At 64.3% G+C, this 56,874-nt stretch carries 54 protein-coding genes (2 of these 54 running past the window's edge); 16 read left to right on the top strand and 38 right to left on the bottom strand.

All coding sequences use genetic code 11. The features are described from left to right. The 3 genes in view from L867_RS0114135 to L867_RS0114145 are tightly spaced (at most 17 nt apart) and all read left to right on the top strand, a layout consistent with a single transcriptional unit that may run on beyond the window. A protein-coding gene (locus L867_RS0114135) for a vWA domain-containing protein (RefSeq protein ID WP_028737502.1) crosses the window boundary here: on the top strand, window positions 1–481 show its 3' portion. The gene continues 725 nt to the left of window position 1, outside the view; the window shows 481 of its 1,206 coding nt (coding positions 726–1,206); its start codon lies off the left edge, out of view; its stop codon occupies window positions 479–481. Window positions 482–492: 11 nt separating this feature from the next. After that, complete coding sequence (locus L867_RS0114140) at window positions 493–1,326, top strand: XdhC family protein (protein ID WP_028737503.1); 834 nt, start codon at window positions 493–495, stop codon at window positions 1,324–1,326. Window positions 1,327–1,343: 17 nt separating this feature from the next. Then, window positions 1,344–1,802 carry an SRPBCC family protein gene (locus L867_RS0114145; RefSeq protein ID WP_028737504.1) on the top strand — a complete coding sequence of 153 codons (459 nt, stop codon included), beginning with the start codon at window positions 1,344–1,346 and terminating at the stop codon, window positions 1,800–1,802. Window positions 1,803–1,850: 48 nt separating this feature from the next. Here the strand turns inward: L867_RS0114145 and glpK are convergent, their stop codons facing one another. From glpK to uxuA, 13 genes are all read right to left on the bottom strand, one after another. Beyond that, window positions 1,851–3,347 carry a glycerol kinase GlpK gene (gene glpK, locus L867_RS0114150; RefSeq protein ID WP_028737505.1) on the bottom strand — a complete coding sequence of 499 codons (1,497 nt, stop codon included), beginning with the start codon at window positions 3,345–3,347 and terminating at the stop codon, window positions 1,851–1,853. A gap of 77 nt (window positions 3,348–3,424) precedes the next feature. After that, window positions 3,425–5,146, bottom strand: coding sequence for an ABC transporter substrate-binding protein (locus L867_RS0114155; protein ID WP_028737506.1), 1,722 nt, complete (start codon window positions 5,144–5,146; stop codon window positions 3,425–3,427). A gap of 80 nt (window positions 5,147–5,226) precedes the next feature. After that, the gene (locus L867_RS0114160; RefSeq protein ID WP_028737507.1) at window positions 5,227–5,508 is read right to left on the bottom strand and encodes a DUF2160 domain-containing protein; all 282 of its coding nucleotides are present in this window, start codon (window positions 5,506–5,508) and stop codon (window positions 5,227–5,229) included. A 17-nt stretch (window positions 5,509–5,525) separates the two neighbouring features. Then, on the bottom strand, window positions 5,526–6,338 hold the full coding sequence (locus tag L867_RS0114165) for a carbohydrate ABC transporter permease (protein ID WP_028737508.1): 813 nt from the start codon (window positions 6,336–6,338) through the stop codon (window positions 5,526–5,528). 13 nt (window positions 6,339–6,351) lie between these two features. Continuing rightward, on the bottom strand, window positions 6,352–7,221 hold the full coding sequence (locus L867_RS0114170) for a carbohydrate ABC transporter permease (RefSeq protein ID WP_028737509.1): 870 nt from the start codon (window positions 7,219–7,221) through the stop codon (window positions 6,352–6,354). A gap of 2 nt (window positions 7,222–7,223) precedes the next feature. Further along, window positions 7,224–8,294 carry an ABC transporter ATP-binding protein gene (locus L867_RS0114175; protein WP_028737510.1) on the bottom strand — a complete coding sequence of 357 codons (1,071 nt, stop codon included), beginning with the start codon at window positions 8,292–8,294 and terminating at the stop codon, window positions 7,224–7,226. A 12-nt stretch (window positions 8,295–8,306) separates the two neighbouring features. After that, complete coding sequence (locus tag L867_RS0114180) at window positions 8,307–9,383, bottom strand: ABC transporter ATP-binding protein (protein ID WP_028737511.1); 1,077 nt, start codon at window positions 9,381–9,383, stop codon at window positions 8,307–8,309. A 55-nt stretch (window positions 9,384–9,438) separates the two neighbouring features. Beyond that, entirely contained in the window at window positions 9,439–10,950 is a 1,512-nt protein-coding gene (gene glpD / locus L867_RS0114185; protein ID WP_028737512.1) for a glycerol-3-phosphate dehydrogenase, read from the bottom strand. Between the two features lie 104 nt (window positions 10,951–11,054). Further along, window positions 11,055–11,846: a DeoR/GlpR family DNA-binding transcription regulator gene (locus L867_RS0114190; RefSeq protein ID WP_028737513.1), complete on the bottom strand. Its 792-nt coding sequence runs from the start codon at window positions 11,844–11,846 to the stop codon at window positions 11,055–11,057. A gap of 188 nt (window positions 11,847–12,034) precedes the next feature. Continuing rightward, window positions 12,035–12,319 (bottom strand): YARHG domain-containing protein, encoded by a 285-nt coding sequence (locus L867_RS0114195; RefSeq protein ID WP_051438983.1) that lies wholly within the window; start codon window positions 12,317–12,319, stop codon window positions 12,035–12,037. Window positions 12,320–12,460: 141 nt separating this feature from the next. After that, entirely contained in the window at window positions 12,461–13,381 is a 921-nt protein-coding gene (locus L867_RS0114200; RefSeq protein ID WP_028737515.1) for a sugar kinase, read from the bottom strand. Beyond that, entirely contained in the window at window positions 13,378–14,847 is a 1,470-nt protein-coding gene (locus L867_RS0114205; RefSeq protein ID WP_028737516.1) for a mannitol dehydrogenase family protein, read from the bottom strand. Before L867_RS0114205 ends, L867_RS0114200 begins: the two co-directional genes overlap by 4 nt. Next, on the bottom strand, window positions 14,844–16,061 hold the full coding sequence (gene uxuA / locus L867_RS0114210; protein WP_028737517.1) for a mannonate dehydratase: 1,218 nt from the start codon (window positions 16,059–16,061) through the stop codon (window positions 14,844–14,846). Before uxuA ends, L867_RS0114205 begins: the two co-directional genes overlap by 4 nt. 116 nt (window positions 16,062–16,177) lie before the next feature. Between uxuA and L867_RS0114215 the strand changes: the two genes are divergently transcribed. The 8 genes from L867_RS0114215 (at window position 16,178) to L867_RS0114250 (ending at window position 24,043) form a co-directional block, all read left to right on the top strand. Further along, window positions 16,178–16,879, top strand: coding sequence for a GntR family transcriptional regulator (locus L867_RS0114215; protein ID WP_028737518.1), 702 nt, complete (start codon window positions 16,178–16,180; stop codon window positions 16,877–16,879). A 411-nt stretch (window positions 16,880–17,290) separates the two neighbouring features. After that, window positions 17,291–18,076 (top strand): ABC transporter substrate-binding protein, encoded by a 786-nt coding sequence (locus L867_RS0114220; RefSeq protein ID WP_037173424.1) that lies wholly within the window; start codon window positions 17,291–17,293, stop codon window positions 18,074–18,076. 134 nt (window positions 18,077–18,210) lie between these two features. Further along, a complete protein-coding gene (locus L867_RS0114225) occupies window positions 18,211–18,861 on the top strand; it encodes an amino acid ABC transporter permease (protein WP_028737520.1) in 651 nt (216 codons plus the stop codon). A 3-nt stretch (window positions 18,862–18,864) separates the two neighbouring features. Next, on the top strand, window positions 18,865–19,524 hold the full coding sequence (locus L867_RS0114230) for an amino acid ABC transporter permease (protein ID WP_028737521.1): 660 nt from the start codon (window positions 18,865–18,867) through the stop codon (window positions 19,522–19,524). After that, window positions 19,521–20,285, top strand: coding sequence for an amino acid ABC transporter ATP-binding protein (locus L867_RS0114235; protein ID WP_028737522.1), 765 nt, complete (start codon window positions 19,521–19,523; stop codon window positions 20,283–20,285). The genes L867_RS0114230 and L867_RS0114235 overlap by 4 nt, the downstream gene beginning before the upstream one ends. A gap of 15 nt (window positions 20,286–20,300) precedes the next feature. Then, on the top strand, window positions 20,301–21,944 hold the full coding sequence (locus L867_RS0114240) for a N,N-dimethylformamidase beta subunit family domain-containing protein (protein ID WP_028737523.1): 1,644 nt from the start codon (window positions 20,301–20,303) through the stop codon (window positions 21,942–21,944). 13 nt (window positions 21,945–21,957) lie between these two features. Next, on the top strand, window positions 21,958–22,887 hold the full coding sequence (locus L867_RS0114245) for a BKACE family enzyme (protein ID WP_028737524.1): 930 nt from the start codon (window positions 21,958–21,960) through the stop codon (window positions 22,885–22,887). Window positions 22,888–23,014: 127 nt separating this feature from the next. Continuing rightward, complete coding sequence (locus tag L867_RS0114250) at window positions 23,015–24,043, top strand: histone deacetylase family protein (protein WP_028737525.1); 1,029 nt, start codon at window positions 23,015–23,017, stop codon at window positions 24,041–24,043. 70 nt (window positions 24,044–24,113) lie between these two features. Here the strand turns inward: L867_RS0114250 and L867_RS0114255 are convergent, their stop codons facing one another. Beyond that, complete coding sequence (locus L867_RS0114255; RefSeq protein WP_051438984.1) at window positions 24,114–25,067, bottom strand: LysR family transcriptional regulator; 954 nt, start codon at window positions 25,065–25,067, stop codon at window positions 24,114–24,116. Between the two features lie 109 nt (window positions 25,068–25,176). Between L867_RS0114255 and L867_RS0114260 the strand changes: the two genes are divergently transcribed. Then, entirely contained in the window at window positions 25,177–25,587 is a 411-nt protein-coding gene (locus L867_RS0114260; protein ID WP_084638564.1) for an acyl-CoA thioesterase, read from the top strand. A gap of 55 nt (window positions 25,588–25,642) precedes the next feature. On the opposite strand, the gene recQ is transcribed toward L867_RS0114260, so the two are convergent. From recQ to paaN, 16 genes are all read right to left on the bottom strand, one after another. Continuing rightward, window positions 25,643–27,502 (bottom strand): DNA helicase RecQ, encoded by a 1,860-nt coding sequence (gene recQ / locus L867_RS0114265; protein WP_028737528.1) that lies wholly within the window; start codon window positions 27,500–27,502, stop codon window positions 25,643–25,645. 459 nt (window positions 27,503–27,961) lie between these two features. Further along, on the bottom strand, window positions 27,962–29,089 hold the full coding sequence (locus L867_RS0114270) for an NAD(P)/FAD-dependent oxidoreductase (protein WP_028737529.1): 1,128 nt from the start codon (window positions 29,087–29,089) through the stop codon (window positions 27,962–27,964). A gap of 23 nt (window positions 29,090–29,112) precedes the next feature. After that, window positions 29,113–30,603 (bottom strand): M81 family metallopeptidase, encoded by a 1,491-nt coding sequence (locus L867_RS0114275; RefSeq protein WP_028737530.1) that lies wholly within the window; start codon window positions 30,601–30,603, stop codon window positions 29,113–29,115. Continuing rightward, window positions 30,593–31,585, bottom strand: a complete 993-nt coding sequence (locus L867_RS25295; RefSeq protein ID WP_051438985.1) for an ABC transporter ATP-binding protein — start codon at window positions 31,583–31,585, stop codon at window positions 30,593–30,595. Before L867_RS25295 ends, L867_RS0114275 begins: the two co-directional genes overlap by 11 nt. Continuing rightward, a complete protein-coding gene (locus tag L867_RS0114285; RefSeq protein WP_028737531.1) occupies window positions 31,582–32,544 on the bottom strand; it encodes an ABC transporter ATP-binding protein in 963 nt (320 codons plus the stop codon). Before L867_RS0114285 ends, L867_RS25295 begins: the two co-directional genes overlap by 4 nt. Further along, window positions 32,544–33,407 carry an ABC transporter permease gene (locus tag L867_RS0114290; protein WP_028737532.1) on the bottom strand — a complete coding sequence of 288 codons (864 nt, stop codon included), beginning with the start codon at window positions 33,405–33,407 and terminating at the stop codon, window positions 32,544–32,546. The genes L867_RS0114285 and L867_RS0114290 overlap by 1 nt, the downstream gene beginning before the upstream one ends. Further along, window positions 33,404–34,333: an ABC transporter permease gene (locus L867_RS0114295; protein ID WP_028737533.1), complete on the bottom strand. Its 930-nt coding sequence runs from the start codon at window positions 34,331–34,333 to the stop codon at window positions 33,404–33,406. The genes L867_RS0114290 and L867_RS0114295 overlap by 4 nt, the downstream gene beginning before the upstream one ends. A gap of 19 nt (window positions 34,334–34,352) precedes the next feature. Then, window positions 34,353–35,939: an ABC transporter substrate-binding protein gene (locus tag L867_RS0114300; RefSeq protein WP_232363932.1), complete on the bottom strand. Its 1,587-nt coding sequence runs from the start codon at window positions 35,937–35,939 to the stop codon at window positions 34,353–34,355. A gap of 53 nt (window positions 35,940–35,992) precedes the next feature. Next, window positions 35,993–36,862: a MurR/RpiR family transcriptional regulator gene (locus L867_RS0114305; RefSeq protein ID WP_028737535.1), complete on the bottom strand. Its 870-nt coding sequence runs from the start codon at window positions 36,860–36,862 to the stop codon at window positions 35,993–35,995. A 382-nt stretch (window positions 36,863–37,244) separates the two neighbouring features. After that, window positions 37,245–39,185, bottom strand: a complete 1,941-nt coding sequence (locus L867_RS0114310; RefSeq protein WP_028737536.1) for a 3-hydroxyacyl-CoA dehydrogenase NAD-binding domain-containing protein — start codon at window positions 39,183–39,185, stop codon at window positions 37,245–37,247. Window positions 39,186–39,191: 6 nt separating this feature from the next. Continuing rightward, a complete protein-coding gene (locus tag L867_RS0114315; RefSeq protein ID WP_028737537.1) occupies window positions 39,192–39,893 on the bottom strand; it encodes an ABC transporter ATP-binding protein in 702 nt (233 codons plus the stop codon). Further along, the gene (locus L867_RS0114320) at window positions 39,880–40,665 is read right to left on the bottom strand and encodes an ABC transporter ATP-binding protein (RefSeq protein WP_028737538.1); all 786 of its coding nucleotides are present in this window, start codon (window positions 40,663–40,665) and stop codon (window positions 39,880–39,882) included. Before L867_RS0114320 ends, L867_RS0114315 begins: the two co-directional genes overlap by 14 nt. Continuing rightward, on the bottom strand, window positions 40,662–41,618 hold the full coding sequence (locus tag L867_RS0114325; RefSeq protein ID WP_028737539.1) for a branched-chain amino acid ABC transporter permease: 957 nt from the start codon (window positions 41,616–41,618) through the stop codon (window positions 40,662–40,664). Before L867_RS0114325 ends, L867_RS0114320 begins: the two co-directional genes overlap by 4 nt. A 2-nt stretch (window positions 41,619–41,620) precedes the next feature. Next, a complete protein-coding gene (locus L867_RS0114330) occupies window positions 41,621–42,493 on the bottom strand; it encodes a branched-chain amino acid ABC transporter permease (RefSeq protein ID WP_028737540.1) in 873 nt (290 codons plus the stop codon). Between the two features lie 102 nt (window positions 42,494–42,595). After that, window positions 42,596–43,738, bottom strand: a complete 1,143-nt coding sequence (locus tag L867_RS0114335) for an ABC transporter substrate-binding protein (RefSeq protein ID WP_028737541.1) — start codon at window positions 43,736–43,738, stop codon at window positions 42,596–42,598. A gap of 38 nt (window positions 43,739–43,776) precedes the next feature. Further along, on the bottom strand, window positions 43,777–45,429 hold the full coding sequence (paaN, locus tag L867_RS0114340) for a phenylacetic acid degradation protein PaaN (protein WP_028737542.1): 1,653 nt from the start codon (window positions 45,427–45,429) through the stop codon (window positions 43,777–43,779). A 106-nt stretch (window positions 45,430–45,535) separates the two neighbouring features. On the opposite strand from paaN, the gene paaG reads away from it, so the two are divergent. The 4 genes from paaG to L867_RS0114360 all read left to right on the top strand — a co-directional run bounded on the left by paaG (window position 45,536) and on the right by L867_RS0114360 (window position 48,800). Beyond that, window positions 45,536–46,330 (top strand): 2-(1,2-epoxy-1,2-dihydrophenyl)acetyl-CoA isomerase PaaG, encoded by a 795-nt coding sequence (gene paaG / locus L867_RS0114345; RefSeq protein WP_028737543.1) that lies wholly within the window; start codon window positions 45,536–45,538, stop codon window positions 46,328–46,330. Beyond that, window positions 46,327–46,764, top strand: a complete 438-nt coding sequence (gene paaI / locus L867_RS0114350) for a hydroxyphenylacetyl-CoA thioesterase PaaI (RefSeq protein ID WP_028737544.1) — start codon at window positions 46,327–46,329, stop codon at window positions 46,762–46,764. The genes paaG and paaI overlap by 4 nt, the downstream gene beginning before the upstream one ends. A 27-nt stretch (window positions 46,765–46,791) precedes the next feature. Continuing rightward, window positions 46,792–48,102, top strand: a complete 1,311-nt coding sequence (gene paaK / locus L867_RS0114355) for a phenylacetate--CoA ligase PaaK (RefSeq protein ID WP_028737545.1) — start codon at window positions 46,792–46,794, stop codon at window positions 48,100–48,102. 98 nt (window positions 48,103–48,200) lie between these two features. Continuing rightward, a complete protein-coding gene (locus tag L867_RS0114360; protein WP_028737546.1) occupies window positions 48,201–48,800 on the top strand; it encodes a TetR/AcrR family transcriptional regulator in 600 nt (199 codons plus the stop codon). Between the two features lie 96 nt (window positions 48,801–48,896). Here L867_RS0114360 and paaZ read toward each other — a convergent pair whose 3' ends face one another. The 8 genes from paaZ to L867_RS25300 form a co-directional block, all read right to left on the bottom strand. Continuing rightward, on the bottom strand, window positions 48,897–50,960 hold the full coding sequence (gene paaZ / locus L867_RS0114365) for a phenylacetic acid degradation bifunctional protein PaaZ (RefSeq protein ID WP_028737547.1): 2,064 nt from the start codon (window positions 50,958–50,960) through the stop codon (window positions 48,897–48,899). A gap of 70 nt (window positions 50,961–51,030) precedes the next feature. Continuing rightward, the gene (gene paaE, locus L867_RS0114370) at window positions 51,031–52,107 is read right to left on the bottom strand and encodes a 1,2-phenylacetyl-CoA epoxidase subunit PaaE (protein WP_028737548.1); all 1,077 of its coding nucleotides are present in this window, start codon (window positions 52,105–52,107) and stop codon (window positions 51,031–51,033) included. A 20-nt stretch (window positions 52,108–52,127) separates the two neighbouring features. Further along, window positions 52,128–52,649, bottom strand: a complete 522-nt coding sequence (gene paaD, locus L867_RS0114375; protein WP_028737549.1) for a 1,2-phenylacetyl-CoA epoxidase subunit PaaD — start codon at window positions 52,647–52,649, stop codon at window positions 52,128–52,130. A 10-nt stretch (window positions 52,650–52,659) separates the two neighbouring features. Further along, a complete protein-coding gene (gene paaC, locus L867_RS0114380) occupies window positions 52,660–53,436 on the bottom strand; it encodes a 1,2-phenylacetyl-CoA epoxidase subunit PaaC (RefSeq protein WP_104368078.1) in 777 nt (258 codons plus the stop codon). Next, window positions 53,436–53,720, bottom strand: coding sequence for a 1,2-phenylacetyl-CoA epoxidase subunit PaaB (gene paaB, locus L867_RS0114385; protein ID WP_028737551.1), 285 nt, complete (start codon window positions 53,718–53,720; stop codon window positions 53,436–53,438). The genes paaC and paaB overlap by 1 nt, the downstream gene beginning before the upstream one ends. A 63-nt stretch (window positions 53,721–53,783) precedes the next feature. Beyond that, window positions 53,784–54,782, bottom strand: coding sequence for a 1,2-phenylacetyl-CoA epoxidase subunit PaaA (gene paaA / locus L867_RS0114390; RefSeq protein WP_028737552.1), 999 nt, complete (start codon window positions 54,780–54,782; stop codon window positions 53,784–53,786). A 17-nt stretch (window positions 54,783–54,799) separates the two neighbouring features. Further along, a complete protein-coding gene (gene pcaF / locus L867_RS0114395; RefSeq protein WP_028737553.1) occupies window positions 54,800–56,005 on the bottom strand; it encodes a 3-oxoadipyl-CoA thiolase in 1,206 nt (401 codons plus the stop codon). Between the two features lie 172 nt (window positions 56,006–56,177). Then, window positions 56,178–56,874: the 3' portion of a PaaX family transcriptional regulator C-terminal domain-containing protein gene (locus tag L867_RS25300; RefSeq protein ID WP_037173433.1), read on the bottom strand. 179 nt of this gene lie beyond the right edge of the window; only the last 697 of its 876 coding nucleotides appear in the window; its start codon lies beyond the right edge, outside the window — the gene reads right to left on this strand; the stop codon is at window positions 56,178–56,180.

A 56,874-nucleotide genomic window follows, 5' to 3' on the forward strand; every position in this document is an offset into this window, starting at 1 on the left:
GTATACCGGCGTCTTCCTGCGCTTCATCCACGGCGTGCTCGACAATTTCCGCGAGGCCGAGGCCTTCCTGTTCCACACACACCTCGCGCATGTCTCCGACGCGATGAAGGAGCGCGACCCGGCCCGCGCGCTCGACCGGCTGTCGATGATGGCGCAAGGGTCCGGCGGCGGGACGCGGATCGGCGACTGCCTGGCGACGTTCAACCACCACCATGCCGCCCGCGTCATCCATTCGCGCACCTGCGTGATGATCGTGTCCGACGGCTATGAGACCGGCAACGCGGCAAAGCTCGGCTTAGAGATGGCGGCGCTCGGCCGGCGCTGCCGGCGCATCGTCTGGCTCAATCCGATGATGGGCTGGGACGGCTACGCGCCGGAGGCCGCCGGCATCAAGGCGGCGCTACCGCATGTCGATCTGCACGCGCCGGCCCATTCGCTGGAGAGCCTCGCGGCGCTCGAACCCTATCTGGCCAGATTGTGAAGGAGGCGAGCATGACAATGCATGTCGATGTGATGGATCTCATGGCGAAACTCAAATCGTCGGAAGAGGCCTTCGTGCTGGCGACCGTGGTCAGGACGGTCTCGGTGACGGCGGCAAAGGCCGGGGCAAAGGCGATCATCCGGCCGGACGGCACGATCGCCGCCGGCTGGATCGGCGGCGGCTGCGCGCGCGGAGCCGTTCTGCGGGCCGCGACCCAGTCGCTGCGCGACGGCAAGGCACGGCTGGTCTCGATCCAACCCGGCGACCTGCTGGCCGATCTCGGCGTCAAACCCGGCGAGGCGCACGGCGGCGTGCAGTTCGCCCGCAACATGTGCCCGAGCCAGGGCACCATGGACGTCTTCGTCGAGCCGGTGCTGCCGCGCCCGTCTCTCATCGTATTCGGGGCAAGCCCGGTGGCGCTGGCGCTCGCCGCGCAGGCCCGCCCGCTCGGTTTCAACGTGACACTGGCGGCGCCTGCGGACGATCTCGTCGAGGCGCCGGAGGCCGACCATCTCGTCGACGGTTTTACCATCGAGCCCGAGACCAGGGGCGAGCGTTATCTCGTGGTCTCGACGCAAGGACGGGGCGACGAAGCGGCGCTCAAGGCCGCAGTCGCCGCCGAGGCCGACTATATCGGCTTCGTCGGCAGCCATCGGAAGATGGCGGCGCTGAAGCAGGAGCTTGCGGAATCCGGCATCGGACCCAACGCTCTCGATCGGGTGAAGGGACCGGCCGGGCTCGATCTCGGCGCGATCACCCCGGAGGAGATCGCGCTCTCGGTACTCGCAGAAATCATTTCGATCCGCCGTCGCGGCCAGCGCGGCGAGACGGCACAACAGGCTTAGGGAAGAGGAAGCGTATCATGGACATGAGTGGCAGCGAACGGATCGAAGCCCCGGTCGAGGCGGTTTGGCAGGCCTTGAACGACCCGGAGATCCTGCGTCAGGCAATCCCCGGCTGCGAGAGCCTGGACAAGACCTCCGACACAGGAATGACGGCCAAGGTCGTGTTGAAGGTCGGTCCGATCAAGGCGAAGTTCGAGGGTGCGGTCGAGCTGCAGAACCTCAATCCGCCGAACTCGTACACGATTGCCGGCGAAGGAAAGGGCGGACTTGCGGGCTTTGCGAAGGGCGGGGCAGATGTCTCGCTTGCCGCCGACGGGCCGGATGCGACGATCCTGTCCTACACGGTGAAGGCCGAGGTCGGCGGCAAGATCGCCCAGCTGGGCAGCCGGCTCATCGATTCGACCTCGAAAAAACTGGCTGGCGAGTTCTTCGCCAAGTTCGGCCAGCTGGTCGGCAATTCGGTCGCTACCGCCTGAGCGGGTTGCGCGCCGCGGTGGCCTTCGAGCCTTTGCAGCGCGCGATTCTCAATCGCGTTTCGTGAGGCAGCGCGCGACGCAATCGCGCCATCCGGCGACGGCCATCTGACGCTCCGCGTCGTCCATGCCCGGCTCGAAGCGGCGATCGCGCTTCCAATGCTCGGAAAAGCCCTTCTGATCCGGCCAGATGCCGGCGCGGGAGCCGGCAAGCCAGGCGGCACCGAGAACCGTGGTCTCGAGGATCTGCGGACGGTCGACAGGTGCGGCCAGGATGTCGGCGAGGCGCTGCATGGTCCAGTTCGACGCGACCATGCCGCCGTCGACACGCAGCACGGTCTTGTCGCTCGCGCCCTCCCAGTCCTTCTTCATCGCCTCGAGCAGATCATAGGTCTGGTAGGCGACGCTTTCGAGAACGGCGCGGGCGAACTCGGCGGGGCCGGTGTTACGCGTCATCCCGAACATCGCGCCGCGGGCCTCGGCATCCCAATAGGGTGCGCCAAGCCCGGTGAAGGCCGGCACCAGATAGACGCGCTGGTGCGGGTCGGCCTTGGCGGCCAGCCCGTCGGTCTCGGCCGAACTGCCGATGAAGCCCAGGCTGTCGCGCAGCCATTGCACGGCAGCACCAGCAATGAAGATCGAACCCTCCAGCGCATAGGTCGTCTCGCCGTTCAGCCGATAGGCGATCGTCGTCAGCAGCCGGTTGGAGGATGCGACGCGGTCGGTTCCCGTGTTCAAGAGCGCAAAGCATCCGGTGCCATAGGTCGACTTCATCATGCCGGGCTCGAAACAGGCATTGCCGATCACGGCCGCCTGCTGGTCGCCGGCAACGCCGAGGATCGGGATTTTGGCACCGAAGATCTCCTGGTCGGTCACGCCGAACTCGTCGGCGCAGTCCTTGACCTCAGGCAGCATGGCGCGCGGGATGGCCAGGATGTCGAGTAGTTCGTCGTCGAAGCGGTTCTCGCCGATGTCGTAGATCAGCGTGCGCGAGGCATTGGTGGCGTCGGTCGCGTGCACGCGGCCGGCCGTCATCCTGAAGATGAGCCAGCTATCGACCGTGCCGAAGCAGACCTCGCCTTTTTCTGCACGGGCGCGCAGCCCTTCGACCGAATTGAGCATCCAGGCAAGCTTGGTGCCGGAAAAATACGGATCGAGCAGCAGGCCCGTCTTGGCGGTGAAGAGCGGTTCCAGGCCCTTGGCCTTCAGCTCCTCGCAGAAACGGGCGGTGCGGCGATCCTGCCAGACGATGGCGCGATGGAGGGGTTCGCCGGTCTTGCGGTCCCAGACCACGGCGGTTTCGCGCTGGTTGGTGATGCCGATCGCGGTGATGTCGCGCAGCGTGATCCCGGCCTTGGCGACCGCCATGCGGGTGGTCGAAAGCACGCTCTGCCAGATCTCCTCAGCATCGTGTTCGACCCAGCCTGAGTCGGGGAAGAACTGGGTGAATTCCAGCTGGGCGACCCCGACGATCTGCATGTCCTGGTCGAAAACCATGGACCGGGTCGATGTGGTTCCCTGGTCGATTGCCAGAATATATCCGCTCATCGGGCTTTCGTCTCCTTGGATGAAGACCGGGGCGCGTGGTTCGCGCCCCGGTCCTTTGTCATGCTAACGAGGGAAGATTACTTCTGCCAGCTCTTGACCAGTTCGTCGTAGTTGACGGTCATCGGCTTTTCCTTCTCGTTCTCGACCTTCAGCTGCGGTGCCAGGTTGCCCTTGGCCACGGCATCGGCATTCCACTCTTCGAGGGTCTTTTCCTCGGCGAGCTTCGGGCCGATGTCACCCTGAACGCCTGCACGTTCCAGGCGCTGCAGCACCTTTTCCTGCTCGGCGCACAACGAGTCCATGGCTTCCTGCGCCGACTTCGCACCCGAAGATGCGTCGCCGATCGCCTGCCACCACAGCTGGGCCAGCTTCGGATAGTCCGGAACGTTGGTGCCGGTCGGCGACCACTGGACACGGGCCGGCGAGCGGTAGAACTCGATCAGACCGCCAAGCTTCGGAGCGCGCTCGGTGAAGCTTGGATGCTGGATCGACGACTCGCGGATGAGGGTCAGGCCGACATGGCTCTTCTTGACGTCGATCGTCTTGGAGGTGACGAACTGGGCATAGAGCCAGGCTGCCTTGGCGCGATCGTCAGGGGTGGACTTCAGCAGCGTCCAGGAACCCACGTCCTGATAACCGAGCTTCATGCCGTCTTTCCAGTAGACGCCATGCGGGCTCGGAGCGAAGCGCCACTTCGGCGTGCCGTCCGCGTTGACCACCGGCAGGCCGTCCTTGACGAGGTCGGCGGTGAAGGCGGTGTACATGAACATCTGCTGGGCGATCTCGCCCTGCGACGGAACCGGACCGGATTCCGAGAAGGTCATGCCCTGGGCGGATGCCGGTGCATAGGCCTTCAACCAGTCGAGGTACTTCTGGATGGCGTAGACCGAAGCGGGGCCGTTGGTGTCGCCGCCACGGGCAACGCAGGAGCCGACCGGACGGGAGTTTTCATCGACCTTGATGCCCCATTCGTCGACCGGCAGACCATTCGGCAGGCCCTTGTCGCCGTTGCCGGCCATGGAGAGCCAGGCGTCGGTGAAGCGCCAGCCGAGCGACGGGTCCTTCTTGCCGTAGTCCATGTGACCATAGACCTTCTTCCCGTCGATCTCGCGACCGGTGAAGAATTCGGCGATGTCTTCGTAAGCCGACCAGTTGACCGGAACGCCGAGGTCGTAGCCGTACTTGGCCTTGAAGTCGGCCTTGTTCTTCTCGTCGTTGAACCAGTCGTACCGGAACCAGTAAAGGTTGGCGAACTGCTGGTCGGGCAGCTGGTAAAGGTCACCGTCCGGCGCGGTGGTGAACTTCATGCCGATGAAGTCGTCGAGGTCGAGGCCCGGATTGGTGACGTCCTTGCCTTCGTTCGCCATCCACTTGGTGAGCGAGCGGGCCTGCTGGTAGCGCCAATGGGTGCCGATCAGGTCCGAGTCGTTGACATAGGCGTCATAGACGTTTTCGCCCGACTGCATCTGCGTCTGCAGCTTTTCGACGACGTCACCTTCGCCGATCAGGTCATGGGTGATCTTGATGCCGGTGATGGCTTCGAAGGCCGGGGCCAGAACCTTGGATTCGTATTCGTGGGTGGTGATGGTTTCCGACACCACCTTGATTTCCATGCCGGCGAAAGGCTTCGCGGCATCGACGAACCACTGCATTTCCTTTTCCTGGTCGGCGCGCGACAGCGTCGAAAGGTCACCGACCTCCTTGTCCAGGAACTGTTTGGCCTCGTCCATTCCGGCAAAGGCCGAGCCGGTCATCGCCAGCAGCATGGCTGCGGTCGTCGTCAAAAGGTGCTTTCGCATGATTTTCCTCCCAAAGGTTGCGATTGCAGTCTCTTCGTAGTCCGGGATGGCGGCGCTGACCGCCATCCGTTTTTCAAGCCTCAGACGAAACGGAATACGCCGATCGCGTAGACCACCGACAAGGCAAGAGCCCACCACAGGTTCGGACCTCCCAGCCCCAACCATGCGAGATGAATGAATGCGGATCCGAGCAGCGAGATGAACAGGCGATCGCCTCGCGTCGTTTCGAACCGCAGGACGCCGATGCGCGGATTGCCGCCCGGCGAGAAATATTCCCAGACCGCCATGGAGGCGATCAGCGTGAAGATGCCGATGAAGAACAGCGCCGTCGGCAGCGTCCATGCCATCCACGAGAAGTCCATCTTGAGCCTCCCTTTCCTTAGACGCGGCCCAGGGCAAAGCCCTTGGCGATGTAGTTGCGGACGAAATAGATGACGAGCGCGCCCGGGATGATGGTGAGCACGCCGGCCGCTGCCAGCACGCCCCAGTCCATGCCCGAGGCCGAGACCGTGCGGGTCATGGTGGCGGCGATCGGCTTGGCGTCGGTCGTGGTCAGCGTGCGGGCGATCAGCAGTTCGACCCAGGAGAACATGAAGCAGAAGAAGGCGGCGACACCGATTCCGCTCGCGATCAGCGGCATGAAGATCTTCACGAAGAAGCGCGGGAAAGAATAGCCGTCGATATAGGCCGTCTCGTCGATCTCCTTCGGCACCCCCGACATGAAGCCTTCGAGAATCCAGACCGCCAGCGGCACGTTGAACAGGCAATGCGCGAGCGCTACGGCAATATGGGTGTCGATCAGGCCGAAGGCCGAGTAGAGCTGGAAGAAGGGCAGCGCGAACACCGCCGGCGGCGCCATGCGGTTGGTGAGCAGCCAGAAGAACAGGTGCTTGTCGCCGAGGAAACGGTAGCGCGAGAAGGCGTAAGCCGCCGGCAAGGCCGCCGCGACCGAGATCACCGTATTCATCACCACGTAGATGATCGAGTTGATATAGCCGTTGTACCAGGACGGGTCGGTGAAGATCACCATGTAGTTCCGGAGCGTCGGGTTCTGCGGAAAGAGCGAGAAGGCCCCGAGGATCTCGTTGTTTTCCTTGAAGCTCATATTGACCAGCCAGTAGATCGGCAGGAGCAGGAAGACGATGTAGATCGTCGGGATCAGGAAGGAGAAGCGGCTCTTGTCGTGGTTCATCTTCGTGTCCCCCTCACTTGGCCTGGGCGTCGTGGCTGGTCATGACCGTGTAGAAGACCCACGACATGAGCAGGATGATCAGGAAGTAGATGATCGACATGGCAGCCGCCGGGCCAAGGTCGAACTGGCCGACCGCCATCTTGACCAGATCGATCGACAGGAAGGTCGTCGAATTGCCCGGGCCGCCGCCGGTGACGACGAAGGGCTCGGTATAAATCATGAAGGAGTCCATGAAGCGCAGCAGCACGGCGATCAGAAGCACGCGCTTCATCTTCGGAAGCTGGATGTAGCGGAACACCGAGAAGCGCGAGGCGCCGTCGATCTTGGCGGCCTGGTAATAGGCATCCGGGATGGAGACGAGGCCGGCATAGCACAGCAGCACGACGAGGCTCGTCCAGTGCCAGACGTCCATGACGATGACCGTCACCCAGGCGTCAACCGGATCCTGCGTATAGTTGTAGTCGATGCCGAGAACGGTCAGGTAGTGGCCGAGGAAACCGATGTCGACGCGACCGAAGACCTGCCAGATGGTGCCGACCACGTTCCACGGAATGAGCAGCGGCAGCGCCATCAACACGAGGCAGACGGGCACGCCCAGCCCCTTCTTCGGCATGTTGAGGGCGATCAGGATGCCGAGCGGCACCTCGATGGCGAGGATCACCATGGAGAAGATCAGGTTGCGGCCGAGCGCGTTCCAGAACCGGTCGGAAGACAGCATTTCCGTGAACCAGTCGGTGCCGGCCCAGAAGAACTCGTTGTTACCGAAGGTGTCCTGGACCGAATAATTGACCACGGTCATCAGCGGGATGACGGCCGAGAAGGCCACCAGCAGCAGGACCGGAAGGACCAGGAACCAGGCCTTGTTGTTAAAGGTCTTTTCCATGATCAGCCCTCCTGCCCGACGCGCCAGCTGTCGGCATAAATGCCGATCGCCTGGGCTTCGAAAGTGACACGTGCCTCGCTGGGGATCTCGGTATCCTCGGGCGCGACGATCGACAGCGGATGACCGCAGAACAGGGTGCGGACGATCTTCTGGCGGCCGGTATCCTCGACCTTGGTGATTGTGACCGGCATGCCTTCGCGGCCGAGGCGGACGAATTCCGGCCGGATGCCGAGCTCGATCCGGGCGCCCTCGGCCAATTTCGGCGCGCCGTTCAGCGCGATGGTCTGCTCGCCGACCACGGCCGTGGATCCGCTCACTGCGGCCGGCATGAAGTTCATGCCCGGCGAGCCGATGAAATAGCCGACGAAGGTGTGGCTCGGGCGCTCGAACAGCTCGGCCGGCGTGCCGATCTGAACGATCTCGCCGTCATACATGACGACGACCTTGTCGGCGAAGGTGAGCGCCTCGGTCTGGTCGTGGGTGACGTAAACCATGGTGAAGCCTGACTGGCGATGCAGGCGCTTCAGCTGCGAGCGCAGAACCCATTTCATATGCGGGTCGATGACGGTCAGCGGTTCGTCGAACAGGATCGCGTTGACGTCGGAGCGGACGAGGCCGCGGCCAAGCGAGATCTTCTGCTTCTGGTCGGCGGTGAGCCCCTGCGCGCGCCTGCCGGCCATGCCGGCCAAATCCGTCATCTCGAGGATTTCCTTGACCCGGCGGTCAACCTCGGCTTCCGGCACGTGGCGGTTGCGCAGCGGGAAGGCGAGATTGTCGTAAACCGTCATGGTGTCGTAGACGACCGGGAACTGGAACACCTGGGCGATGTTGCGCGCCTCGGTCGAAAGGGCTGTGACGTCGGCGCCGTCGAACAGGATGCGGCCGTCCGAGGGGTGAATAAGCCCGGAAATGATGTTGAGCAGCGTGGTCTTGCCGCAGCCGGACGGGCCCAGCAGGGCATAGGCGCCGCCGTCGGCCCATTCATGGTGGACTTCCTTCAGCGCGTAGTCGCCGGCGGCCTTGGCCTTGGGGCTGTAGGCGTGGCGGATATGGTCGAGATTGATGCGTGCCATGTCTCTTCCCCCTCACGCCGCGGCGACGTCGACGAGCGCGCGCCCGTCGGAGCCGAACGCCATCAGGTGGCGCGTATCGATGAAGACCTCAAGCTCGTAGTCGGGATCGATGTCGTGGATGCCGTGGGCCAGCATGACCCATCTGGCACCGGCGAAGTGGAGGTGGATGAAGCTCTCCGAACCGGCGATTTCCGAGACCAGCGTCCTGGCCGAAAGCGCGGTCGTCGCATGGTCGTTACGCTCGAGATAAAGGTGATGCGGCTGGAAGCCGATCGTCACCGGACCGTCGGCGATCGCGGCCAGGTGCGCCGGAACCGGCAGGATCGGCCGGTCGGCGAGCAGGAACTGCCCGCCGGACTTCACCAGCTCGATCGTATTGAGCGGCGGATCGGCGAAGGTGCGTGCGGTCAGGAGATCCAGCGGGTGACGATAGACCTGGATCGTCTCGCCGAACTGCGTCACCGCACCCTGGCTCAAGGTCGCGGTATTGCCGCCGAGCAGGAGCGCTTCGGACGGTTCGGTGGTCGCATAGACAAAGATCGCGCCGGACTGGGCGAAGATCTTCGGCAGTTCCTCGCGCAGTTCCTCGCGCAGCTTGTAGTCGAGGTTCGCGAGCGGCTCGTCGAGCAAGACCAGGTTGGCGTTCTTGACGATGGCGCGCGCCAATGCGGTGCGCTGCTGCTGGCCGCCGGAAAGGTTGAGCGGCGTGCGGTCGAGATAGGGAGTCAACCGCAGAAGCTCGGCGGCCTTCTTCACCTCGCGGCCGATGGTCGCGGAATCCTTGCCGGCGATCCGCATCGGCGAAGCGATGTTCTCATAGACGGTCAATGCCGGATAATTGATGAACTGCTGATAGACCATGGCGACATTGCGCTTCTGCACCGGCACGCCGGTGACGTCCACGCCGTCGAAATGGATCGACCCACCGGTCGGCTTGTCCAGACCGGCCATCAAGCGCATCAGCGAGGTCTTGCCGGAGAGCGTCGGCCCCAGCAGGACGTTCAGCGACCCTCGCTGCAAGACGAGATCGGTCGGGCGAATGTGATATTCGCCAGCAACCATCTTCGAGACATTGCGCAATTCAAGCATCTATTCCTCGGGCCTCCTCCGAACCGTCGGCTATCTTCCAGCTGGCGCCTGCCCCTTATCGGGCGACGGCGACCGCCATGTATGTCTCCAGTTCCGCGGCCTCCCCGGCCGTCAGGAACAAACCTTGCTTGGTGCGGCGCCACAGCACGTCTTCCGCGCTGCAGGCCCATTCCCGCTCGATCAGCCAGCGCACTTCGCACTCGTAAAGCGAGCCGCCGAAATGCCGCCCCATGTCCCCGGCGCGTGCTGCGCCGGACAGGATGGTCTTCGCATCGGTGCCGTAGCAGCGGACCAGTCGCTCCGCATGACCACGCTCGAGAAACAGGTGCGTCTTGAGCAAGCCGTCGACTTCGGCCGCATAGGCCGTCGCTTCGAAATTACCGCCCGGCAGTCTGCTCTTCGCTGTCCATGCGCTTCCCTTGGCGCCGATCGCCTCGCCGATCTTCTCCAGTGCGTTCTCGGCCAGCCGCCGATAGGTGGTCAGCTTGCCGCCGAAGACATTGAGAAGCGGCGCTTCCTCCGCCTGACGGTCGAGCTTCAGCACATAGTCGCGGGTCGCTTCCTGGGCCTTCGATGCACCATCGTCATAGAGCGGGCGCACGGCCGAGTAGCTCCAGACGATGTCGTCCTTCTTCACCGGCTCTGCGAAATATTCGCTGGCGGCGTTGCAGAGATACGCGATTTCCTCTTCGCTTATTTTCACATTTTTCGGATCGTCCGTATAGTCACGATCCGTCGTGCCGATCAGCGTGAAATCATTCTCATAGGGAATGGCGAAAATGATGCGATTGTCCGGGTTCTGGAAGAAATAGGCCCGCTTGTCGGAAAACTTCTTCTTCACCACGATATGGCTGCCCTGGACGAGCCGGACATTGTGGACATTGTTGCGGCCGAAGGCGCCGGCAAGCACCTGGTCGACCCAGGGACCGGCGGCATTGACCAGCATGCGCGCCCTGAAGCTCTGCGTCTGGCCGTTCGCCTGGTCAAGCACCGTGACGGTCCACAGCCCGTTCTCGCGGCGGGCCGAGGTAACCCGGGTCCGGCTCAGGATCGTCGCACCGCGATCGGCGGCATCCCGGGCATTCAGAACCACCATGCGGGCGTCGTCGACCCAGCCGTCGGAATATTCGAAAGCCTTGGAAAACACCGGCTTCAGCGGCTTTCCAGCCGGGTCGCGGCGAAGGTCCAGCGTCTTCGTCGCCGGCAGGAGCTTGCGGCCGCCGAGATGGTCGTAAAGGAAAAGCCCGAGGCGGATCAGCCATGCGGGGCGGACGCCGCCCTTCTGGAAGGGCAGAACGAAACGCAGCGGCCAGATGACGTGCGGCGCCATGGCCCACAGCACTTCGCGCTCCATCAGCGCCTCGCGCACAAGACGAAACTCATAGTATTCGAGATAGCGAAGACCGCCATGGATCAGCTTGGTGGCGCCGGAGGACGTGCCCGAGGCGAAGTCGTTCATTTCGGCGAGTGCCACGGTATAGCCGCGACCCACCGCATCACGCGCAATGCCGCAGCCGTTGATGCCGCCACCGATGACAAAGATGTCGAAAACCGACTCGACCGACATACGCTCCCGCTCCCCTTTTCGCATTGCACAATTTTATGCAATTGCGAAAGTTCATTCATCTAAATTGAAAGGAAAGCGAATGTCAAACGAACATTAACGAAAAACTACCGGCTATCGTCGACGTCATCCTGCTGGCTTTGCGTTTCCACCAGGTGCACGTCGCTTTCGGCGCAGATCCGGCGGATCGAGTCGACTGGACAATGGTCGGTAATGAAGGTGTGGACCTGGGAGATATGGCCGATACGCACCGGAGCGGTGCGCTCGAACTTGGAGGCGTCCGACACCAGGATGACATGGCGGGCATTGGCGATGATCGCCTGGGCCACCTTGACCTCCCGATAGTCGAAGTCGAGAAGCGCGCCGTCCTCGTCGATCGCCGACACGCCGATGACGGCGAAATCGACCTTGAACTGGCGGATGAAGTCGACCGCGGCCTCGCCCACGATACCGCCGTCCGATCCGCGCACAACACCGCCGGCAATCACCACCTCGATCGAGGGGAACACACGCAAACGATTGGCGACATTGATATTGTTGGTGATCACCATCAGTTCGCGATGATCGACCAGTGCCTCCCCGACGGCCTCGGTCGTCGTGCCGATATTGATGAACAGCGAGGAGTTGTCGGGGATAAGCGCCGCCGCGGCGCGGCCGATCGCCTGTTTCTCCGGCGCGGCGATCGAACGACGCGCCTCGTATTTGACGTTTTCGTTGCCACTCGGAAAGATCGCACCGCCATGGATGCGCGTCAGCGCCTTGCCGTCGCAGAGGTCATTCAGATCCTTGCGGATGGTCTGCGGCGTGACGGCGAACCGTGTCGCCAGTTCATCGACCAGCACCCGGCCCTCCGCCTTGGCGAGAGCCATGATTTCCATCTGGCGGCTGGTAAACAGCATCCGCACCTCCCCCTCTTCGTTTTCTTTCATCCTAGGGAAAAATGAAAGTCCGGCAATAGGCTCACGTGGTTGAAACGCGTTCACGAACCGGTGGGCGCTGACCGACAAGAAATTCCCCGGGCCACCTTTTGGCGACCCGGGGAGAGGCCCCCGCCGATCTGAATTTCGAAACTACCGGTGGTGCGAACTCAACGGCAGCCCTGATAGACTTCCCACTGCTCGATATTGTTGACGCGGCGCTGTTCGGCCGGCGTCAACTTGCCGTAGGGCGGAAAGCAGGCGCGACCGAAGACGTTGCGGGCGCGCTGAGTCTTGAAGCAGAAGCCCTTGGCGGCATAGATCGCGTTTCGCTCATACCACAACTGTTCGCAAGTCATCCCGCTCTGCGCCGCCGCCGGTGCGGCAGCCCCCATAGCGAGCAGCATCGGCATCACCGTGATGGCCGCTGCAGTCAGTGTCCTGATGTACCCCATGACAAAACCCCTCCTATTGCGATGAGGCCAATCTAGCACATCGCCGTTGGGCACAATTGACTCATGTCAAGACTTTTACGGGGACAAACGGCGCGATCACATTCCTCCTTCGGGGCACGCGGCACGCCGAAGCGGCAATGGCTAACCGGATAGTCCGATCTGATCACGCGGCATAAGCGCGCCGGGATGCCGGACGACCCGGGCTGCCACGGCGTGGCCCTGTTCCGCGGACTCCTCCGGCGAAGCACCGCCAAGGCGGGCGGCCAGGTAACCGCCGTTGAAGGAATCACCGGCGCCGGTGCTGTCCACCGGCTTGACGCTGTCGAAGCTCAGGATCGCGATCGAGCCGCCAGGCAGGGACACGGCAATGGGGCCGCCGCCATTCTTCACCACGACCTCGCCGGCCCCGAGCCGCAGCCAGCGGGCGGCGCATGCCTCGATGTCAGCGTCGCCGAAAACCGACGCCTCGTCGTCGAAGCTCGGCAGGGCGATCGCAGCGGCGGCCGCGGCGCTGGAGAGGCCCATGCGCATCGTCTCGGCATTCTCCCACAGACGCGGCCGGATATTCGGGTCGAAGACAGTCAGCTTGCCCGCGGCGCGGGCCTTGGTAACGAGACGCAGGAGGGCCGCCCGGCGACCGGGCTCGAGGATGGCGAGCGTGATACCGGAGAAATAGACCACGTCGGCCGCACCGATTGCCGCTTCGAGCGCGGCTTCGTCGTCGGCCAGCCGGCGGGCGGCGGACTGGCCGCGCCAATAGGAAAAGCTGCGCTCGCCGTCGTGAAGCTCGATCGAGTAGAGGCCGACCGTGCGCTCCGGGTCGCGCGCGATGAAATGCGTGGCAATGTCGTTTGCGCCGAGAAATTCCAGCATGCGCTCGGAAAACGGATCCGTGCCTAGCCGGGTGAAGAAGGCCACCTGCCAGGCTGGAGGCAGGCAGGCTCGCACGTACCAGGCGGTGTTGAGCACATCGCCGGCAAACCCCATGCGCCACAGGCCGCCCTCGGCCTGCGACAGTTCGACCATCGCCTCGCCGATCGCGACAAACAGTTTGTCACTCATCCTCTTGCCTCCTCCGCGACGGCACCCTGCATGCCGAGTTCGAGCATGCGGTCGAGAGCCTGACGGACCTCTGCGCGCCATTTTTCCGATGCGGCAAGCCCGACGGGGAACAACCCCGGCAAGGCATGCAGCGCGTCCGAGACCGCTGCCGCGTCGCGCGGCACGCCGGCCAGCGCGGATGCGATCTCCCCGGCGCGGGGATCACGCAAAGCATAGGCCTCACCTGCATCGGTCTTGCCGAGGCAATAGCGCATCCAGGCGGCGACGGCAAAGGCGAATGGCCTGATCGACGTCCCGGCTTCGAGCGCGACCGTGGCCGGTGCCAGAAGGCGTTGGGGCAGTTTCTCTGTTCCGTCCATGGCGATCTGATAGGTTTCATGGGCGATTGCGGGATTTGCGAAGCGTGCGGCGAGCGCCGCGCCGTAGGCGTCAAGGTCGATCCCCGGCAGCGGCGGAAGGGCGGCCGCAGCACTCAGCAGATGCCGCCGCACGAGCGCCGCGAGAGAGGCGTCGGCCATCACATCGCGCACATGGCGGTGGCCCGAAAGAAAACCGGCATAGGCCAGCATCGAATGGCTGCCGTTCAGCATGGTGAGCTTCATCCGCTCATAGGGCGTTACATCCGAAACGAAGATCGCGCCTGCTTTTTCCCAGGCCGGACGCCCGTCGGGAAAATGGTCTTCGATCACCCATTGATGGAATGCTTCGGTTTCGACGGCGGCGAGATCGCTGCAGCCGGTCAGCCGCTCGGCGGTCGCCAGCGTTTCCGCGGTGACGGCCGGGGTGATGCGGTCGACCATGCTGGAGGGGAACGCGACCGCCGCCGCGATCCAATCGGCAAGCGACGGATCGAGCCTGCGGGCGAAACCGACGACGCCGTCGCGCAGCAGTGCACCGTTTTCCGGCAGGTTGTCGCAGCTCAGTACGGTGAACGGGGCGGTGCCCGCCGCCCGGCGTGTCCGCAGCGCCGCGACCAGCAGACCGAGTACGCCGGAAGGGGCGTCCGGCGAAGCAAGGTCGGCCACCACCGCGGCATGGGACCAGTCCGGCCCGCGACCGGCACGATCAATCCCATAGCCCTTTTCGGTGACGGTGAGGGTGACGATGCGCACCGCCGGATCGACCAGCGCGACTAGCGTCGCCACAGGATCGGCGGCAATTACATCGGCGATCGAACCGATCACTTGCCCCGTCGTTCCGGCAGCACTCCGCTCGATCAGCGTGTAGAGACCGTTTTGCGGATTGAGCGCCTCGGCCATGTCACGGCTTCGCAGGCTCACGCCCCGGATGCGCCAGTCGCCGCCATCGGCGAGAAGCGCTGCATCCGTATAGGCCGCCTGATGGGCGCGGTGGAAGGCACCGATGCCGATGTGGACGATCCCAACGCCATGCGCAGACGGTTCGTAGCCGGGAAGGCGCGCTTCGCCATGTACCTGCGAAAGCGACGTCAGGCGGGGCGCGCTCATGCGCCGATCCCCTCGACCGGATGCTCCAGCGCCGTCATGATGCCGCGCAGCTCGGCCAGGCCCTTCAGCCGGCCGATGGCGGGATAACCGGGCTGCGCCTTGCGCCCGAGATCGTCAAGGATGTCCTGGCCGTGATCGGGACGCATGGGAATGTTGCGGTCGGCTCGGCCTGCCTTGCGCCGACGGGCCTCCTCGCGCAACACCGCGGCGATCATCGCCACCATGTCCGTGCCACCGCCGAGATGTTCGGCCTCGTAGAAACTGCCCATCAGGCCGTCTGTCTCGCGCCGGACATTGCGCAGATGGAGAAAATGGACGCGATCGCCAAGCCTGTCCATCATGCCCGGCAGGTCGTTGTCCGGCCGCACGCCAAGCGATCCGGTGCAGAGCGTGATGCCGCTCGCCGGCAGATCGACCGCCGCCATGACCTTGCGGTAGTCCGCCTCGGTCGACATGACGCGCGGCAGGCCGAGAAGCGAGAACGGCGGGTCATCCGGGTGGCAGCACAGACGCAGTCCGAGGTCCTGGGCAACCGGCGCCACCTCCGACAGAAAATCGATCAGATGGGTTCGCAGTTGATCTTCCGAGATCGCGGCATATTCTGCCAGGTGACCGCGCACATCCTCCAGAGTGAAATGCTCCGCCGCCCCGGGCAATCCGAAAACGACGTTGCGGGCAAGCGCCTGGCGCGCAGCATCGTCCATGGCGACAAAGCGGCGTGCCGCATCCGCAACGACGTCCGCGGGATAGTCCTCGGCTGCCCCCGGCCGCGCCAGAATGTGGATATCGAAGGCGGCAAAGTCCGTCAGGTCGAAGCGCATGCAGGTGGCGCCATTCGGCAACCGCCAGGCGAGGTCGGTGCGCGTCCAGTCCAGAACCGGCATGAAATTGTAGCAGATCACCTCGATGCCGGCGTCGCGCAGCACTTTGAGCGAGGTTTTGTAGTTGGCGATGTGGTCGCGCCAGCTTCCCTTCTGCTTCTTGATGTCTTCGGACACGGGCAGGCTCTCGACCACCTCCCATTTGAGCCCCGACGGGCTGCCATCCCGCATGCGGCCGATCTCGGCCTGACGCTTGTCAACCTCTTCCCGCGCCCAGACGGCGCCGGTCGGCAGGTGATGGAGTGCAGAAACCACGCCTTCGACCCCGGCCTGCATCATATCGTCGACCGAAACCAGATCCTTCGGTCCAAACCAGCGCCAGGTCTGCCGCATGTGTCACTCCTCCCAAAGCCTGCATCGAAGATGGTATCTGATTCCCATTTAGCATCGACGCCAATTGTTGACTAGTATGGCAGTTCAACGCTAGACAGACCGAAGGGAGACAGACAATGCCAGTTCCGCCCACAGAAGCAGCTGCGCTGGAACAGAGTTCGGCCGTAGGGCCGCAGCTGTACCGGTTGCTGCGCGACAGGATTGTCAGGGGAGACCTGGCCCCCGGGGCTCGCATTTCGGAGTCGGAAATCGCGGCGAGCTACAAGGTCAGCCGCCAACCGGTTCGCGAGGCCTTCATCAAACTGGCCGAGGAATCGCTGGTCGAAGTCCGGCCCCAGCGTGGCACCTATGTGCGCCGTATCTCTGTGCCCGCTGTCATGACCGCGCGTTTCGTTCGCGAAGCGGTGGAGGCCGACATTGTTCGAGAAGCCGCACGCCGCATGACGCCGGACATGCTTACGGCCCTCGAGGCCAATCTGTCGGCACAGCGCACCGTGGTCGATGGCGACGACCCCAGCAGGTTCATGGAACTGGACGAGGCCTTTCATCGGCAGCTTGCCGAAGCCGCCGGCCAACCGGCGATCTGGGATATCCTGGAAGACCTGAAAACGCAGATGGACCGCGTGCGCCACCTCAGTGCCCGCCAGTTTCCGCGCGAGCGGCTGATCGACCAGCATGCCGCGGTGGTGGCAGCCCTGCGCTCCGGCGATCCGCAGGTGGCCGAAGCCGAGATGCGCACGCATCTCAGGGGCGTGCTCACCGATCTGCCGGCCATTGCCGAAGCCATGCCCGAATTCTTTGACGAAGCGGGAGGCTGACGGGGCAATGGCACGGGGAGGAGCATGGCGGGCAGAGATTTTGGCACGCGGCGCCGGCGACCCTAGAGGCGTTGCTTCGGGCCTACGGGATGACCGGCGAACCGGGCTGGATGCAGCGTGCCGACAGATCCTTGCCGTTGTTGGGCGGCCTTCCCTTCCTGAGAACTGCAGGGTTCAATTACGACACGCAGGCCCGGTGCTCCATCCTCGCACGGCACGATGTCAGCCGGCGGGCGATCTGGCTCGGCAAGCCTACCAACTCTGACGCCTGTCATCATTCCCTGAAACTATGCTTGTTATTTCCTCTATCTATTTGCTTGATGCATGATGTCGGGGGATCCTTCCGGTTCGTGGCCAGTCGTCTTGCCTGAGGCAGGCGGTTGTCCCGGTAACCAGATAAGGGGAACGATCATGTTGAAAGCCATTTTGTCGTGCGCGCTCGCTGCCGGTATTGCGATCGCTGCGGCCGCACTGCCGTCCGTGGCCGCTGCCGACGAGCTCGAGACCGTCAAGGCTGCCGGCGAGTTCAAATTTGCCAATAGCGGCGCATACCCGCCCTTCAGCTTCGTCGACGACACGAACCAGGTCGTCGGCTTCGACGTCGATATCGGCAATGAAATTGCAAAGCGCCTTGGCGTGAAGGGCGTTGCCGTCAGCACCGCCTGGGACGGCATCATTGCCGGCCTTCTGGCCGGCAAGTACGATTCCATCATCGGCAGCATGACGATCACCGCCGAACGCGAAAAGGCCGTCGATTTCGTCGGTCCCTACTATCGCTCGGGCCGCGGCATCTTCGTCGCAACGGATTCCGCGGTGAAGTCGCTCGACGACCTGAAGGACAAGACGATCGGCGTCACGCTTGGCGAAACGCATGAAAAGTGGGCGCGCGAGCGTGGCGGCTGGGAAATCCGCACCTACAAGGGCCTTCCTGAACTCTTCCTCGAACTGAAGTCCGGTCGCGTCGATGCGATCGTCGTCGACAGTATTCCGGTGATGGTCGCCATGAAGGACAATGGCGAAAAGGTCCGCAAGCTGGAGACTTCCGACATTGACGGCGGCGCCGTCAACATCGGCATCGCGATCCGCAAGGGCAATCCGGATCTCAAGGCCGCCATGCAGAAGGCGCTCGACGAGATGATGGCGGACGGCACCTATGAGGCTATCTCGATGAAGTGGATCGGCGCGGACATCCGCTGATCTCAATCGGTCTGGCGGGATCAGGCGATCCCGCCGGCCAGGCACGGTTCCGCGCCCGCCGCGGGGCCGATGCCAGATACCGTTCTTCCCGCGGCGTTATCGCGCCCTGCCCCGTGATCGACAGGCCTTTCTGCATGGATACCGATCTGATCTTGCGAATATTGCCGGCCTTTATCCAGGCGGCATGGACGACGGTCGAGATTTCTCTCGTGTCGCTCGTCCTGGGACTGGCGGTCGCTTCGCTGCTGACGGCCGCGCGCCTGTCGCGTCTCGCTCCCCTCAGGGTGCTGGGGACGGTCTATGTCAGCCTCTTTCGGGGAACGCCTGCGCTCATCCAGATCTTCCTGCTCTATTTCGGCGGACCGCAGATCGGACTGCAGCTCGAACCTTTCGCCGCCGGCGCCATCGCGCTTGGCCTCAACATCGGTGCCTATATGGCCGAGTCGATGCGCGGCGGCATCCTGTCGGTCGATCGCGGCCAGACGGAAGCCGCCCGCTCGCTTGGTTTCAGCCGCACGCAGTCCATGCGCTGGATCGTTCTGCCGCAGGCCGCCAGGCTGATGATCCGCCCGCTCGGCGTCAATGCCGTGGCCCTGGTCAAGGGCACGGCGCTGGTCGCCACCATCTCGGTGGTGGAACTGACCTATACGGCGCAGCGCTTCATCGGCTCGACCTACAAGCCGTTCGAGATCTTCGCCGTCACGGCCGTGCTCTACATGATCATGGTCTATGGACTGACACTGCTGATCGGCTTGCTCGATCGCGCCTATGCGGAAGAGGTGTAAGCGATGCAGGGTCTCGATTTCACCGTCGTCTTCGCCTACTGGCCACTGCTGGCCGAAGGGCTCGGCTGGACTGTCGTCCTGTCGGTCACCTCGGCCTTGGTCAGCGTGCTTGCCGGGATCGGTTTTGCCCTGCTGGTCCTCTACGGGTCGGCGCTGGTCCGCTATCCGATCCGGCTGTTCATGTGGCTTTTCATGGGCACGCCACTTCTGCTTCAGCTGTTCCTCATCTATTTCGGCCTGTCCCAGATCGGCATCGACATTCCGGCGCTCGGCGCCGGCATCATCGCGCTCAGCCTGCATTTCGCCGTCTACAATGCCGATATCTTTCAGGCCGGCATTCTGTCAGTCGACAGGGGACAGACCGAGGCCGCCCGCAGCCTCGGTTTCGGCCGCCACCGCACGCTCGTCTACATCATCGTGCCGCAGGCGGTTCGCAACACGCTTCCGGCGGTCGGCAGCATGATGATCGCGCTGCTGAAGGAATCGGCGATCGTCTCGATGATCGGTATTGCCGAGATCGTGCACAGCGCGCAGCTGGCCATCAGCGAGACCTACCGGCCGTTCGAGTTCTACCTGACCGCAGCCGTACTCTATTACATTCTCAACCTGATCCTCGAAGCCGGCCTGCGCCGGATCGAAGGCAAAGTGGAGCTTTCGCGATGAACGATGTCCGCCCGATGATCGACGTGCGCGGCGCGCGCAAGGCTTACGGCCCGCTGGAGGTCCTCAAGGGGATCGATTTCAGCGTGGCGCGCGGCCAGATCATCGCCGTGATCGGGCCGAGCGGCTCGGGAAAGAGCACGCTCCTGCGCTCCATCAACCACCTGGAGACCCTCGACAGCGGCGAAGTCTGGCTCGACGGCGTGCTGGTCAACCAGACGCTGCCCGGGCGCGCCTTCGAACGGCACATCAATCAGGTGCGCCAGCAGATGGGCATGGTGTTCCAGCACTTCAACCTGTTTCCGCACCTGAGCGTCTGCGACAACATCGCCATCGCCCCGGCCAAGTTGAAGGGCGTCGACAAGGCTTCCGCCCGCAAGCTGGCCCTGACCATGCTCGACAAGGTCGGGCTCGCCGACAAGATCGACGCCTTCCCGGCCCGCCTTTCTGGCGGCCAGAAACAGCGCGTGGCGATTGCCCGGGCGCTCGCCATGCAGCCGAAGGTCATGCTGTTCGACGAGGCGACGTCGGCGCTTGATCCGGAACTGGTGGACGAGGTGAACCTGGTAATGAAACAGCTCGCCAGCGAGCATATGACGATGGTGATCGTCACCCATGAAATGCGTTTCGCCGCGGAAGTGGCCGACCGCGTGCTGTTCATGGCCGACGGCACGGTGATCGAGGAAGGAACGCCCGACGAGCTGTTCACGCAGCCGAAGCAGGAGCGGACGCGCACATTCCTCCGGAAATTTCTCAATGCCTGACAGGAGATGAGCCGAATGACCATGGCAAGAGATCAGTTCCCCGACTTCGGGCTGACGCAGGCGCAGCGCCGCGAGGCCGTCAGAGGGCACTACTACGAATATCCGGGAATGGACGGAGAGCGCGGCGAGATCTGGTGCTATTCGGACCGGTTCTCCTACCATCCGGGCGACGAGGTGACGCTGTTCATCAGCTCCACGGCATCGTCCTGCGATATCGAGATCGTGCGCGACGGCGCGAGCGAACAGCATGTGATGTCGCTTTGCGGCATCCCCACCGTCTGGCAGGAGACCCCGGACCAGTGCTCGGTCGAGGGTTGCGGCTGGCAGCCGAGCCACAGCCTCCGCATTCCGGCCGACTGGACGTCCGGTGCCTATCGGCTGACGCTGACGGCGCAGGGCCGCGACGGCCAGCCGATCACAAGCCACCATCTCTTCATCCTTTGCCCCGCCGTCGGTGCAAAGCCCGGCCGCATCCTGCAGATCGCCGCGACCGGCACCTGGACTGCCTACAACACCTGGGGCGGTTCCAACCACTATCAGGGGATCACCGGGGCAAACCGGGACCAGTATGCGACGCGCGTCAGCACGCAGCGCCCATGGTGCCGCGGCTTCGTGGTGCTGCCGCAGGATGCGCCGCGCGTGCCGGTCGAGGTCAGCCTGCCGCCGGGAACCGTGCCGCGTTATCCGCATATGGAATGGGCCTATGCGACCGGCCATTCGAAGAAATACGCGTCGTCCGGCTGGGCGAGCTATGACAGCCACTTCTTCCGCTGGGCGGAGAGCGCCGGCTACGGCATCGACCTCGCCAGCCAGCACGAGTTGCAGTTCACTCCTGAGCTGCTGGACGGCTATGACTGCGTCGTCTTCGTCGGCCACGACGAATACTGGACCTGGGAAATGCGTGACACCGTCGACCGCTTCGTCGAGCGTGGCGGCTTTGCCGCGCGCTTCGCCGGCAACTTCATGTGGCAGACGCGGCTGGAAGACGACGGGCGCGCCCAGGTCTGCTACAAGTACCGGGCGCGCGCCGAAGACCCCGTCTACAAGACCGGCGACGTGACGCGCGCCACCAACAGCTGGGAGGCGCCGGAAATCGGCCGGCCGGGAGCCATGACCTTCGGTCTCAACTCCACCAATGGCGTCTATGCCGGCTGGGGCGGATGTTCGCCGCGCGGCGCGCGCGGTTTTCCGATTTGCCGCCCGGAACACTGGGCCTTTGCCGGCACGGGCCTGTTCTATGGCGATCTGCTCGGCGCCGAAAGCCATATCTACGGCTACGAGGTCGACGGACTGGACTACGAGATCCGCTATGGCAGGCCCTATCCGACCGCCAGCAGCGGCGCGCCCGCAGGCCTTGAAATCCTGGCGCTCGGCATGGCAAGCTCGGTCGAGGAGAACGACGTGCTGGCGCCTGAGGACCGGTTCTTCGGCGACGAGGACGGCCGTTTCATCGCCGAGACGCTCTATGGCGAGGCCAGCGATGAGAATCTCGAAAAGGTCCGCTACAGCAACGGCATGATCGTCAGCTTCCGCAAGGGAGAGGGCGAGGTCTTCCATGCCGGCACCTGTGAATGGGTCGCCGGGCTGCTGCGGTCCGACGCCATGGTCGAGAAGGTGACGCACAATGTGCTCAGCCGCGCCCTTGGCTCCTCCAACTGATAATGTGGACATCATGAAATCGAAGAAAGTCATCATCACCTGCGCCGTCACCGGCTCGGTCCACACGCCGTCCATGTCGCCGCACCTGCCCTACAGGCCGGAAGACATTGCAGCGCAATCGATCGAAGCCGCGGAGGCCGGCGCCTCGATCCTGCACCTGCATGCCCGGGATCCGGAGAACGGACGACCGACCGCCGATCCGGCCGTCTTCATGCGCTTCCTGCCCGTGATCAAGCAGGCCTGCGACGCTGTCATCAACATCTCGACCGGCGGCTCGTCGCTGATGACGCTTGATGACCGGCTGGAAGCGGCCCTTTCGGCCGAGCCGGAAATGTGCTCGCTCAACATGGGATCGATGAATTTCGGCCTCTATCCGGCGCTCGACCGGCCGCGCGAATGGCAGCACGAATGGGAACCGCAACTGCTCGAGGCAACCCGCAGCACGCTGTTCAAGAATACCTTTGCCGACATCGAGGCGATCCTGAAACGGCTGGGCGAAGGCTGCGGCACGCGATTCGAATTCGAGTGCTATGACGTCGGCCACCTCTATACGCTCGCCCATTTCCGCGATCGCGGGCTGGTCTCGGGGCCATTGTTCATCCAGTTCGTCTTTGGCGTTCTCGGCGGGATCGGAGCGGATCCGGAAAACCTCGTCCACATGAAGCGGATTGCCGACAAGCTGTTCGGCGAGGATTATCGCTTCTCGGTGCTCGCCGCCGGCCGCCACCAGATGCCGATGATCACCATGGCCGCGACCATGGGCGGCAGCGTGCGCGTCGGCCTGGAGGACAGCCTCTATGACGGCAAGGAACTCGCCCGGTCCAATGCGACGCAGGTGAAACGCATCCGGACAATCCTTGAGGGCCTGTCGCTCGACGTGGCGACACCGGAAGAAGCGCGTGCCATGCTCGGCCTCAAGGGTGGCGACCGCGTAGCGTTCTAGGAGGGGCCTATGGGGGAAGCCGTTGCGGCCAGGGGCTTGCCGATGACAAAGGCGACGCTGGCCAAGTGCAGCAGATGATACGAGGCGTGGGGCGTCATGCCCTCGCCCGGGAAGGGAAGTCGACCGAATGAAAGTCTTCTACGCCGAAGAACAGAAACGCCACGATCCGAAATTCTTCCTGTCGAGCGGCGGCCGCCAGCCCAATCCGGAGCAGCCGGAGCGGGTCGAGAGACTGCTCAATGGCGCACGCGCCGCGGGCCTCACCGTGGCCCGGCCGATCGAGCATGGCCTTGGGCCGATCTCGGCGATCCACACGCCGGAATATCTCGACTTCCTGAAGCGCATCTACCAGCGCTGGCAGCATATCGAGGGCGCTTCCGAGGAGGTCATCCCGAACATCCACCCGATCGCCCGCGGAGGTACTTATCCGGCTTCCGCCGTCGGCCAGGCCGGCTATCACATGGCCGACACCTCCTGCCCGATCTCGGCAGAGACCTGGGACAGCGCCTGCTGGAGCGCCTGGAGCGCGGTATCGGCCGCGGATGCGGTGGTGGCGGGTGAAAGCGCCTCCTATGCGCTTTGCCGCCCGCCGGGCCACCATGCCTTCCGCGACGTCGCCGGCGGCTTCTGCTTCTTCAACAATTCGGCGATCGCCGCGCAGCGGCTGCGCCGCTCGGCCGAACGCGTGGCGATCATCGACGTCGACCTGCATCACGGCAACGGCACGCAAGGCGTGTTCTACGAGCGGGCCGACGTGCTGACGGTATCAATCCATGCCGATCCGGTGCGCTTCTATCCGTTCTTCTGGGGCCATGCCGACGAACGCGGCGAGGGCCTTGGCCTCGGCTACAATTTCAACCTGCCGCTGGCCCGCAAGTCGAATGACGCGGCCTATCTGGAAGCCCTGTCGGCGGCGCTTCGCCGGGTCGAAGCCTTCAGCCCGGATGCGATCGTCATCGCGCTGGGGCTCGACGCCTTCGAGAAGGATCCCTTCGGCGGGCTTTCGGTGTCGACACCGGGCTTTGCGCTGATCGGCGAGGCCATCGCCAAACTCGGCCGTCCGGCGGTCATCGTCCAGGAGGGCGGTTATCTCTGCGATGAACTCGGCGACAACCTCACGTCCTTCCTCGATGGCTACGGCGCGAAAGCACGTTAAACCTTCGCCGACAGAGCGTCTTGGTGCAGGTCCTGACGGAAGACCGCCTCACGCCATCCCCGGATTTGCTTCAGGGATAGGTGCGCGTCTCGATCGGCCGGGCCGCGATTGCCTGGCGCAATTCGGCGACGAGGATGCTCTCGGCGCGGCCGCGGCGCGCGGAGCGGTCGTAGACCAGATGAACGTCGATCATCGGCACCGCTTCGTAGGGCGGCAGCCGCCAGAGCCTGCCGGCGCGCAAGTCGTCCTCGACCACATGAATCGGCAGCGGGCCGAAACCGAAGCCTGCGATGATGAGCCGCTTGACCTCCTCCAGATGCGAGGAGGTGCCGATCGTCGCGCCCTCGAAACCCTCCTGCTGGCGCAGCAGGGCGACAGGCCAAAGCGCGCCGGACATCTGGTCGGTCTTGAACGACACATAGGGTTCGTGGCGCAGGTCGGACAAGGCAATCCGCGACTTGCCGAACAGCTTGTGGCGGACGCCGCAGAAGTAGCCGAAGCCCTCGCGATAGAGGATTTCGTATTCGAGCTTGGGGTGGCGCTCCTCCATCAGGCAGACGCCGAAGCAGGCATCACGATTGGCGACGGCCGCCACGACCTCCCGGCTGGAGGAGACGGTCATCGACAGCGTCACCTGGGGAAATGCACGGTGAAAGCTGGCAAGGACCTCGTCGAAGAAGGGACACACCACATGGCTGGCGAGCGCGATATCGATATGGCCGGTCACGTCGCCGGGCAGTTCCTCCATGTGCTGCGGCAGGCCGGAGACGATGTCGAACAGGGCGACGCATTCGCTGAACAGGCGCTGGCCCGCCGGCGTCACGGAAAAATGCGAGGCATTGCGCTCGATGAGCCGGCAATCCATATGGATTTCCAGGCGCCTCAGGGCATTGCTGATGGTCGGCTGCTTCAGCGAGAGTTTTTCCCCCGCAGCCGTCAGCCCCTTTTCCTGCACGATCACCATGAAGGTTCGCAGCAGGTTCCAGTCCAATTCCCAAACGAAACGCCGCCTCGGACCCACCATCGCCAGATCATTTCCAAACTGAATGCATGTAGCTGTATGTATTGCATGATTTGATTTATCGTCAAAGCCGAAGCCTGGCCCGGAAGAACAAGCGGAGGATGAACACGCAATGGCAATCCTGACCTATCAGGGGGTGGTCTACCCCGCTCAATGCGATGCGATGGGGCACATGAACGTGCAGTTCTACATCGCCGCCTTCGACCAGTCGCTGTGGCATCTCATGGCGGCGGCCGGCTATTCGGCGTCATGGATCGCGGAACACCGACAGGGGTGGGCCGACCGTCGCTACGAGATCGACTTTCGCCAGGAGCTTCCGGTCGGCAGCCTGTTCGAGATCCACAGTTCGGTCGTCAAGGTCGGGCGCACGTCGCTCTCTACCCATCACCGCCTGACCAACAAGGCCGATGGCCAGCTTTGCGCCGAGCTTCTCGCCGTATCGGTCTATTTCGACCTGGCAGGCCGCCAATCCCTGCCCCTGCCCCAGGTCATCGTCGACGGCGCAACCAGTCTCGTTGATTGACGCCGCGTTCCTGCGGGTGACGCGAGCTTTGGATCCGGGGCCAATGGCCGCAAAGCTAGCGTTGATGCGCCCGGATCACCGCCAGGAAGGCATCGCCATAGCGCTCCAGCTTTGACTGCCCGACGCCGGAGATAGAGAGCATCGCATCATGGCTCGTCGGTCGCTCGGTGGCGAAGGCCACCAGCGTGGTGTCGGGAAAGACCACGTAGGGCGGGACGGAGAGTTCCTTCGCAATCGCCATGCGCGCCGAACGCAGCGCCTCGAACAGTTCCATGTCGGAGCCCTCCAGCGCCGCCCTTGCATTGGCCGAACTTGACGACGCGCTTCTCGAAGCCTTGCCCGTCGTCGGGCGGTCCTTGCGGAAACGCACCTCGCGTTCACGCTTGAAGACGGCGCGTGCCGCGGGTTCCAGCTTCAGCGCGCCGAAGGCGGAATGGTCGACGCTGACGAGACCGGCCGCGAGAAGCTGGCGGTAGACCGATTGCCAGGTCTTCGACGGCATGTCCTTGCCGGCACCGAAGACGGGCATGTCGACATGCCCGAAGCGGGCTGTCTTCTCGTTTTCGGCGCCGATGAGCACATCGATCAGGTGGCCGGTGCCGAAGCGCTCGCCGGTCCGGTAGATGGCTGCCAGCGCCTTGATCGCAGCGTCCGTGCCATCCCATGTCTCGACCGGCTTGAGGCAGGTATCGCAATTGCCGCAATGGCCCGCATGGGCCTCGCCAAAATGGGCGAGGATCGCCTGGCGCCGGCAGCCGGGAGTTTCGCAGATGGCGAGCAGCGCATTGAGCTTGGCCCGTTCGACGCGCTTGATATCGTCGCCCGAAGAACCCTCGTCGATCATCCGGCCCCGCTGGATGACATCGGCCATGCCATAGGCCATCCAGACATCCGAGGGCAGGCCGTCGCGGCCGGCGCGGCCGGTTTCCTGATAATAGGCCTCGACCGAGCCCGGCAGGTCGAGATGGGCGACATAACGCACGTTCGGCTTGTCGATGCCCATGCCGAAGGCGACGGTGGCGACCAGGCACAGGTCTTCTTCCTTGAGGAAGGCGTCCTGGTTGGCGTCGCGCACGGCGCGGTCCATGCCGGCGTGATAGGCAAGCGACCGCACACCTTGAGTGTTCAGCCATTCGGCCGTGTCCTCGACCTTGGCGCGCGACAGGCAGTAGACGATGCCGCTCGATCCCTTGTGGCGCGACAGGAAGCGCAGCAACTGCTGGCGCGGCTGGTCGCGCTCGACGATCTCATAGGCGATGTTCGGACGATCGAAGGAGGTGGTGAAGACCTCGGCCGAGCGGAGGCCGAGCTTGTCGATGATATCTTCGCGGGTGTGCGGATCGGCGGTTGCCGTCAGGGCCAGACGCGGCACGCCCGGATAAAGCTCGGCCAACTGACCGAGCTCGCGATATTCCGGGCGAAAATCATGGCCCCACTGGGACACGCAATGCGCCTCATCGATGGCAAAGAGCGCTATCCGGGAATCTGCGATCAACTCCCGGAACCCGGGCGTGACGATGCGCTCCGGCGTGACATAGAGAAGATCGAGAGCGCCGTTGCCGATCGCCCGGCGGACCTCGACGAATTCTTCGCGGGTCAGCGAGGAATTGAGGGCCGCGGCCCTGACGCCAAGCTGTTTCAGCGCCTCGACCTGGTCGCGCATCAGCGCGATCAGCGGCGACACGACGATGCCGACGCCCTCGCGGCACAGGGCCGGAATCTGGAAACAAAGCGACTTGCCGGCTCCGGTCGGAAACAGCACCACCGCATCGCCGCCCGACACCACCTGGTCGACGACGGCGGCCTGCTTGCCGCGGAAGGCCGGATAGCCGTAGATCCTCTTCAGCACCGCGAGCGGATCTTTCCTCTCGTTCGTGTCGAATAGGGCGTCGATGGTACGGTCGGTCTGCGGCACGGAATCACTCTCAATCACAAGGGCCGCACTATGGCACGGATCGACGTGTCGCCGCGAGGGCGGTTCTGGTCACCCGGCGCCGGATAGCCTGGCGCTGTTGGGCTTGACGATGGTTCGTGCGGAGGACGATTCCAAAACGAAAAAGCCTGCCGCGGGAGGAGGTGCGGCAGGCTTTTCGAAAAGAACCGAACAGCGACTGGGAGGAGGAGTGTCGCTGCTCTGACAAACGGCCCTGGGAGGAGGAGGGGGCCGTCTGAAACACGAAGCTTTGCGGGAGGAGGTGCATCGCTTCGATGAAAATGACTATATCCGATCCATGAGCATTTTATAGGCATTTTGTTGCAGTGCAGCTATGCGTAAAGCACATAGCCGGGATCGCGGTTTTACGACCAAGCCGCCCCTCTGCGGCCGCCCTGATGAAAGGCGATGCCGCACAGGTCCCGGCTCCGTGAACGACGATCAGCGCGCCAGTCTCCGGGGAGAGAAAATCCCCGGCTCCAGACCAAGACCGATGAGCCGTTCGGGCGGAGTGCCCTCGAGGAACAGGCCTGCAGCCCATTCGGACAGCGCCGGCGAGGTGAGGATGCCGCTGCCGCCCTGCCCGGCCAGCCAGAAGAAGTCCGGATCGTTGCGGTCGAAGCCGACGACCTGAAGCTTGTCGGCCGTGAAGGAGCGCAGTCCCGCCCATTTGTGCGAAATGGTCTTCACCGGAAGCGTCGTCGACTGCTCGAGGAAGTGTGCGGCATAGGCGACGTCGATATCCTCCGGCTGCGCGTCGCAAGGATCGCTTGGCGTCGCATCGGCCGGCGATACCATCAGCTTGCCCGCTTCCGGCTTGAAATAGAAATCCTCATCGACCTCGTTGACTCCCGGCATGGGAGCCAGGTCATAGTCGGCCGGCACGTCGACGGTGATCGCGGTCCGCCGATGCGGCACGATGCCGAACGGCGCCAGCCCGGCGAGCACCGCCAGCCGGTCCGCCCAGGCCCCGCCCGCGTTGACGATACGGCGCGCCAGGATCGGGCCCTGCGGCGTCTCCAGCCGGTATAACCCGCCGTCCCGCTCGACGGCGGAGACCGGCGAACCGGTGCGGATGTCGGCGCCGTTGCGGCGCGCGCCGCGGAGATAGCCTTGCAGGATGCTTTCGACCTCCATGTCCCAGCAGGCTGGGTCATAGAAGGCGCCCGCCATGTAGTCGGGCCGGAGGAAGGGCACCATGGCGATCGCCTCCTCGATGGAGACCGGTCGCGATTGCGCCGAGGTGGCGATCACTTCGCGGAAGGCGGCATCCAGCTTCGGCAGCCGCTCCTCGCTGGCGATCACCAGATTGCCGCGCGGGATCAGCAGCGGCACGTCGGCGAAGCCCTCAGGCGGGTTGGCCAGGAAGTCATAGGACGCATCGGCAAGCAGGCCCGTCGTCTCGTTCTGGAACTGCCGCGAGAACTCCGCGGCCGAGCGGCCGGTCGAATGATAGCCCACCTGCGCTTCCGCCTCGAGCAGCACGAGCGAACGATGCCCGGCCACCCGATAAGCGAAAGATGCACCGGCGATGCCGCCTCCCACGACGGCAACGTCGAAAATCTCCATGTCGTTTCCTCCGGCGCTGTTGTTCAGCGCGCCACGTCCCTGTCGAGCGGAAAGATCGGCCGCGGGATCTTCTTGTAGGGCAGTCGGGCATAGTCGAGGGTGCAGAGCGCACCGCTGTCGCAGACTACGACCTTGCTGGCAATCGGCTCGAAGGCTGCGCGGAAATGCTGCATCGACTTGAGGCCGACCACGCGCTTCTTTGCCGGATCAATGCCGAAGGCGCGAAACTGCTGCAGGTCGAGCATCTGCAGCGGCACGCTGGTCACCAGCACCTCGATTCCGTCGACGACCAACACTGCGCTGGTGCCGAAGCTCTGTTCCAGACCGCCGACCATCGGGCCGTCGCCGACAAAATGGCCGTCGCTGACCAGACGGATGGTGCCGGTCACCGTCAGCGGTTCACCGCCGAAGCGCGGATCGGTCTTGCCGCCGATGGCGATCGTCACCGTCGCGCCCTCGCCCTTGGCGGCAAGTTCCGCTGCAGCCTCAGGGTCGACCATCGGGCCGAAGGCAGCGTCGTCGATGCCGGCTTCGAGCATGGCCTTCAACAGGTTGGTCGAATCCCCGTAGGAGCCGCCGCCCGGATTGTCGGCATAGTCGGCGATGATCAGAGGGCCGTTCGACTTCGGATAGGTGCGCGCCATCTCGGCGACCGTTTCGACCGGGTGGAAGGTGTTCATCACCTCGTTGCGCTTTTCCCAGATGTCGGCGGCGAGCGTTTCGGCAAAGGCCTGGTGGCGGGCCGGATCACCGTCATAGGTGACAAGCACGGTCGGGCCGACTTCCGGAATGTCGGCTTCCGGGAAGGCGCCGTTGATGCTGACGGCCAGTGCGCCCGGTTCGTTCTTTTCGTAGGCGCGGGCCTTGGCGATGCGCTCGACCATGGCACCGACGTCCGTGCGGCCGCCGTTTGCCTCTTCCAACATAGGCAGCTGGATACGCAGCGTCTTCGGTGCGATCTCGCCCTTCATGGTCCGGTTGAGCAGCGTGCCGGCATGATAGGCTGTCTCGCGCAGGTCGATATGCGGGTAGGTCTTGTAGGAGACGAGGATCTGCGCCAGCGCGCACATGCGCTTCGTCACGTTGGCGTGCAGGTCGAGCGTGACCGCGATCGGCAGGTCCGGCCCGACGATGGCGCGCAGGCGTTCCAGCAGTTCGCCCTCGCCGTCGTCCGTGTGCTCGGCCACCATGGCGCCGTGCAGGCACAGCAGAATGCCGTCAAACTTTTCCGCCTTGGCGGCTTCGACGATCTTGCCGGTCAGGTATTCATAGGCTTCGACCGTCACCGGGCCGGACGGCTCTGTCCAGGCACTGACCGAATGGCGCATGTCCCAGCCAAATTCCTTCTGGCACACCAGCGCGCCGGCAAGGCCGGTGTTCGACTGGCTGCGCTTGGCGATCGCTTCGTCGGCGAACATCAGGGTCTCGCGCTGGAATTCCGGAATGCCGGTCTTGCGAATGCTGAATGTATTGGATTCGTGCATGAATTCGGCAGTCAAAACTTTAAACGGCATTCTCGGTCTCCAGTATGATGGGCGCCGTACCCTTGACGTGGCAGGCCACGGCATGGGTTCCGGACAGGGATATCAGGTGAGGCAATTGGCTGTGGCAGCGATCCTCGACGAGAGGACAGCGGCTGGCGAAGGCGCAGCCCCTGGGTTCGTCATAACCGCTCGGGATCTCGCCGCGGATGCGGGGAATGTCGCGGCGATTGTGCGGATCGGGCACGAAGGCGCTGTCGAGGAGCGCGATCGTGTAGGGATGGGTGGGCGTCGCTCCGCGGGGCAGCACCTCGACGATGCGCCCGAGATACATCACGAGGATGCGGTCGCAGAAATACTGCACCAGGGCCAGATCGTGCGAGATGAACACATAGGTGAGGTCGAGCCGGTCGCGCAGATCCTGCAGCAGGCCGATGACCTGCGCCTGGATCGAGACGTCGAGCGAGGCGGTCGGCTCGTCGAGCACCACCAGCGACGGATTGAGCGCCAGAGCCCTGGCAATGCCGACGCGCTGCTTCTGCCCGCCGGAGAGCTGGTGCTGGTAGCTGTCGGCCATATGGGCCGGCAGCGAGACCATGGCGAGCAGTTCTGACACCTTCGCGTCGCGCTCGGCCCGGCTCATGGCGATGCCCTGGACATCGAAGGGTTCGAGCAAGGCGTCGCGGATCGACTGGCGCGGGTCGATCGAAGAATAGGGATCCTGGAACACCATCTGGAAGCGGCGGCGTAGCCCGGCAAGTGTGCGGCCCTTGAGCGGGCGGATGTCCTGGCCGTCGAACAGAATTTCACCGGCGCTCGGCTCGATCAGGCGGGAGACGAGACGGGCGAGCGTGGACTTGCCGCAGCCGGACTCGCCGACGACGCCGAGGATTTCGCCCTTCTCCAGATCGAACGACACGTCGGTCACGGCACGGAAGCGGCGCTTCTTGGCAAACAGGCCGCCGCCACTGGAAAAGACGCGCGAGAGCGAGCGGATGGAAAGAAGCGGCGTCATGCGCTTTCTCCTTCGGCGAGGAAGCAGGCAACCGAGCGGCCGGCCTCGATCACGCTTGGCGGGCTTGCGCTGCGGCAGATGTCGATCGCCTGCGGGCAGCGCGGATTGAAGCGGCAACCGGCGGGCATGGCGCTTGCCGGCGGCACCATGCCGGGGATGCCGGCGAGACTGCGCGGCAGCATTCCGGGCTGCGGGATGCAGCCGATCAGCGCGCGGGTGTAGGGATGGCGCGGCGCATCGAAGATGGCGTTGACCTGGCCGTATTCGACGACCTTGCCGCAATACATCACCGCCACCTCGTCGCAGGTCTGGGCGACGACGCCCATGTCATGGGTGATGAGGATGAGGCCCAGACCCTTTTCCTGAACCAGCTCCGAGAGCAGTGCGATGATCTGCGCCTGGACGGTGACGTCCAGCGCCGTGGTCGGCTCGTCGGCGATCAGCAGGTCCGGATCGCCGGCCAGCGCCATGGCGATGACGATGCGCTGGCGAAGCCCGCCGGACAGTTGGTGCGGGAAAAGGTCGTAGGTCATTTCCGGCGAGGGAATGCGCATGCGCGCCATCAGGCCGATGGTCTTTTCCTTTGCCGCCTTGCGGTCGAGTTTCAGATGAAGCTCGGCGACCTGATCGATCTGGCGGCCGACGCGCATCACCGGATCGAGCGATGTCATCGGATTCTGGGTGATGAGGGCGATGCGCCCGCCGCGCAGGTTGCGGTAGTCCCTTTCGCTGATCGTCGTCAGGTCGGTGCCATCGAAGAGGATGCTGCCGGACTTGATGCGCCCGCCCATCAACGGCAGAAGCCCCATGACGCTCATGGCGGTCATCGACTTGCCGGAGCCGGATTCGCCCACGAGGCCGAGGATGCGGCCGCGATCGACGGCGATATCGACGCCTGCCAGCGGTTCGAGCGGGCCAAAACCGATATGCAGCTGCTCGACTTTGAGAAGGGGCGCCATCAGCTTCTCATCCTCGCCTTGACGTCGAGGGACTTCAGTACGCCCTGACCGAACAGATTGATGAAGATCACCGAAGCGGCGACGAAGATGCCGGGCCACAGGATGACCCACGGCGCATTGAAGAGCTGGGCGGAACCTGTGCTCATCATGCCGCCCCAGCTCGGCACCGGCGGCTGGGCGCCCATACCGAAGAAGCCGAGGGTCGCCTCGAGCAGGATGGCGTTGCCGGTCGACAGCATGGCGACGACGACGACGGGGGCGATCGCATTGGGCAGCAGCCGGCGCATCATGATGTGCAGCGGGCCGGCGCCCATGCTGCGGCTCGCCTCGACGAAGGTCTGGCGCTTCAGGGTGATGATCTGGGTGCGGGTCAGGCGGGTGAACTGGGCGAGATAGGCAATCGCGATGGCGAGCACCGTGCTGCCGGAGCCGGGGCCCAGGATCGCGACGATCAGCAGCGCCAGCAGGATTTCCGGGAAGCACCAGGTGAGGTCGACGGCCGACATCATCAGGCGATCGAAGCGGCCGCCGAGATAGCCACAGACGGAGCCGATCAGAATGCCGCCGAGAAGCGACAAGGTGATCGACACGACGGAAACGCTCAGCGAGGTGCGTGCGCCGTAGATCACGCGGGAGAGAATGTCGCGACCGAATTCGTCGGTTCCAAACCAGTGCAAGACAGAGGGTGCCTGATTGGCGATCGACAGGTTCTGCGCGTCATAGGCATAGGGCGACAGCCACGGGGCACCGATCGCGGCGATGGCGAGCGCGGCAAGCGCGATGCCGGAGAGGGCAGCGCCCGGCGTGGGGGCGAGTGCCGCGAGGCGCGACAACAGGGGGGCTCGATGGGTGCGCGAAGTCATGCCGCGGCTTCCTCCCGCTGGCGCGGGTCCATGGCGGCCTGCAGCAGATCTCCGAGCAGCGTGCCGAGCATGACCGCCATGGCGAGAAACAGCAGACAGCCCTGAATCAGGGGATAGTCGCGCTGGCCGAGTGCGCGGATCAGCAGCGAGCCGAGGCCGGGGCGGGCGAAGACATATTCGACGGTCACCGAGCCGCCGACGATCAGGCCGATGCGCAGGCTGAGGATGGTGACGACGGGGATCAGCGCATGGCGGAGCACATGGGCGATCTGGATGCGAAAGCGCGACAGGCCCTTGGCATGCAGCAACATGACGAAATCCTCGCGCGCCGTCTCGATCATGGCGACCCGCGTCACTTGGGCTACGAGCGCCATGCCGCCAAGGCCGACCGTCAGGACCGGGAGGATGAGGGAGGTCCAATGGCGCGCGCCGGAGACCGGAACCCAGCCGAGCTGGACGGCAAACAGCATGATCATCAGCAGGCCGAGCCAGAAGGTCGGCACGGTGGAACCGAGCAGCGACAGTCCCATCAGCGAATGGTCGACGAAACGGTCGCGATAGGTGGCGGCGAGCGCGCCGGCGAGAATGCCGAATACGGCGGAGAAAGCGAGCGCCCAGGTTCCGAGCGCGAGGCTCGGAGCCAGATTGGCGAGGATGAGGTCGGCCACGGGGCGGCGCATGACAATCGCCGTCCCGAGGTCACCCTGGGCGACATTGCCGAGCCAGGTGAGGTATTGCTCGACAATGCTCCGGTCCAGCCCGTAGCGGGCGATGATCGCCGCCCGCTGATCGGGTGAGGAGCCGGTCCTGATCAGATTGTCCACCGGATCACCCGGCACGAGATGGACGATCAGGAAGACCACGCCGGAGACGACGAAGAAGACCGGTATCATCGCAAGGAGGCGCCTGAGCGCATAACCCATCATATCCGTCGTCCCCGAACCATCATTCCTTGACTTCGATGTCGAGGACGGTCTGTGCGGAGAACTGCGGGCCGTTGATCTTGGCCGGCACGCTCAGCCGCTCCTTGTTGAAGACGACCGTCTGGACCGGTTCGTAGATCGGCGCGAAGGGAACCTCGCTCAACACATATTCATGATAGGTGATGAAGTTGGCGACGCGCTCTTCCGGGGTCTTCGACGCCGTCAGGGCCTTGACGCGCAGCTCTTCGGCCTTCGGGTCCTTCCACATCGAAACGTTCGGGTAGCCCAGACGCTCGCCGGAGAAGAACCAGTCGAGAATATCGGCATTGTTCCAGCCATAGCTGCGCACCGCGAGCTGCTGGGTGCCCTTCTTGTATTCGGCGCGGATCGAGCTTGTGTCGAAGACGGTGATTTCGGCATTGATGCCGACGGCCTTCAGCTGTGCCTGAATGACTTCGGAGAGGCGCTTGAACTCGGTGTCGCTCTGGGTCCAGAGCGTAACCGTCAGCGGCTTGCCGTCCTTGGAGCGGCTGCCGTCAGCACCGGCCTTCCAGCCGGCTTCCTCGAGCAGGGCTTTCGCCTGTTCCGGGTCGTACGAGATGTTGAACTTCGGATCGACCTTGGATTCCGGCAGTGAGGCGATCAGGAAGTTGTGGGCTGCAAGTCCCCTGCCGCCGAACAGCTTGTCGAGAATTTCCTGCTGATTGACGGCAAGCGCGGTGGCCTTGCGGACCTTGAGGTCGGTGAAGGGCTCGACCGTGGTGTTGATCGGCATGTAGAAGGTGCCGAAGCCAGCCATGCTCTGCACGGTGGCGTTGTCGAGCGTCGCATATTGCGGGAGGATATCGCTTGGAACGTCGAGAACGGCATCGACGCCGCCGGTCTTCAGTTCGAGGAAGCTGGTCGAGGAATCGGCGATTTCGCGCAGCGTCAGGCGATCGATCTTGGCCGGACCCTTGTTTTCCGAGGCAGCGCTGCCCCAGGTGTAGTCTTCGTTGCGCACCAGGACGGATTCGACGCCGGTGGTGAAGCTCTCGAGCTTGTAGGGGCCCGTGCCGACGGCAACGGTCACGCCGTAATTGGTGCCCTCGGCATCAAAGGCCTTGGGGCTCGGAACGCCCATGAAGGCGCTCGACAGGTTGTAGAGCAGGTTGGCGTCCGGGTGCTTCATGACGAAACGCACGGTCAGGTCATCGACCACCTCGACCTTGTCGATGCCGCCGACGAGATATTCGTTCTCGGTGCCGGCGAATTTCGGGATCCACCATTCGATGGTCTTGGCGTTGAAGGGCTCGCCGTCATGGAACTTGACGCCGTCCTTGAGGTGGAAGGTCCAGGTCATGCCGTCCGGCGACGTTTCCCAGCTCGTCGCCAGGTGCGGGTAGTAACCCTGATCGGCGCCCTGAACGACGAGCCGGTCGTAGATCAGCGCATCAGCGAGCGTCATCAGCGTGCCACGGATCGGATCGTGGTTGGCCGCGCCGGCTTCCGACGACGGCAGCACGAAGACGGCTTCCGCCGCCATGAGCGCCGATGCCGGCATGGTGCCGGCGCAGGCGAGTGTCAGCGCGATCATCGCACCTTTGAATTCCCACTTCATCTTGGTCATCGTCTGCGTTCCCCTTTTTTAGCTTTGCATGACGGGTGGAGGTTTAGGCCTTGTCAGTCTTCCGGGGTGCCTCCGGCATAGCCCGTGAAGGTCTTGTAGCAATTGAACATCTGGCCGAGCCGGTTCTCGACCTCGGCGCCCAGCTGGCCGAAAACGCCGTTGATCGCCAGTTGGACGAGCGAGACAAGCGGGCTCAGAGAATCCCAGAACTGGTTCAGCGCGGTCGGGACGGCGAAGACCTCGCTCGAGACGGACGTCGCCCAATCGCAGTAGGTGTCGGTGATAATGGTGACCGGAATGCCCCTGGCATGGGCAGCCTCGGCCAGCAGCTTGCTCTGGCGCGAATAGCGGCGCGTATCGATCACCACCAGCATGATGCCGGTCGGATCCGTCAGCAGCACGTCGACGAAATTGCCGGCGGCCACGTCGACGACGTGGACCTCGTCGCGCAGATACTGGAGCTGGTGGGCGAGCACGGATGCGACGCCGCGCTCGGTCTGGAAGCCGGCGCAGTAAACCTTGCGTGCGGTGCTGAGGCGGGTGATGAAACGGTCGAATTCCGGCGTCTGGGCCAGTTCGTAGACCCGGACGAGCGCGCCGATCTCCATTTCGAGGCCGGCCGCCAGCTGATCATTGCCGGACCGGGCGCGGGCGGCGAAATCCTTCAGCCGGTCGCCGACCAGCCAGGGGCTGTCGCCGAAGTCATCCTTCAGGTCGGCCTTCAGTTCCTTGAAGTGATTGTAGCCCAGCGAGCGGCAGAAGCGTCCGACCGTCATCTCGCCGACGCCGACCTTGGCGGCGATGCTGGCGGCCGTCTCGAAAGGCAATTCGCTCAGGTTCGACAACATATACGTAGCGATCGCACGGCCGGCGGCCGTCGAATTCTCCATACTGTCGAGCAATCTTTCCTTGACCGTCGCCATTCCGTTCCCACATCGAAAATGTTATTTTTATATCTCGATTGGCCTACGGTATATTTTAATACCATCGCGTCAAGAGCCCTTCAGAAAAAGTTGCGACAGACCGTCCGGACTGCGGAACGGCATATGCCATGCCACAGTGGCCGCACTCCTCCCCTGGGGAAGTGCGCTCACATGAAGCTTCGGATTGTTTCGCGAGCATGGTCGAGGACGGCAGAGTCGCGGCCGCGCGGCCGGAGGCTGATGCCGCGCTCAAGCGGACGCGTCCAGCACCGAACAAATAGTTCGCCGGCTACTGAATAAATGTTTCGGAGAGATCTGGAACCGTCCATCGCAGCTGCGACGGACGGCAAAGCGGCTCAGGAGGGCGAGCCGAGGTTGTCTGTCAGGTCGAGGTCGACCGGGTGCCGAACATCGGGCCGCCGCGCCAGCGCGGGAAACCGTAGCCGTGGATTTCCACGAGGTCGATGTCGGAGGTCTTTTCTGCGATGCCCTCCGACAGAATCGCTTCGCCCTCGCGGGCCATGGCCCCGACCAGACGATCGGCGATCGCCTCGGCATCCAGTGCCAGGCCGGGCTCGATCCGAGCGCCGAGGAGGCGGGCCACCTCCTCCGAGGGAACAGGCCGGCGATCGCCGGGCTTGTAGTCATACCAGCCGCCGCCGGTCTTCTGGCCCTTGCGTCCGGCCCGCACCAGAATGTCGCCGAGCGTTTCCGGCACATCCTGGCCCGCCGCCCTCACGCCCTCGCGCTGGAGGAACGCGATATCGAGACCGCCGAGGTCCTGCGCCTCGAAAGGACCCATGGCGAAGCCGTAGCCGCGCATGGCCGCATCGACGGCGGCAATCGCCACGCCTTGGCCGACCAGCGCCTCCGCCTCGGCGCGATAGCGCTTGAGGATGCGGTTGCCGATGAAGCCTTCGCAGATTCCGGCGCGCACCGGCACCTTGCCGAGCATTCGCCCGAGCGCAAAACCGGTGGCCAGCGTCTGCTCGGCGGTCTGCGGCGTCGGCACGATCTCCAGGAGCTTCATGACATTGGCCGGGCTGAAGAAATGCAGGCCGATGAAGCGGCCGGGATTGGGCAGGCCCTCGGCGATCGCCCGCGGATCGAGATAGGAGGTGTTGGTCGCCAGCACCGCATCGGGACGGCAGACGCGGCCGAGTTGCTCGAACACCTGGCGCTTGACGGAAAGCTCCTCGAACACGGCCTCGATCACGAGGTCGGTATCGGCAAGGGCTGCATAGTCCGTCGAACCCGTCACGCCGGCAAGCCGCGCTTCGGCGGCAGCTTCGGTCAGGCGCCCGCGCTTGACGGCGCCGGCGAAGATGTCTCTCAGATTGGCGATGCCACGCTCGACGGCCGCATCGTCCCGCTCGATCAGGATGACCGGCAGGCCTGCATCGCGCAGCGCGGCAGCAATGCCCGCGCCCATCGTGCCGCCGCCGATGACGGCGGTATTGCGAAGCGGCAGGACCTGAACGCCGGACAAGCCCGCCGGCCGGGGGGCCGCCCGCTCGGCGAAGAAGACGTGGCGCAGCGCCGCTGCCTGTTCAGAAGCCCGCAGCTCCAGGAAGGTGGCGCGCTCGAACTGCAGCGCTGCGGCAAAGTCGGTTTCGCTCGCCCGGCGCAGGCAGGCGAGAGCCCTGAGCGGCGCGACTTCGCCCCTCGCCCGCTTGGCGATGGCCGCTTCGGTCTCCATCCAGAAGGCATCCGGCACCGTTGGCGCCGGGCGAAGCGATAGCGGCTGGGGAAGCGCAAGCGCGTCGCCGGCAAAGGCGATGGCGGCGGCGCGCAGGTCACCCTCGACGATCCTGTCGATGAGGCCAAGCTCCAGCGCCCGCGGCGCACGCACGGGCTTGCCCGTGGTCACCAGATCGACGGCGGCCTCGACGCCGGCGAGCCGCAGCGTGCGCACCGTTCCGCCGGCACCGGGAACGATCCCGAGCGTCACTTCCGGCAAGCCGACCGAGGCATCCGCTGTCGCAAGCCGGAAACGGCAGCCCAGCGCCACCTCGAAGCCGCCGCCAAGGGCAGAGCCATGGATCGCCGCGATCCAGGGCTTGGCCGCCAGTTCAATGGCCGAGACGACATCGGGCAGATGCGGCGGCTGCGGCGGCTTGTCGAATTCGCTGACATCGGCACCGGCGATGAAGGTGCGCCCGGCGCAGACGAGCACCACGGCCGAGATATGGGGATCGCCGTCAAGCGCGCTCACCGCATCGACGAGACCCTGGCGCACGGCCTGGCTCAGTGCGTTGACGGGCGGATTGTCGATCGTGACGACGGCGATGGTTCCCTGACGGGCGATGGTGACGACGGACATGAATGATCAGATTCCCAGATAGGCTTCTCGAATGCGGGGATCGGCGAGCAATTCGCTGGCCGGTCCTTCCATGGTGATCTTGCCGGTTTCCATGACATAGCCGCGGTCGGCCACCGACAGGGCGCCGAAGGCGTTCTGCTCGACCAGGAGCACGGTGACCTTGAGATCGCGCATGCTTTTCACCACGTCGAAGATCTGCTGGACCAGGATGGGCGCCAGGCCCATCGAGGGCTCGTCGAGCAGCAGGCAGGAGGGGCGCCCCATCAGCGCGCGGGCGATCGCCAGCATCTGCTGCTGGCCGCCCGACAGGCCGCCGGCGGCGAGATTGCGCTTTTCCTTGAGGATCGGGAACATCTGGAAAGCGTTTTCCATGTCCCGGTCCACCCGGTCGTCGGTGAAGAGAAAGGCCCCTAGACGCAGGTTTTCCTCGACCGTGAGGTTGGTGAAGATCTGCCGGCCTTCGGGAGACTGGGCAAGCCCGCGCTTCAGGCGCTTGTAGGCGGGTGTGGACGTCAGCGTCTCACCGCGGAAGATGATCTGCCCGGCACTGATCGGCTGCAGGCCGGACAGGCAGCGCAGCAGCGTCGTCTTGCCGGCGCCATTGGCGCCGACGATGGTGACAATCTCGCCGGAATCAATGTGCAGGTCGATGCCGTGCAGCGCTTCGATGCGGCCATAGCGCGACCGCAGTCCCTCAACTGTGAGCATGGGACGCCTCCTGTGCCTGGGTTCCGAGATAGGCCGCGATGACATCCGGATTGCGGGCGACGGCCGCGGGGTCGCCTTCGGCGATCTTCACCCCATGATCGAGGACGACGATGTGGTTGGAGATGCGCATCACCATCTTCATGTCGTGCTCGACGAGAAGGATGGCGACGCCGGAAGCAGCCACCTCGGCGATCAGGTGGTCGATTTCCTCGGTTTCGACCGCGTTGCAGCCGGCAGCCGGCTCGTCGAGCAGCAGGACCTTGGTGTCGAGGGCGAGCGCGCGTGCGATCTCCAGCCGCTTCAGCGCGCCGTAGGACAGATTTCCGGCCTCGAGTTCGGCGGCATTGGCAAGACCGACCCGTGCCAAGAGTTCGCGCGCGCCGGCCTGCGCATCCCTGGAGCGCCGGCGCGACGCCGGAAGCCCGAGCAGGTCGGCGAATACCGAACCCTTTTCCCGCAGATGGAAGCCGGCAATGGCGTTTTCCAGCACTGTCATGTTCTGGAAGATCTGCAGATTCTGGAAGGTGCGCGACATGCCGCGGCGCGCCAGAAGATGCGGAGAGAACCCGGTCACTTCTTCGCCGTTCAGTCGCACCTTGCCGGATCTGGGCATGTAGACGCCGGAGATCATGTTGAACAGGGTGGTCTTGCCCGCCCCGTTCGGCCCGATGACGGAGACGATTTCCCCCGGATTGACGGAAAAGCTGACATTGTCGACGGCCTTCAGGCCACCGAAGGCAATGCCCAGTCCTTCGACGCTGAGAAGTGTCATGCTCCCCTCCCGGTGAATTGACGCAGCAGCGACGGCAACAGGCCTTCGCGCAGGAAGATCATGACCAGCATCATCACCAGCCCGAGCATGACCTGCTCGTATTCGGCAAACACGGTGAGTACCTGCGGCAGGAGGGTGAGGATGCCGGCGCCGAGGATCGCACCCAGCACCGATCCGGCACCGCCGAGCACGGCCATGGTGACCAGTTCGATCGAGTGCATGTAGCCCGCGACGTCCGGCGTGATGAACTTGTTCTGCAAGGCCAGCAGCGAACCGGAGACCGAGGCATAGACCGCCGAGATGACGAAGGCCTGCAGCTTCAGTCTGGGCACGTCGACACCGACGGTGCTGGCGGCAATCTCCGAACCGTGGAGGGCCCGAAGCGCCCGGCCCGTCGGGCTGTCATAGAGGTTGAGCGCCAGCCACGCACCGACCAGCAGGCAGAACCCGCAAAAGAAGTACCAGAATTCCGGTGCAGAAAGCTTGAGCCCCAGCGCACCGAGCGCCTGGCGCAGGCCAAGATCGGCCACCGCTATGCCGTCCGGTCCACCGGTGAGCCAGGCCTCGTTGGACAGAACCATGGAGACCAGGATGCCGAAGCCGAGCGAGGCGACGGCCAGGTAGTAGCCCTTGAGCCGCAGGATCGGGCGGCCGACCACATAGGCGATCGCAGCCGAAAGTGCCGCGCCGAGGACGGCGGCGAAAGCCGGATGCAGGCCGAGATGCACGGGCGCCAGCGCCGAGGCATAGGCACCGATGCCGGCAAAGCCCGCATGGCCGAGGCTGATCTGTCCGGCGAAACCCGTCAGGATGACGATGCCGAGCACCGCCACGCCGTTGACGAACAGCAGCGAGCCGACGCGGAAATAGAAGGCCGACGGAAAGAAGAAAGGCGTTGCCGCGATCAGCAGTGCAAGCACCAGGAGGGTGGTCTGTTTTGTCGTGAGCCGCATCATCACACCCGATTGACCGAATTGCGTCCGAACAGGCCTTGCGGCATGGCGAAGAGGACGGCGAGGATGACGACGAAGGCAACGGCGTCCTTGTATTGCGAACTGATGAAACCGGCCGTCAGCGCCTCGAACAAGCCGAGCAAGATGCCCCCGACGAGCGCACCCTTCGGATTGCCCATGCCGCCGAGCATGGCTGCGGCAAAGCCTTTAAGCGCCAGCGCGATGCCGAGGTCGTAGCTGGTCAGCGTGATCGGGGTGACCAGCACGCCGGCGAGCGCGCCGATGGCCGCCGAAAGCGCAAAGGAGAGCGTCATCACCCAGTTGGTGTTGATCCCGACGAGCTGGGCCGCCAGGCGATTGTTGGACGTCGCGAGCACCGCCTTGCCGGTCAAGGTGCGGGTGAAGAAGAGCCAGAGACCAACGAACACGACAACGGCGCCGGCAATGACCCACAGGCTCTGCGGCAGGATGGTGGCGGCCAGGATCTGGATCGGCTCGTCGCCGGTAAACGCCGGAAAACGATGGAGCTGCTTGTCGAAGACCAGCTGGGTCACGCCGCGGATGAAGATCGACGCGCCGATGGTGATGATGATCAGCGACACCACAGGCGCGCCGCGCGCGGGTCCGATCGCCAGCTTGTTCAGCGCGACGCCAATGGCTGCGGTCACGGTGATGGCGATCAGCGCGGCCAGCGGCAGCGGCAGGCCGGCGTCGAAGGCGAACACCGTGATCATGCCGCCCAGCATGACGAATTCGCCCTGGGCGAAATTCACCACGTCCGAGGCGTTGTAGATGATGGTGAAGCCCAGCGCGACGAGCGCATAGACTGCCCCGACCGTCAGGCCGGAAAGAAGGAACTGCATCAGTTCAGGCATCGAAGACCCCACTGTGGCCGATTGTTCTTGAGGTGGAGCCCGCCTGTGACAGGCAGGCTCCACGCCAATGCCGTCGCCCCGAAGACGGGGCGGCCCGGGTGCTTACTCGATGATGGTCCAGCCGCCGTCCTTGATCTCCAGCATGCGGAATGCCGAGAGATCGAGGCCGAGGTGGTCCTCCGCCGTCATGGTCACGACACCGGTGGTGCCGACCAGGCCGGAGGTGGATTCGATCGCGTCGCGGATCGCTTCGGGTTCTGCCGAGCCGGCGCGGCCGATCGAATCGACCAGGATGCGCAGCGCGTCATGGGCGTAGCCGCCAAAGGTCGAGACGGCAGAGCCGGTCTTCTTCTCGTAGGCCGACTTGTAGGCCGTGACGACAGCCTTCTGAGCATCGCCATCCGCCAGGATACCGGCGACCAGCAGGGCAGTACCGGGAAGGCGCACACCCTCGGCGGCCTTCGCGCCGGCAAGCTCGATGAAACCGTCGGAGGCAACACCGTGCGACTGATAGAGCGGCAGGCCGACGGCCAGCTGCGAATAGTTGCGCGTCACGATGGACGGGCCCTGGCCGAAGCCGGCATTCAACACGGCCTGCACGCCGGCCGTGCCCTTGATGTTGGTCAGCTGCGGGGTCATGTCCGCGTCCTGCGGGCCGTAGGTTTCGTCGGCGGCGATCTCGATGCCGTAGTCGCCGGCAACGGCGACGCACTGCTTGTGCATCGAAGCGCCGAAGCCATCGGTGCCGGAAATCACGCCGATCTTGGTGATCGCGTTCTTCTTCATGTTCTCGAAGATCTTCTGGCAGGCCATGCGGTCGGTATGCGGGGTCTTGAAGACCCAATGCTTGACCGGATCGATGATTTCGATCGCGCCGGCGAGCGAGATGAACGGAACCTCGGAGTCCTCGGCGACCGGAATGATCGACATGGTCGTGCCGGTCGTCGTGCCGCCGATGATGGCCACCACTTCGTCGTCCTCGACGAGGCGGGTGGCGAAGGTGCGCGCCTTGTTCGGGTCACCGCCGTCGTCATAGAGCACGAGCTTCAGCGGTTCACCGTTGACGCCGCCGGCGGCATTGATTTCTTCCACCAGCATTTCAAGCGTCTTGGCTTCCGGGTCGCCGAGGAACGAGGCGGGACCGGTTGCCGATACGGTCGCACCGATCTTGATCTCGGCCTGGGCTGCGGTTGCGATACCCAGTGCCATCAGCGTGGCGAGTGCGGTTGTCGTGGTGATTTTCATTGTGTCTCCTCCCTGAGAACGTTGAACTAAGAAGTCGATTACGCCGCTTTCGGGCGGCGCCACATCGCCAGCCGGAACCGGTTGGCGACGAAGGCTGTGTCGGTCAGGCTGGCATTTCCGGCGGGGTTGCCACCGGTGACGTGAAAGTCGGAAAACGCCGCGGACTGGTTGACGAAAATGTTGCCGGTCAGGTTGATCGACAGGTTGACGCCGGCGCGGGCGAAGGACTTCACCGCGTAGGCAATGCGCGCTTCTTCGGTGTCGTACAGTGCGGCGGTGATCGCGCCCTTGCGACGGGCCAGGCTGGCTGCGGCATCAATGCCCGCCTCGGCGCTGTCGACGGCGACAATGAAGGCTACCGGTCCGAAGCACTCCTCCTCGTGGGCCTTGGTCTCGGTGGCGTCGACGGCGACAATCAGCGGAGTGGCGCTGGAGCCGCTAGCCAGCGGCTGCGAATCGCGCACGATGCGGCCAAAGCTGCGCGCCTTGTCGATCCGTGCCAACGTCGCCGGGTTGGCGATCGCGCCGCAGACGCCGGACGCGCGGGCCGGATCGCTCAGCAGAGCGTCGACCGCAGCGCCGATCGCGGCTGCCACCTCGTCGAAGCTCTTGTGGCCTTCATTGGTCTCGATGCCTGCGCGGGGTGCGAAAATGTCCTGCGGGGCGGTGCACATCTGGCCGGAATAGAGCGACAGCGAGAAGGCGATGTTGGCGCACATGCCGGAAAAGTCGTCGGTCGCGGCGACGACGATCGAGTTCACGCCGGCTTCCTCGGTAAACACCTGGGCCGAACGCGCGTTGTTCCGCACCCATTCGCCGAAGGCGCTGGAACCGGTGTAGTCGATGATGCCGATGTCCGGATGAGTGACCAGTTCCTTGGTGATCTCGGCGCCGGCCTGATCGACAGCCAGCAGGACCACGTCAGCCGGGAAGCCCGCATCGACCAGGACTTCGCGCGCCACCTTCACGGTCAGTGCGAGCGGCAGGATGGCGCCGGGATGGGGCTTGACGATCACGGTATTGCCGGTCGCGAGGCTCGCGAACAGGCCCGGATAGGTGTTCCAGGTCGGGAAAGTCTGGCAGCCGATGGCCAGCGCCACGCCGCGCGGCACGACCTGCCAGTTCTTTTCCAGAACGATCGGCGCCGCCTTGCCCTGCGGCTTCTCCCAGGTGGCCTGGCCCGGCGTGCGGGTCATTTCCACCCAGGCCGTGGCGACCGCCTCGAGGCCGCGATCCTGCGCATGCGGACCGCCGGCCTGGAAGGCCATGGGAAAGGCCTGGCCGGTCGTGTGCATCACGGCATTGGCCATTTCAAAGCTGATGCGGTTCAAGCGCGTCAGGATTTCGAGGCACACGCCAACGCGCAGCTCGGGCGAGGCATCGGCCCAGGCATCGCCGGCCGCTTTGGAGGCGGCAACGAGCGTCGCGGCACCGGTTGCCGGATAAAGGATCTTGAGATCGGGCCCCCAGGGCGACACCTCGGAACCGAGGCGCTTGTCTTCCGGGTGGCCGGGCAAGTCAAATTTCGTTCCGAGCAAGGCCTTGAAGGATGCCTCGCCGTCGTCCTTGGCGGTCTCGCCATAGATCTTGCCGCTCGGAACTTCCGGGAAGGGCGACCAGAAACCCCGATCGGACAGGGCCTTGACAGCCGTCTCCAGCAGACCGCGATGACGGCCGAACAGGTCTTCCATGGCAAATTCCTCCCAACTCCTGCCTTTATCATTGACCGTCCGGTCGGTTTATGCAAGATCTTTTTACGCCCCCGGGAAAATTCGGAGCGGGGACAGGGAGAGAGCGATGCACCAATCCGACACCGTTCTGGTGACGATGGATCACGGGGTTCTGCGGCTGACGCTGAACCGGCCGGACAAACTCAATTCGTTCAATGAAGAGATGCACCTCGCCCTGCGCGCGGCGATGCAGCGCGCCCACGACGATGCCGGCGTGCGCGCCGTCCTGCTGACCGGAGCGGGCCGCGGCTTCTCCGCCGGCCAGGATCTCGGCGACCGCGATCCGCGCAAGGGGGGCCCTGCCCCCGATCTCGGCCACACGCTCGAGACCTTCTACAATCCGACGCTGCGGCTGATCCGCTCGCTGGAAAAACCGGTGATCTGCGCGGTCAACGGGGTGGCGGCCGGTGCCGGCGCCAACATCGCCTTCGCCTGCGACATCGTGCTGGCCGCCCGCTCAGCGAAGTTCATCCAGGCCTTCGCCAAGATCGGCCTGATCCCCGATGCCGGCGGCAGCTGGAGCCTCGCCCGCATTCTCGGCGAACCGCGCGCCAAGGCGCTCGCCATGACCGCCGAGCCGCTGATGGCCAAGCGCGCCGCCGAATGGGGCCTGATCTGGAAGGCGGTCGACGACGACCAGCTGATCGGCGAGGCCGAGACGCTGGCCCGCTCGCTGGCCGAAGGCGCAACGCGCGGCCTCGGCCTCACCAAGCGCCTCATCCAGGCCGCGGCGACCAACAGCCTCGACGAACAGCTCGACATGGAGCGCGACTGCCAGCGCGAAGCCGGCCGCACGGCCGACTATGCCGAAGGGGTGACCGCCTTCCTCGAGAAGCGCAAGCCGGAGTTTTCGGGCAAATGACGATGAACGCACAGGAAATGGCCGAGGCCTGCGCCAAGGCGATGTGGGACCTCGACACGGCATCGCAAAATCTCGGCATGCGCATCGAGCACATCGCGCCCGGACAGGCGACCCTGTCGATGGAGATCACCAAACTGATGTCCAACGGGCACGGCAACTGCCACGGCGGCTACATCTTCACGCTCGCCGACAGCGCCTTCGCCTTTGCCTGCAACGGCTATAATCAGCTGACCGTCGCGCAGAACTGCTCGATCACCTATATCAGTCCGGGGAGGATCGGCGACCGACTGACGGCGGAGGCGCGTGAGATTTCGCGCAAGGGCCGGTCGGGCATCTACGACATTCGCATTTCAAATCAGAACGGCGACCTGGTCGCCGAGTTTCGCGGCCTGTCGCGAACGGTGAAGGGCACCCACCTGCCCGATCCCGCCTGAACCAAGACGCATTCCAGGGAGGAAATCATGCTCGACTTTGTAACCCGTCCCCAAGATCTGGACCCGATCGAAATCGCCTCGCGGGATGAAATCTCGGCGCTCCAGTTTCACCGGATGAAGCGCTCGCTGAAGCATTCCTACGAAAACTCGCCGTTCTATCGCCAGCGATTCGACGAGCACGGCGTGCATCCAGAAGATCTGAAGACCCTGTCGGATCTTGCCAAGTTCCCCTTCACGACCAAGACCGATCTGCGCGACACCTATCCCTTCGGCATGTTCGCCGTGCCCCGGGAAAAGCTGGTCCGTATCCACGGCTCGTCCGGCACCACCGGCAAGCCGACGGTGGTCGGCTATACCAAGCATGATATCGATGTCTGGGCCGACGTCGTCGCCCGCTCCATCCGGGCGTCCGGCGGCCGTCCCGGCGACATCGTGCATGTCGCCTATGGCTACGGCCTGTTCACCGGCGGCCTTGGTGCACACTATGGCGCCGAACGGCTCGGCTGCACCGTCGTGCCGATCTCGGGCGGCATGACCGAGCGCCAGGTCACCCTGATGAACGACTTCAAGCCGCGCATCATCATGGTCACACCTTCCTACATGCTGTCGATCCTCGACGAGTTCCGCCGCCAGGGCATCGATCCGCGCGAGAGCTCGATCGAGGTCGGCATCTTCGGTGCCGAACCCTGGACCAATGCGATGCGCAGCGAGATCGAGCAGGCCTTCAACATGCATGCCGTCGATATCTATGGCCTCTCCGAGGTCATGGGACCGGGTGTCGCCAACGAATGCGTGGAAACCAAGGACGGCCTGCACGTCTGGGAAGACCATTTCTATCCGGAAATCATCGACCCGGTGACAGGTGCCGTATTGCCCGATGGCGAACTCGGCGAGCTTGTCTTCACCACGCTGACCAAGGAAGGCCTGCCGATGGTGCGCTACCGCACCCGCGACCTGACGCGCCTTCTGCCGGGAACGGCACGTTCGATGCGGCGCATCGAGAAGATCACCGGCCGCAGCGACGACATGATCATCCTGCGCGGCGTCAACGTCTTCCCGACGCAGATCGAGGAACAGATCCTGAAATGCGGCGGCCTTGCCCCGCACTTCCAGATCGAACTCACGCGCGCCGGCCGCATGGACAACATGACGGTGCATGTCGAATGCGCGGCCAATTACACCGATGCGGCAGCGCGCGCCCAGTCGGCCAAGGAACTGGCACACCACATCAAGAGCGTGGTGGGCATCAGCACCAAGATCGAGGTTCAGGACCCGACGTCCATCGCCCGCTCCGAAGGCAAGGCCAAGCGCGTGGTGGACAACCGCCCCAAGAGCTGAACGGCCACCCCGTGACAGCGCAAAGGCAATTGTTATAGTGAAGCGGGGGCGTAGATGCCCCCCTTTTGCAGGCGTTCTGCAAGCAGGAAAGCGAAAACATGGCTCGGACCCGGGCAACCGACTTTGAGGAAAAACGCCGCGGCATTCTCGACAATGCCGCCGCCGTATTTGCCGAGCAGGGCATGGAAAAGGCATCCATGTCCCAGATCGCAACCCATTCGAGCGTCTCCAAGGCGCTACTGTACCACTACTACCCCAGCAAGGATGCGCTGATCTACGCGATCATCATCACCCACCTGGAGGAGCTCGACGAGGCGATCCAGGCGGCCGACAACCCGAACGAGGCAGCGGAAAAGCGGCTTCGACAACTGGTCGGCGTGGTGCTGGAGAATTATCGCGGCGCCGACAACCAGCACAAGGTGCAGCTCAACGCCACCTCGGCCCTCTCCGACGAACAGAAGGCGGGCATCACCGCGGTGGAACGGCGGATCGTGCGCCGCTTTTCGAACCTGCTCAAGGAAATCAATCCGCAGCTCGACAGCAAGGAGAGACCCCTGCTGATGCCCGTCACCATGTCGCTGTTCGGCATGATGAACTGGGTCTACATGTGGTTCCGCGACGGCGGGCGCATCACGCGGGAAGACTATGCCGATGTCGCGACGACGCTCATTCTCGAAGGCATCAAGGCGGTTCGCTGAACCCGGTCCCCCAACCCTCTCCTGACGACCATTTTTCGTGAACCCATTCTTGAACCGACGGCCGGCCTTTCGCCCGCCGTCGGTTCTTGTTTGCCGCTAAGCGGCGTCCCAGGTCTTGGCGACCATGGTGAGCACGTCGTATTGCGCGACGACCGCACCGTCCTGGTTGGTCACCTGGCAGTCCCAGCGCACCTCGCCATGATCGGCATTGGCACGCGGATTGATCTCCTTGCAGGTCAGCCGCACCTGCAGCGTATCACCGGGATTGACCGGGGTGAGGAAGCGCAGATTGTCGACGCCGTAGTTGGCGAGCACCGGACCCGGATCGGGATCGACGAACAGGCCGGCAGCGAACGAGACGATCAGGTAGCCATGGGCGACGCGCCCGTCGAAGAACGGATTGGCCTTGGCGGCCGCTTCATCCATGTGGGCGTAGAAGGTGTCGCCGGTGAAGCGGGCGAAATGCTCGATGTCCTCGAGCGTCACCGTCCGCTTGGCCGTGACGATCTGGTCGCCGATCTTCAGCTCGGCAAGCGACTTGCGGAACGGATGCACACTCGTGTCGGCGGCGCCCGCCCCTTCGAGCCAGCGGCCGGTGACGGCCGAGAGAAGTCGCGGCGTGCCCTGCACGGCCGTGCGCTGCATGTAGTGCTTGACGCCGCGCATGCCGCCCATTTCCTCGCCGCCGCCGGCGCGGCCCGGGCCGCCATGCACCAGGCCAGCGAGCGGCGATCCATGGCCGGTCGAGGTCTTGGCCGAAGCACGGTTTCCGATCAGGATACGGCCGTGATACGGCGCCATGCCGATCACCATCTCTTCGGCGACCTTCGGATCATTGGTGAACACCGACGCCGCCAGCGAACCCTTGCCCATCTGGGCGAGCGCGATCGCTTCCTCCAGCCCCTCATAGGGCATCACGGTGGAAACCGGACCGAACGCCTCGACATCATGGACCGCAGAAGCCGTAAACGGCTTGTCGCAGTAGAGGAGCACCGGATTGAGGAAGGCGCCCTTGTCGGCGTCGCCGGAGAAGATGCGGACATTGTCCGGATCGCCGGAGACGATCTCGGCATCGGCGGACAGGTCGCGGATGCGCTCAAGTACTTCGTCACGCTGGGCAAGGCTTGCCAGCGGCCCCATGCGCACGCCCTCGTCAGAGGGGTTGCCGAGCGTGGTCTTCGAGAGACGCTCGCCGAGCGCGGCGACCAGGGCCTGGACATGGGCCTTGGGCGCGATAACGCGTCGGATCGCCGTGCACTTCTGGCCGGCCTTGGACGTCATCTCGCGCGCCACTTCCTTGACGAAGAGGTCGAACTCCTCCGTACCCGGACCGGCATCAGGCCCGAGGATCGAGGCGTTCAGGCTGTCGGCCTCCATGGTGAAGCGAACCGAGTTGGCAACCACGGCCGGATGCGACTTGAGCTTGCGGCCGGTCCAGGCCGAGCCGGTGAAGGTCACGGCGTCCTGCCCCCCGACATGGTCGAGCAGATCCCCGACCGAGCCGGAAACGAGCTGTAACGCACCCTCCGGCAGGATGCCGGTTTCGATGATCCGCCGGACCACGAGTTCCGTGAGGTAGGCGGTCTGGCTTGCCGGCTTGACCAGCGACGGCACGCCGGCGATCAGCGTCGGGGCGATCTTCTCGAGCATGCCCCAGACGGGGAAGTTGAAGGCGTTGATGTGGACGGCGATGCCGTGCAGCGGGGTGAGGATGTGCTGGGCGGAAAAGCTGTTGTCCTTGGACAGCAGCTCCACGTCACCGTCGATCAGTACGCGGGTGTTCGGCAGCTCGCGGCGCGCCTTGGACGAATAGGACAGCATCGTGCCGATGCCGCCCTCGATGTCAACCCAGCCGTCGGCACGGGTGGCGCCGGTGAGAGCGCTCTCGGCGTAGAACTCCTCTTTCATGTCCATCAGGACCTGGCCGAGGGCTTTCAGCATCTGCGCCCGTTCGTGGAACGACAGGGCGCGCAAGTTCGGTCCGCCGACCTCGCGGCCATAGGCGAGTGCTGCGGCAAAATCGATGCCGGTCGAGTCGATGAATGCGATTGCGGCACCCGTCGAGGCATCGAGCAGCGGTACGCCTTGCTTCTCGCCGGGTGTCCAGCGGCCACAGACATAGCTTTCGAGACGGCGCGGAACGCGAGCCGAAACATTCATGAAGTCATCCTTCCTGGATCGGTTTATTCAGTGCGGTCGGCGGGGCGCCATGGCCCCGCCGCCTGGGAGGTTATTCGTCGTAGGAGAGCACGACCTTCTCGGTCAGCGGGTGACACTGGCAGGTCAATACGTAGCCGGCTTCGACCTCGTAGTCCTCGAGCGCATGGTTGGTGTCCATCTCGACCTCGCCTTCCAGCACCTTCGCCCGGCAGGTGGAGCAGACGCCCGCCTTGCAGGAGAAGGGGGCATCCATGCTCTGGGCGATCGCGGCTTCGAGAATGCTGACGCCGTGCTTGGGCATGTTGAAGGTTCGCGTCGTGCCGTCGAGCGTAATCGTCGCCTCGACCACGGCCGCCGCCTCCTCGGCGCTGACCGAAGCGACACGGTTCTTGGCGCGGCCCGGCTGGCCCGAAGCGAAGAGTTCGAACTTGATCTGCTCGTCCTTCAGCCCATGCGCCTTGAGGCTCGCGACGATGGTCAGCATCATCGGTTCCGGTCCGCAGATGAAGGCGGCGTCGATCGACTTCGGGTCGATCCAGGTGGAAAACAGCGCCGAGAGCTTGTTCTCGTCGAGGCGGCCGGTGAACAGGTCGATCTCCTGCACTTCGCTTTCCAGCACATGCAGGACGGAGAAACGGCCGAGATAGGTGTTCTTCAGATCCTCCAGCTCCTCGCGGAACATGATCGAGTTGATCTGGCGGTTGGCATAGACCAGCGTGAACTGGGACTTCGGCTCGCGCGCCAGGACCGTCTTGATGATCGACAGCAGCGGCGTGATGCCGGAACCGCCGGCGAAACCGAGATACTGCTTCCCGGCAGCCGGATCGATGTCCATGTAGAAGCGGCCCATCGGCGGCATGGCCTCGATCACGTCGCCCGGCGCCAGATTGCCATTGGCCCAGTTGCTGAACGCGCCGCCGTCGACGCGCTTGATTCCGACGCGCAGGACACCCTCGTCCTTGCCCGCACAGATCGAGTAGGACCGGCGCAGTTCCTCACCGTCGAAATCATGACGGAAAGTCAGGTACTGGCCCTGGGTGAAGTCGAAGGCTGCGCGATCCTCCTCGCGCGGCTTGAGCGTGACAACCACCGCATCACGGGTCTCGTGGCGGATGTCGGTCACGGTCAGGGGATGAAAGCGTGCCATGCGTTATGTCCTCCGCATCCTCAGATGCACTTGAAATAGTCGAAGGGTTCCAGGCAGTCGCAGCATCGGTAGCTCGCCTTGCACGGGGTCGAGCCGAACTGGCTGACTTTCTCCGTCCTGGTCGAGCCGCATCGCGGGCAGGCGACGGCCAGATTGGAGCCGGCAAGCCGGTTGGCCCGGGCCATCAGTCGCCCGTCGGCAGCCGTTCCGTCGATCGGAGGGGCAATGCCGTAGGCGCGGAGCTTGTCGCGCCCCTCGGCACTGATCCAGTCCGAGGTCCAGGCCGGAGACAACCGTCGTTCGAGGCGGAGCTTGTCGATGCCACGGGCTTTCAGCGCCGACTCGATGTCGAGGTTGATCACCGTCGTTGCCGGACAGCCCGAATAGGTCGGCGTGACGGCGACGACGAGGGTATCGCCATCCCAGGCGACATCCCGGATGATGCCGAGATCGGTCAGGCTGATGACGGGAATTTCCGGATCCGGCACCTCGCCCAGCCAACGCCAGACCTCTTCCGGTTCAGGCAGTGTCCTGGCGTCCATGGCATGACCCTCACCAGACCGAGTTCGGATAGGCCCGCTGCAGGAACTGCATGTCGGCGAGAATGTAGCCCAGATGCTCCGTATGGATGCCGCGCTTGCCGCCCTTGTGCTGGTAGCTGCCCTCGGGAACAGCAAGCGTCGCCTCGGAAAGCACCTCACCGACCGAACTGTCCCATGCCGCCTTGAGCGCCGAGGGAAGCGGAGCGATGCCCGCTGCCGCAACCGCCTCGTCGGCGGAATCGGCCAGGAACATCTCGGCCGTATAGGGCCACAGATCATCGAGCGCCTTCTGCATCCGGCGATGGCTTTCCTCGGTTCCGTCACCGAGACGGATGACGAGGTCGGCCGAGCGTTCGAAGTGGTAGGACACTTCCTTCAGCGCCTTCTGAGCGATTTCCGCCACGCGCGGATCGCTCGAGGCGACGAGCGCGCGGAGCATTTCGATGTGGAAGGCATCGAAGAGGAACTGCCGCATCAGCGTCTTGCCGAAATCGCCGTTCGGGCGCTCGACGAGCAGCACGTTGCGGAAGGCCGCAGCATCGCGCAGATAGGCGAGATTGTCGGCGGTGCGCCCCTTGCCTTCGACCTCACCCGCCAGACCCAGCCAGAACTGGGTCTGGCCGATTAGGTCGAGCGCGACGTTGGCAAGCGCGATGTCCTCTTCCAGCACGGGCGAGTGACCGCACCATTCGGACACGCGGTGCCCGAGGATCAGCGTGTTGTCGCCCATTCTGAGCAGCCATTCGAAGAATGCGGCCTGATCGACCGCCGGGATCGCGGTTGCCATCACATGTGCCCCACTTCAGCCGGGATGTCGAAGAAGGTCGGGTGACGATAGACCTTGGAGTTCGACGGTTCGAACAACGGGCCCTTTTCCGACGGCGACGACGCCGTGATGTCGACCGACTTCACCACCCAGATCGACACGCCTTCGTTGCGACGGGTGTAGACATCACGGGCATTGCGGATCGCCATCTCGGCATCCGGGGCATGCAGGCTGCCGACATGGCGATGGTTGAGGCCATGTTGACCGCGGATAAAGACTTCCCAAAGGGGCCATTCGCTGGACATTGCTATTCCTCCCAAGTTCAGGTGACGAAGGGGAGCGGGTGCGCCGCTCCCGAATTGGATTGATCAGGCAGCCTTGCGACCGGCCCGGCGCGCCTCTTGCTTTTCGGCATGGGCCATCAGGCCATCGCGGAACCACGCGCCCTCTTCCCAGGCGGTGACGCGGGCGCCAAGGCGCTCGGCATTGCAGGGTCCGTTGCCGGCGATGACGTTGAAGAACTCTTCCCAGTCCGGCTCGGAGAAGTCGTGACCGCCCTTCTCCTCGTTCCAGCGCAGGTTCTCGTCGGGAATGGTCAGCCCGAGATACTTGGCCTGCGGCACCGTTTGGTCGACGAATTTCTGGCGCAGTTCGTCATTGGTGTTGATCTTGATCTTCCACTGCATCGACTGCGCGGAATGCACGGAATCCTTGTCGGACGGTCCGAACATCATCAGCGACGGGTACCAGAAGCGGTTGAGCGCATCCTGCGCCATGGCCTTCTGCTCCGGCGTGCCGGCGGCCATCTTCATCATGATGTCGTAGCCTTGGCGCTGGTGAAAACTCTCTTCCTTGCAGATGCGGATCATCGCACGGCTGTAGGGACCGTAGGAGGTCTTCTGCAGCTGCACCTGGTTCATGATCGCCGCGCCGTCGACCAGCCAGCCGACCGCGCCAATATCCGCCCAGTTGAGCGTCGGGTAGTTGAAGATCGACGAATACTTCATCTTGCCGGAATGCAGCAGCGCCAGAAGCTCGTCGCGGCTGACGCCGAGCGTCTCGGCGGCGGAGTAGAGATAGAGGCCATGGCCCGCTTCGTCCTGCACCTTGGCAAGCAGGATCGCCTTGCGCTCAAGCGTCGGCGCACGGGTGATCCAGTTGCCTTCCGGCAGCTGGCCGACGATCTCGGAATGGGCGTGCTGGCCGACCTGGCGGATCAGCGTCTTGCGGTAGCTCTCCGGCATCCACTCCTTGGGCTCGATCTTTTCGCCGCGGTCGATGCGCTCCTGAAAGGCCCGCTCCTCCGGCGACATCTCGTTCAGCGATTTCACCCGATCACTGTCGGTCTTGACCATTTGCGCATACATGGCGGTTTCCTCCCTGCTCAGATCCGTTCAATGATGATAGCAATGCCCTGGCCGACCCCGATGCACATGGTGCAGAGCGCGTAGCGCCCGCCGGTGCGGTGCAGCTGGTACATGGCCGTGGTGACGAGGCGGGCGCCCGACATGCCGAGCGGATGGCCAAGCGCGATGGCGCCGCCATTCGGATTGACGTGCGCGGCGTCGTCGGGAAGCCCGAGTTCCCGAAGGACCGCCAACGCCTGGGCGGCGAAAGCCTCGTTGAGCTCGATGACGTCCATCTGCGACAGCGACAGGCCGGCGCGGGCCAGGACCTTGCGAACCGCCGGCACCGGGCCGACACCCATGATGCGCGGCTCGACACCGGCCGCGGCCATCGCGACGACCCGGGCGCGCGGCACGAGGCCCTGTTCCCTGGCCATGGCTTCCGACGCGATCGCCAGAGCGGCCGCACCGTCGTTGACGCCCGAGGCATTGCCGGCGGTGACGCTGAGGTCCGGGCCATTGACGCCCTTGAGCTTCGACAGCTGTTCGGCCGTGGTGCCGGGACGCGGATGTTCGTCGACCGAGACGACAAGCGGCTCGCCCTTCTTCTGCGGGATCGTGACGGGCACGATCTCGTCGGCAAAGACGCCGGCGGCCTGGGCGGCGGCCCAGCGGGCCTGGCTACGGGCGGCGAAGGCGTCCTGGTCAGCGCGGCTGACATTGTACTGCTCGGCGACATTGTCGGCCGTCTCCGGCATGGAATGGGTGCCGAACTTCTTTTTCAGTTCCGGATTGGGAAAGCGCCAGCCGATCGTCGTGTCATAGACCGCGTTCGAACGGGAAAAGGCCGCATCCGCCTTGGGCATGACGAAGGGCGCACGCGTCATGCTTTCGACGCCGCCGGCGATCACCAGATCGCAATCGCCACCGCGAATGGCGCGTGCCGCCATGCCGACGGCGTCCATGCCGGAACCGCAGAGACGGTTGACGGTGGTTGCCGGCACGTTGATCGGCATGCCGGACAGGAGCACGGCCATGCGGCCGACATTGCGGTTGTCTTCGCCGGCCTGGTTGGCGCAGCCATAGATCAGGTCGTCGACCTTGGACCAGTCGACGCCGGGATTGCGCGCCATCAGCGCGGCGAGCGGCAAGGCAGCGAGATCATCGGCCCGCACGGATGCGAGTGCCCCGCCATAACGGCCGACGGGCGTGCGCACGGCATCACAGATGAAGGCTTGCTGCATTGATCGACTCCTCCTCGAGCATCAGACGCGACCGGCTTGTCTCCAATTCGCCAACCGATCGGTCAACTTATAGCGCCAAAACATCACACAGGAAAGCGATTTTTTCTTCATAGCGTGATGTTTGGACTGGCGGGTTCGATCTCACGAGAATTGTTCGTTTTCTTTCAGATACTTAGTTTTCGATGTCGAGCGCCAGCGATTGCAACCGTGTCGCGGTTTCGGCCGTTTCGACCGGCAGGTGGGCATCGCGGCCCTCGAACTGCGCCGCGATATAGGCATCGGCCATGGGCGAGAGCGAGCGGTAAAGCCGGGCAAAGAGACGGCGGGCCGCAAGACCCGGCCAATCCCGGGGGAGCGCGTCGGCCGGCAGTCGCGGATCGCGCAGCAGTACGGCGCGATAGGCCTGGACCAGCAGAAGCCGCGCGCTTACCGCATCGGCCGGAAGCAATGTCTCACCCCGCTCCAGCGCCGCCGAGAGCGGCGAGAAGAGATCGATCATCGCGCGGTACTCGTCGGCGAAGGACTGAAGGTTCCACAGCGTCGCCGCATAGTCGGCCAGCAAGACGCCATCCTTCATAACCTCGGCGCGGAAGGTAAGCCCCAGAAACGGAACGCTCCCCGGATGATTGGGGCGCAGATAGAGGTCCGGCCCCATGCGGCCGAGCCCGGCACGGCGGATCATCTCGTCGGAAAGTCCCGGCGCATGATGGATGAGGAAGCCGTCGGCATCAGCCGGCGGGCCGTAGAGAAGTCTTGCCGCGGCGGCAAATTCCGTGCGTGCGCCGGATGCCAGCCGATAGTAGGACCGCCGGCCATCACGCTCCCCGACCAGTTGCTCGGCCGCGACCAGACGCGAAACCGCAGTGCGC

The organism is Paenirhizobium selenitireducens ATCC BAA-1503 (assembly GCF_000518785.1).
Classification (GTDB): Bacteria; Pseudomonadota; Alphaproteobacteria; order Rhizobiales; family Rhizobiaceae; genus Allorhizobium; species Allorhizobium selenitireducens.

Coding starts and splice junctions, on each gene's coding strand:
- L867_RS0114140 (WP_028737503.1), top strand. CDS start 493: ATGACAATGCATGTCGATGTGATGGATCTCATGGCGAAACTCAAATCG.
- L867_RS0114145 (WP_028737504.1), top strand. CDS start 1,344: ATGGACATGAGTGGCAGCGAACGGATCGAAGCCCCGGTCGAGGCGGTT.
- glpK (WP_028737505.1), bottom strand. CDS start 3,347: ATGAGCGGATATATTCTGGCAATCGACCAGGGAACCACATCGACCCGG.
- L867_RS0114155 (WP_028737506.1), bottom strand. CDS start 5,146: ATGCGAAAGCACCTTTTGACGACGACCGCAGCCATGCTGCTGGCGATG.
- L867_RS0114160 (WP_028737507.1), bottom strand. CDS start 5,508: ATGGACTTCTCGTGGATGGCATGGACGCTGCCGACGGCGCTGTTCTTC.
- L867_RS0114165 (WP_028737508.1), bottom strand. CDS start 6,338: ATGAACCACGACAAGAGCCGCTTCTCCTTCCTGATCCCGACGATCTAC.
- L867_RS0114170 (WP_028737509.1), bottom strand. CDS start 7,221: ATGGAAAAGACCTTTAACAACAAGGCCTGGTTCCTGGTCCTTCCGGTC.
- L867_RS0114175 (WP_028737510.1), bottom strand. CDS start 8,294: ATGGCACGCATCAATCTCGACCATATCCGCCACGCCTACAGCCCCAAG.
- L867_RS0114180 (WP_028737511.1), bottom strand. CDS start 9,383: ATGCTTGAATTGCGCAATGTCTCGAAGATGGTTGCTGGCGAATATCAC.
- glpD (WP_028737512.1), bottom strand. CDS start 10,950: ATGTCGGTCGAGTCGGTTTTCGACATCTTTGTCATCGGTGGCGGCATC.
- L867_RS0114190 (WP_028737513.1), bottom strand. CDS start 11,846: ATGCTGTTTACCAGCCGCCAGATGGAAATCATGGCTCTCGCCAAGGCG.
- L867_RS0114195 (WP_051438983.1), bottom strand. CDS start 12,319: ATGGGGTACATCAGGACACTGACTGCAGCGGCCATCACGGTGATGCCG.
- L867_RS0114200 (WP_028737515.1), bottom strand. CDS start 13,381: ATGAGTGACAAACTGTTTGTCGCGATCGGCGAGGCGATGGTCGAACTG.
- L867_RS0114205 (WP_028737516.1), bottom strand. CDS start 14,847: ATGAGCGCGCCCCGCCTGACGTCGCTTTCGCAGGTACATGGCGAAGCG.
- uxuA (WP_028737517.1), bottom strand. CDS start 16,061: ATGCGGCAGACCTGGCGCTGGTTTGGACCGAAGGATCTGGTTTCGGTC.
- L867_RS0114215 (WP_028737518.1), top strand. CDS start 16,178: ATGCCAGTTCCGCCCACAGAAGCAGCTGCGCTGGAACAGAGTTCGGCC.
- L867_RS0114220 (WP_037173424.1), top strand. CDS start 17,291: ATGTTGAAAGCCATTTTGTCGTGCGCGCTCGCTGCCGGTATTGCGATC.
- L867_RS0114225 (WP_028737520.1), top strand. CDS start 18,211: ATGGATACCGATCTGATCTTGCGAATATTGCCGGCCTTTATCCAGGCG.
- L867_RS0114230 (WP_028737521.1), top strand. CDS start 18,865: ATGCAGGGTCTCGATTTCACCGTCGTCTTCGCCTACTGGCCACTGCTG.
- L867_RS0114235 (WP_028737522.1), top strand. CDS start 19,521: ATGAACGATGTCCGCCCGATGATCGACGTGCGCGGCGCGCGCAAGGCT.
- L867_RS0114240 (WP_028737523.1), top strand. CDS start 20,301: ATGACCATGGCAAGAGATCAGTTCCCCGACTTCGGGCTGACGCAGGCG.
- L867_RS0114245 (WP_028737524.1), top strand. CDS start 21,958: ATGAAATCGAAGAAAGTCATCATCACCTGCGCCGTCACCGGCTCGGTC.
- L867_RS0114250 (WP_028737525.1), top strand. CDS start 23,015: ATGAAAGTCTTCTACGCCGAAGAACAGAAACGCCACGATCCGAAATTC.
- L867_RS0114255 (WP_051438984.1), bottom strand. CDS start 25,067: ATGGTGGGTCCGAGGCGGCGTTTCGTTTGGGAATTGGACTGGAACCTG.
- L867_RS0114260 (WP_084638564.1), top strand. CDS start 25,177: ATGGCAATCCTGACCTATCAGGGGGTGGTCTACCCCGCTCAATGCGAT.
- L867_RS0114270 (WP_028737529.1), bottom strand. CDS start 29,089: ATGGAGATTTTCGACGTTGCCGTCGTGGGAGGCGGCATCGCCGGTGCA.
- L867_RS0114275 (WP_028737530.1), bottom strand. CDS start 30,603: ATGCCGTTTAAAGTTTTGACTGCCGAATTCATGCACGAATCCAATACA.
- L867_RS25295 (WP_051438985.1), bottom strand. CDS start 31,585: ATGACGCCGCTTCTTTCCATCCGCTCGCTCTCGCGCGTCTTTTCCAGT.
- L867_RS0114285 (WP_028737531.1), bottom strand. CDS start 32,544: ATGGCGCCCCTTCTCAAAGTCGAGCAGCTGCATATCGGTTTTGGCCCG.
- L867_RS0114290 (WP_028737532.1), bottom strand. CDS start 33,407: ATGACTTCGCGCACCCATCGAGCCCCCCTGTTGTCGCGCCTCGCGGCA.
- L867_RS0114295 (WP_028737533.1), bottom strand. CDS start 34,333: ATGATGGGTTATGCGCTCAGGCGCCTCCTTGCGATGATACCGGTCTTC.
- L867_RS0114300 (WP_232363932.1), bottom strand. CDS start 35,939: ATGACCAAGATGAAGTGGGAATTCAAAGGTGCGATGATCGCGCTGACA.
- L867_RS0114305 (WP_028737535.1), bottom strand. CDS start 36,862: ATGGCGACGGTCAAGGAAAGATTGCTCGACAGTATGGAGAATTCGACG.
- L867_RS0114310 (WP_028737536.1), bottom strand. CDS start 39,185: ATGTCCGTCGTCACCATCGCCCGTCAGGGAACCATCGCCGTCGTCACG.
- L867_RS0114315 (WP_028737537.1), bottom strand. CDS start 39,893: ATGCTCACAGTTGAGGGACTGCGGTCGCGCTATGGCCGCATCGAAGCG.
- L867_RS0114320 (WP_028737538.1), bottom strand. CDS start 40,665: ATGACACTTCTCAGCGTCGAAGGACTGGGCATTGCCTTCGGTGGCCTG.
- L867_RS0114325 (WP_028737539.1), bottom strand. CDS start 41,618: ATGCGGCTCACGACAAAACAGACCACCCTCCTGGTGCTTGCACTGCTG.
- L867_RS0114330 (WP_028737540.1), bottom strand. CDS start 42,493: ATGCCTGAACTGATGCAGTTCCTTCTTTCCGGCCTGACGGTCGGGGCA.
- L867_RS0114335 (WP_028737541.1), bottom strand. CDS start 43,738: ATGAAAATCACCACGACAACCGCACTCGCCACGCTGATGGCACTGGGT.
- paaN (WP_028737542.1), bottom strand. CDS start 45,429: ATGGAAGACCTGTTCGGCCGTCATCGCGGTCTGCTGGAGACGGCTGTC.
- paaG (WP_028737543.1), top strand. CDS start 45,536: ATGCACCAATCCGACACCGTTCTGGTGACGATGGATCACGGGGTTCTG.
- paaI (WP_028737544.1), top strand. CDS start 46,327: ATGACGATGAACGCACAGGAAATGGCCGAGGCCTGCGCCAAGGCGATG.
- paaK (WP_028737545.1), top strand. CDS start 46,792: ATGCTCGACTTTGTAACCCGTCCCCAAGATCTGGACCCGATCGAAATC.
- L867_RS0114360 (WP_028737546.1), top strand. CDS start 48,201: ATGGCTCGGACCCGGGCAACCGACTTTGAGGAAAAACGCCGCGGCATT.
- paaZ (WP_028737547.1), bottom strand. CDS start 50,960: ATGAATGTTTCGGCTCGCGTTCCGCGCCGTCTCGAAAGCTATGTCTGT.
- paaE (WP_028737548.1), bottom strand. CDS start 52,107: ATGGCACGCTTTCATCCCCTGACCGTGACCGACATCCGCCACGAGACC.
- paaD (WP_028737549.1), bottom strand. CDS start 52,649: ATGGACGCCAGGACACTGCCTGAACCGGAAGAGGTCTGGCGTTGGCTG.
- paaC (WP_104368078.1), bottom strand. CDS start 53,436: ATGGCAACCGCGATCCCGGCGGTCGATCAGGCCGCATTCTTCGAATGG.
- paaB (WP_028737551.1), bottom strand. CDS start 53,720: ATGTCCAGCGAATGGCCCCTTTGGGAAGTCTTTATCCGCGGTCAACAT.
- paaA (WP_028737552.1), bottom strand. CDS start 54,782: ATGTATGCGCAAATGGTCAAGACCGACAGTGATCGGGTGAAATCGCTG.
- pcaF (WP_028737553.1), bottom strand. CDS start 56,005: ATGCAGCAAGCCTTCATCTGTGATGCCGTGCGCACGCCCGTCGGCCGT.